General features: G+C 71.1%; 53 protein-coding genes (1 of these 53 only partly in view). 31 read left to right on the top strand and 22 right to left on the bottom strand.

Annotation, left to right across the window (positions count from 1 at the left end):
• Positions 1-160: 160 nt before the first annotated feature.
• The gene (locus AB0B72_RS11955; protein ID WP_367738605.1) at positions 161-802 is read right to left on the bottom strand and encodes a DUF6758 family protein; all 642 of its coding nucleotides are present in this window, start codon (positions 800-802) and stop codon (positions 161-163) included.
• Between the two features lie 72 nt (positions 803-874).
• On the opposite strand from AB0B72_RS11955, the gene AB0B72_RS11950 reads away from it, so the two are divergent.
• A complete protein-coding gene (locus tag AB0B72_RS11950; protein WP_367738604.1) occupies positions 875-1,279 on the top strand; it encodes an NUDIX hydrolase in 405 nt (134 codons plus the stop codon).
• Here AB0B72_RS11950 and AB0B72_RS11945 read toward each other — a convergent pair.
• Positions 1,260-4,562 carry a hypothetical protein gene (locus AB0B72_RS11945; protein WP_367738603.1) on the bottom strand — a complete coding sequence of 1,101 codons (3,303 nt, stop codon included), beginning with the start codon at positions 4,560-4,562 and terminating at the stop codon, positions 1,260-1,262. The two genes, AB0B72_RS11950 and AB0B72_RS11945, sit on opposite strands and share 20 nt — an antisense overlap.
• A gap of 786 nt (positions 4,563-5,348) precedes the next feature.
• Positions 5,349-6,491: a lysostaphin resistance A-like protein gene (locus AB0B72_RS11940; protein WP_367738602.1), complete on the bottom strand. Its 1,143-nt coding sequence runs from the start codon at positions 6,489-6,491 to the stop codon at positions 5,349-5,351.
• A gap of 134 nt (positions 6,492-6,625) precedes the next feature.
• On the opposite strand from AB0B72_RS11940, the gene AB0B72_RS11935 reads away from it, so the two are divergent.
• Together AB0B72_RS11935 and AB0B72_RS11930 are read left to right on the top strand one after the other, a co-directional pair.
• Positions 6,626-7,348 (top strand): hypothetical protein, encoded by a 723-nt coding sequence (locus AB0B72_RS11935; RefSeq protein WP_367738601.1) that lies wholly within the window; start codon positions 6,626-6,628, stop codon positions 7,346-7,348.
• 40 nt (positions 7,349-7,388) lie between these two features.
• Positions 7,389-7,940: a DUF6529 family protein gene (locus tag AB0B72_RS11930; RefSeq protein WP_367738600.1), complete on the top strand. Its 552-nt coding sequence runs from the start codon at positions 7,389-7,391 to the stop codon at positions 7,938-7,940.
• A gap of 55 nt (positions 7,941-7,995) precedes the next feature.
• On the opposite strand, the gene AB0B72_RS11925 is transcribed toward AB0B72_RS11930, so the two are convergent.
• Positions 7,996-10,188 (bottom strand): LuxR C-terminal-related transcriptional regulator, encoded by a 2,193-nt coding sequence (locus AB0B72_RS11925; RefSeq protein ID WP_367738616.1) that lies wholly within the window; start codon positions 10,186-10,188, stop codon positions 7,996-7,998.
• 98 nt (positions 10,189-10,286) lie between these two features.
• Between AB0B72_RS11925 and AB0B72_RS11920 the strand changes: the two genes are divergently transcribed.
• Genes AB0B72_RS11920 through AB0B72_RS11910 form a run of 3 tightly spaced genes read left to right on the top strand, consistent with a single transcriptional unit; the run spans position 10,287 to position 12,370 of the window.
• Complete coding sequence (locus AB0B72_RS11920) at positions 10,287-10,532, top strand: hypothetical protein (RefSeq protein WP_367738599.1); 246 nt, start codon at positions 10,287-10,289, stop codon at positions 10,530-10,532.
• 40 nt (positions 10,533-10,572) lie between these two features.
• Complete coding sequence (locus tag AB0B72_RS11915) at positions 10,573-11,469, top strand: ATP-binding cassette domain-containing protein (protein WP_367738598.1); 897 nt, start codon at positions 10,573-10,575, stop codon at positions 11,467-11,469.
• 25 nt (positions 11,470-11,494) lie between these two features.
• Positions 11,495-12,370 (top strand): ABC transporter permease subunit, encoded by an 876-nt coding sequence (locus tag AB0B72_RS11910; protein WP_367738597.1) that lies wholly within the window; start codon positions 11,495-11,497, stop codon positions 12,368-12,370.
• Positions 12,371-12,458: 88 nt separating this feature from the next.
• Here AB0B72_RS11910 and AB0B72_RS11905 read toward each other — a convergent pair whose 3' ends face one another.
• Positions 12,459-13,391 (bottom strand): CoA ester lyase, encoded by a 933-nt coding sequence (locus tag AB0B72_RS11905; RefSeq protein WP_367738596.1) that lies wholly within the window; start codon positions 13,389-13,391, stop codon positions 12,459-12,461.
• Between the two features lie 261 nt (positions 13,392-13,652).
• Here AB0B72_RS11905 and AB0B72_RS11900 point away from each other — a divergent pair, with 261 nt between their 5' ends.
• The 3 genes from AB0B72_RS11900 (at position 13,653) to AB0B72_RS11890 (ending at position 15,847) form a co-directional block, all read left to right on the top strand.
• Positions 13,653-14,240 (top strand): biotin transporter BioY, encoded by a 588-nt coding sequence (locus AB0B72_RS11900; RefSeq protein WP_367738595.1) that lies wholly within the window; start codon positions 13,653-13,655, stop codon positions 14,238-14,240.
• 52 nt (positions 14,241-14,292) lie between these two features.
• Positions 14,293-14,712 carry a hypothetical protein gene (locus AB0B72_RS11895; RefSeq protein ID WP_367738594.1) on the top strand — a complete coding sequence of 140 codons (420 nt, stop codon included), beginning with the start codon at positions 14,293-14,295 and terminating at the stop codon, positions 14,710-14,712.
• Positions 14,713-15,040: 328 nt separating this feature from the next.
• Entirely contained in the window at positions 15,041-15,847 is an 807-nt protein-coding gene (locus AB0B72_RS11890; RefSeq protein WP_367738593.1) for a hypothetical protein, read from the top strand.
• A gap of 12 nt (positions 15,848-15,859) precedes the next feature.
• On the opposite strand, the gene AB0B72_RS11885 is transcribed toward AB0B72_RS11890, so the two are convergent.
• Positions 15,860-16,819 carry a DMT family transporter gene (locus tag AB0B72_RS11885; RefSeq protein WP_367738615.1) on the bottom strand — a complete coding sequence of 320 codons (960 nt, stop codon included), beginning with the start codon at positions 16,817-16,819 and terminating at the stop codon, positions 15,860-15,862.
• Between the two features lie 151 nt (positions 16,820-16,970).
• Between AB0B72_RS11885 and AB0B72_RS11880 the strand changes: the two genes are divergently transcribed.
• The 3 genes from AB0B72_RS11880 to AB0B72_RS11870 all read left to right on the top strand — a co-directional run bounded on the left by AB0B72_RS11880 (position 16,971) and on the right by AB0B72_RS11870 (position 19,839).
• Complete coding sequence (locus AB0B72_RS11880; RefSeq protein ID WP_367738592.1) at positions 16,971-18,179, top strand: CBS domain-containing protein; 1,209 nt, start codon at positions 16,971-16,973, stop codon at positions 18,177-18,179.
• Positions 18,172-18,633, top strand: coding sequence for a DUF1003 domain-containing protein (locus AB0B72_RS11875; protein ID WP_367738591.1), 462 nt, complete (start codon positions 18,172-18,174; stop codon positions 18,631-18,633). The genes AB0B72_RS11880 and AB0B72_RS11875 overlap by 8 nt, the downstream gene beginning before the upstream one ends.
• Positions 18,634-18,699: 66 nt before the next feature.
• A complete protein-coding gene (locus AB0B72_RS11870) occupies positions 18,700-19,839 on the top strand; it encodes an Mrp/NBP35 family ATP-binding protein (protein ID WP_367738590.1) in 1,140 nt (379 codons plus the stop codon).
• 97 nt (positions 19,840-19,936) lie between these two features.
• Here the strand turns inward: AB0B72_RS11870 and AB0B72_RS11865 are convergent, their stop codons facing one another.
• From AB0B72_RS11865 to sigE, 4 genes are all read right to left on the bottom strand, one after another.
• Complete coding sequence (locus AB0B72_RS11865; RefSeq protein WP_367738589.1) at positions 19,937-20,281, bottom strand: sec-independent translocase; 345 nt, start codon at positions 20,279-20,281, stop codon at positions 19,937-19,939.
• Between the two features lie 75 nt (positions 20,282-20,356).
• The gene (locus AB0B72_RS11860; protein ID WP_367738588.1) at positions 20,357-21,805 is read right to left on the bottom strand and encodes a trypsin-like peptidase domain-containing protein; all 1,449 of its coding nucleotides are present in this window, start codon (positions 21,803-21,805) and stop codon (positions 20,357-20,359) included.
• 107 nt (positions 21,806-21,912) lie between these two features.
• The gene (locus AB0B72_RS11855) at positions 21,913-22,473 is read right to left on the bottom strand and encodes an anti-sigma factor (protein ID WP_367738587.1); all 561 of its coding nucleotides are present in this window, start codon (positions 22,471-22,473) and stop codon (positions 21,913-21,915) included.
• Positions 22,470-23,078 (bottom strand): RNA polymerase sigma factor SigE, encoded by a 609-nt coding sequence (gene sigE, locus AB0B72_RS11850; protein ID WP_367738614.1) that lies wholly within the window; start codon positions 23,076-23,078, stop codon positions 22,470-22,472. Before sigE ends, AB0B72_RS11855 begins: the two co-directional genes overlap by 4 nt.
• Positions 23,079-23,280: 202 nt before the next feature.
• Here sigE and AB0B72_RS11845 point away from each other — a divergent pair, with 202 nt between their 5' ends.
• Positions 23,281-23,910 (top strand): O-methyltransferase, encoded by a 630-nt coding sequence (locus AB0B72_RS11845; RefSeq protein WP_367738586.1) that lies wholly within the window; start codon positions 23,281-23,283, stop codon positions 23,908-23,910.
• A gap of 13 nt (positions 23,911-23,923) precedes the next feature.
• Here the strand turns inward: AB0B72_RS11845 and AB0B72_RS11840 are convergent, their stop codons facing one another.
• Together AB0B72_RS11840 and AB0B72_RS11835 are read right to left on the bottom strand one after the other, a co-directional pair.
• Complete coding sequence (locus AB0B72_RS11840; protein ID WP_367738585.1) at positions 23,924-25,330, bottom strand: leucyl aminopeptidase; 1,407 nt, start codon at positions 25,328-25,330, stop codon at positions 23,924-23,926.
• 74 nt (positions 25,331-25,404) lie between these two features.
• Positions 25,405-25,572 (bottom strand): DUF3117 domain-containing protein, encoded by a 168-nt coding sequence (locus AB0B72_RS11835; protein ID WP_076433904.1) that lies wholly within the window; start codon positions 25,570-25,572, stop codon positions 25,405-25,407.
• Between the two features lie 180 nt (positions 25,573-25,752).
• On the opposite strand from AB0B72_RS11835, the gene AB0B72_RS11830 reads away from it, so the two are divergent.
• Positions 25,753-26,526, top strand: coding sequence for a PaaX family transcriptional regulator C-terminal domain-containing protein (locus AB0B72_RS11830; RefSeq protein WP_367738584.1), 774 nt, complete (start codon positions 25,753-25,755; stop codon positions 26,524-26,526).
• On the top strand, positions 26,513-27,307 hold the full coding sequence (locus AB0B72_RS11825) for an enoyl-CoA hydratase-related protein (RefSeq protein ID WP_367738583.1): 795 nt from the start codon (positions 26,513-26,515) through the stop codon (positions 27,305-27,307). The genes AB0B72_RS11830 and AB0B72_RS11825 overlap by 14 nt, the downstream gene beginning before the upstream one ends.
• Here the strand turns inward: AB0B72_RS11825 and AB0B72_RS11820 are convergent.
• Entirely contained in the window at positions 27,273-27,845 is a 573-nt protein-coding gene (locus AB0B72_RS11820; protein WP_367738582.1) for a DNA-3-methyladenine glycosylase I, read from the bottom strand. The genes AB0B72_RS11825 and AB0B72_RS11820 overlap by 35 nt on opposite strands.
• Positions 27,839-28,267, bottom strand: a complete 429-nt coding sequence (locus AB0B72_RS11815; RefSeq protein WP_367738581.1) for a hypothetical protein — start codon at positions 28,265-28,267, stop codon at positions 27,839-27,841. Before AB0B72_RS11815 ends, AB0B72_RS11820 begins: the two co-directional genes overlap by 7 nt.
• A gap of 44 nt (positions 28,268-28,311) precedes the next feature.
• Between AB0B72_RS11815 and AB0B72_RS11810 the strand changes: the two genes are divergently transcribed.
• The gene (locus tag AB0B72_RS11810; protein WP_367738580.1) at positions 28,312-28,584 is read left to right on the top strand and encodes a hypothetical protein; all 273 of its coding nucleotides are present in this window, start codon (positions 28,312-28,314) and stop codon (positions 28,582-28,584) included.
• A 111-nt stretch (positions 28,585-28,695) separates the two neighbouring features.
• Here the strand turns inward: AB0B72_RS11810 and AB0B72_RS11805 are convergent, their stop codons facing one another.
• From AB0B72_RS11805 to fdxA, 8 genes are all read right to left on the bottom strand, one after another.
• On the bottom strand, positions 28,696-29,283 hold the full coding sequence (locus AB0B72_RS11805; RefSeq protein WP_367738579.1) for a hypothetical protein: 588 nt from the start codon (positions 29,281-29,283) through the stop codon (positions 28,696-28,698).
• A gap of 131 nt (positions 29,284-29,414) precedes the next feature.
• Positions 29,415-29,993 (bottom strand): TIGR00730 family Rossman fold protein, encoded by a 579-nt coding sequence (locus AB0B72_RS11800; protein WP_367738578.1) that lies wholly within the window; start codon positions 29,991-29,993, stop codon positions 29,415-29,417.
• Positions 29,994-30,070: 77 nt separating this feature from the next.
• Complete coding sequence (locus AB0B72_RS11795; RefSeq protein ID WP_367738577.1) at positions 30,071-30,829, bottom strand: TIGR00730 family Rossman fold protein; 759 nt, start codon at positions 30,827-30,829, stop codon at positions 30,071-30,073.
• A 248-nt stretch (positions 30,830-31,077) separates the two neighbouring features.
• Complete coding sequence (gene dapE, locus AB0B72_RS11790; protein ID WP_367738576.1) at positions 31,078-32,139, bottom strand: succinyl-diaminopimelate desuccinylase; 1,062 nt, start codon at positions 32,137-32,139, stop codon at positions 31,078-31,080.
• A 37-nt stretch (positions 32,140-32,176) separates the two neighbouring features.
• A complete protein-coding gene (locus AB0B72_RS11785) occupies positions 32,177-32,977 on the bottom strand; it encodes a hypothetical protein (RefSeq protein ID WP_367738575.1) in 801 nt (266 codons plus the stop codon).
• A 22-nt stretch (positions 32,978-32,999) separates the two neighbouring features.
• Entirely contained in the window at positions 33,000-33,641 is a 642-nt protein-coding gene (locus AB0B72_RS11780) for a DUF4178 domain-containing protein (protein ID WP_367738574.1), read from the bottom strand.
• A gap of 11 nt (positions 33,642-33,652) precedes the next feature.
• Positions 33,653-34,732 (bottom strand): succinyldiaminopimelate transaminase, encoded by a 1,080-nt coding sequence (dapC, locus tag AB0B72_RS11775; protein WP_367738573.1) that lies wholly within the window; start codon positions 34,730-34,732, stop codon positions 33,653-33,655.
• 108 nt (positions 34,733-34,840) lie between these two features.
• Complete coding sequence (gene fdxA / locus AB0B72_RS11770) at positions 34,841-35,167, bottom strand: ferredoxin (RefSeq protein WP_367738572.1); 327 nt, start codon at positions 35,165-35,167, stop codon at positions 34,841-34,843.
• Between the two features lie 96 nt (positions 35,168-35,263).
• On the opposite strand from fdxA, the gene AB0B72_RS11765 reads away from it, so the two are divergent.
• From AB0B72_RS11765 to AB0B72_RS11695, 15 genes are all read left to right on the top strand, one after another.
• Positions 35,264-35,506: a hypothetical protein gene (locus AB0B72_RS11765; protein ID WP_367738571.1), complete on the top strand. Its 243-nt coding sequence runs from the start codon at positions 35,264-35,266 to the stop codon at positions 35,504-35,506.
• Between the two features lie 85 nt (positions 35,507-35,591).
• The gene (locus tag AB0B72_RS11760) at positions 35,592-36,665 is read left to right on the top strand and encodes an ABC transporter substrate-binding protein (protein ID WP_367738570.1); all 1,074 of its coding nucleotides are present in this window, start codon (positions 35,592-35,594) and stop codon (positions 36,663-36,665) included.
• Positions 36,666-36,849: 184 nt separating this feature from the next.
• Positions 36,850-37,602, top strand: a complete 753-nt coding sequence (locus AB0B72_RS11755; RefSeq protein WP_367738569.1) for a trans-aconitate 2-methyltransferase — start codon at positions 36,850-36,852, stop codon at positions 37,600-37,602.
• A gap of 47 nt (positions 37,603-37,649) precedes the next feature.
• Positions 37,650-40,097, top strand: a complete 2,448-nt coding sequence (locus tag AB0B72_RS11750; RefSeq protein WP_367738568.1) for a hypothetical protein — start codon at positions 37,650-37,652, stop codon at positions 40,095-40,097.
• A gap of 4 nt (positions 40,098-40,101) precedes the next feature.
• Positions 40,102-42,165 (top strand): UvrD-helicase domain-containing protein, encoded by a 2,064-nt coding sequence (locus AB0B72_RS11745; protein WP_367738567.1) that lies wholly within the window; start codon positions 40,102-40,104, stop codon positions 42,163-42,165.
• 48 nt (positions 42,166-42,213) lie between these two features.
• Positions 42,214-44,082, top strand: a complete 1,869-nt coding sequence (locus AB0B72_RS11740) for a sigma factor-like helix-turn-helix DNA-binding protein (protein ID WP_367738566.1) — start codon at positions 42,214-42,216, stop codon at positions 44,080-44,082.
• 130 nt (positions 44,083-44,212) lie between these two features.
• A complete protein-coding gene (cysS, locus tag AB0B72_RS11735; RefSeq protein WP_367738565.1) occupies positions 44,213-45,595 on the top strand; it encodes a cysteine--tRNA ligase in 1,383 nt (460 codons plus the stop codon).
• 149 nt (positions 45,596-45,744) lie between these two features.
• Positions 45,745-46,284: a winged helix-turn-helix domain-containing protein gene (locus tag AB0B72_RS11730; RefSeq protein WP_367738564.1), complete on the top strand. Its 540-nt coding sequence runs from the start codon at positions 45,745-45,747 to the stop codon at positions 46,282-46,284.
• Between the two features lie 72 nt (positions 46,285-46,356).
• The gene (locus AB0B72_RS11725) at positions 46,357-47,022 is read left to right on the top strand and encodes a transposase (RefSeq protein WP_367738563.1); all 666 of its coding nucleotides are present in this window, start codon (positions 46,357-46,359) and stop codon (positions 47,020-47,022) included.
• Between the two features lie 178 nt (positions 47,023-47,200).
• Positions 47,201-47,719 (top strand): peptidase inhibitor family I36 protein, encoded by a 519-nt coding sequence (locus AB0B72_RS11720; protein ID WP_367738562.1) that lies wholly within the window; start codon positions 47,201-47,203, stop codon positions 47,717-47,719.
• 71 nt (positions 47,720-47,790) lie between these two features.
• A complete protein-coding gene (locus tag AB0B72_RS11715; protein ID WP_367738613.1) occupies positions 47,791-48,219 on the top strand; it encodes a peptidase inhibitor family I36 protein in 429 nt (142 codons plus the stop codon).
• Between the two features lie 25 nt (positions 48,220-48,244).
• Positions 48,245-48,676 (top strand): hypothetical protein, encoded by a 432-nt coding sequence (locus AB0B72_RS11710; RefSeq protein ID WP_367738561.1) that lies wholly within the window; start codon positions 48,245-48,247, stop codon positions 48,674-48,676.
• 64 nt (positions 48,677-48,740) lie between these two features.
• Positions 48,741-49,664: a hypothetical protein gene (locus AB0B72_RS11705; protein ID WP_367738560.1), complete on the top strand. Its 924-nt coding sequence runs from the start codon at positions 48,741-48,743 to the stop codon at positions 49,662-49,664.
• Between the two features lie 57 nt (positions 49,665-49,721).
• Positions 49,722-52,832 carry a hypothetical protein gene (locus AB0B72_RS11700; protein ID WP_367738559.1) on the top strand — a complete coding sequence of 1,037 codons (3,111 nt, stop codon included), beginning with the start codon at positions 49,722-49,724 and terminating at the stop codon, positions 52,830-52,832.
• Between the two features lie 94 nt (positions 52,833-52,926).
• Positions 52,927-53,138, top strand: partial view of a hypothetical protein gene (locus AB0B72_RS11695; protein ID WP_367738558.1) — the start only. The gene runs 2,644 nt beyond the window's last position; only the first 212 of its 2,856 coding nucleotides appear in the window; its start codon is at positions 52,927-52,929; its stop codon lies off the right edge, out of view.

The following is a 53,138-nucleotide window of genomic DNA, read 5'->3' as shown; positions in this document are numbered from 1 at the left end:
GAAGACGAGGGAGGACTTCCCGGATCCGGAGACGCCGGTGAAGACCGTGAGCCGGCGCTTCGGGATCCCGCCTTCTCGGGGATCGCCTTCTCGGGGATCGCCGCGCTCTTCTCAGGAAGACCGCGGATGTGGCAGCGGCGTGCTCGACCGCGTACCGGCCCTAGATGTCGCCGTCCAGCCGGGGGGAGAACGCGCCGAACGGCAGGTCGAGCGCCTGATCCTGCTCACGCAGGTCGCGCAGGGAGAGGTTGGCCAGCGCGATGAAACATCCGGCCTCGGCGGGCCAGGCGATCGTCCACAGCCAGTTGCCCATCGCCTCGCCGACGTACACGGCCCGGTCCTCCGGCACCATCCCGGCGCACCACAGGGCCGTCGGATGGCCGCGGGCGTCGATCTTGGCGTGCGGCGGCCCGGCGTCGAACCCCGCTCCCGGGTCGGGGCCGGTCAGGCCGGCGAAGCCGGCGCCGAGCCCCACTCCGGGCTCCTCGGCGATGAGCAGCATGTCGGCGGGGCCGTGGAGGATCGACGGCCCCGTCAGGGCCACGACGCTGGCCCGCACCCCCGTCCGCTCGTCCCCCGCCTCGGCGAAGCCCGTCACCAGCCAGCCCGCCGGAAGCGGCCAGGGCAGCCAGACGGGGACCCGGGCGGCCCGGCACAGGACGTCCACGGCGGCCAGGGAGGGGCGGCGGGGAGGCTGAAGTGGCAGCACGTCCCCGTGCGCGTCGCAGCGCCAGGAGCTCGACCAGACGCTCGGCTCGTACAGCGGGCCGAAGCACCGCGGACATGTGGGCGCGCTTCTCACAACTACTCACGGTGCGTCGAGGGCGGGCCGCCGTCAAGGGGCTTCCCGTTATTAAGCCGTAATCTTGGTCATGTGCGGCTCATCAGATGTGTCGGCGCGATCGTCGTCGACCAGGATGCCCGGATTCTCCTGGTGCGCCGCGGCCGCCCGCCCGGCGCCGGCCTGTGGTCGCTGCCCGGCGGCCGGGTCGAGCCGGGCGAGACCGACGAGCAGGCCCTGCGCCGGGAGCTGCGCGAGGAGACCGGCCTCGACGTCACCGCGGGCCCTCTCGCCGGGACCGTCCAGCGGCCCGGTCCCGGCGGCGTGACCTACGACATCCACGACTACCTGGCGGCCTTCACCGCGGGTCCGCTCGTCCCCGGCGACGACGCGGCGGACGCGCGGTGGTGGCCGCTCGCCGATCTCGTACGGCTCCCGCTCACCGACGGCCTCGCGGAAGCGCTCGGGGAGTGGGGGATCACCGGTCCCCGCTCGTGAGCGTGCTCCGCCAGATGGTCAGGTGATCGTCGGCGTACGTCGTGGACCGGCCGATCCCGACCACCCGGCTGCCCGAGACGGCCACCGCGCCCAGCCACTGCGCGCCGACGCCGCCCAGGCCGTCCCGCTTGAGTGTCTGGCGTGACCACTCCACGCCGTCCTCGGAGATCCAGGCGGCGCTGTCGCCCTCGCCCTCCGCCCCGTACGACCCCACCGCGACCAGGGCCTTACCGGTCCCGGTCAGGTCGAGCACGACGGCGGGCTCGTCGGCGGGCAGCCGGCCGTACTCCCAGTGGACGCCGTTGTCGGTGGACATCGCGGAGAACGGCTGGGTGCCGTCCTTGGTGACGGCCGTCCCGACCACCACGATCCCCGCCTCGGTGGCCACGACGTGACGCAGGCCCGCCGACCGGGCGTCCGGCGGCACCACCCTGCTCCGCGACACCCAGTTGACGCCGTCGGAGGAGACCCACACCACTCCCGTCTCCCGGTCCGCCGTGCCGGAGCCGCCCACGGCGACGAACCCGTACGGCGTGGCGGCGACGTCGGAGATGCGCACGCCGGCTCCTCCCGCCGGCATGCTGCCCACGGCCGACCGGGTGAACTTCCGCAGGTCAGGGGTGAACCACAGGGCCGGAAGCACGCCGGTCGACCCGCGGTCCTCGCCGGCGAGGACGTAGCCCTTCGCCCCGGCCGCGACCACCCGGGGCGCGAGCAGGAAGTGGCCGGACGCGAGGTCCAGCACCGGCCCCCGCCTCCATGATCTGCCGTCCGACGAGGTGACGAGCAGAGGCCGGGTCGCGGCGGGATCGGTCATCGTGCTGCCGACGGCCAGCCAGCCCTTCGGACCGTGTGCCACCCCGCTCAGGGCCTGCCGGCCGGTCCCGCCCAGCAGGCCAGAGGCGGCCGCGTCCGTCCAGTTGGCCCCGTTGTTGCCGCTCGTCCAGATCGCGGCGTCACCGTTGGCCGAGCCCACCGCCACGAAGGCGCCGCCCGCGGCCGAGACGTCCGCGGTGTCCCTGGCCAGCCGGTTGAGGCCGCCGATCGCCTCCAGCGGCACGGCGCGGGCCGCGTCGCCCTTCTCCGCCGTCATGAGCACCGGCAGGTTCTCCACGTCACCCGGCCCTCGCTTGTCGCCACCGGCGACCAGCAGGCCGGCGTCGGTGATGGTGAGACCGCGCAGCGTGCCGGGGATCTCCCCGAGGTCGGCGCTCTTGTTCCACTTGCGGCCGTCGTCGCTCGTGTAGAGGGCGTACCGCTCCCACCCGGACTCGGTGACCGCGGCGATCCCGGCCGCCGACGACGCCAGGCCGCGTACGCCCGTGCCCTCGGAGCTGAGCGGCCCGATCGTGCCGCACTGGGACCATCCGGCGCCTTCGGGGGAGCAGTACACCCGCACCTCCCCGGCCTCCGACTTCTGGCGGGTCGGGACCAGCAGGAAGCCCTTCTTCGTCACCGCCAGCGCGCCCGGCTCCGGGCGCACGTCGGCGAGCGCGGCGGCGGTGCGCAGCCAGCTCCGGCCGCCGTCGTCGGAGCGCAGGATGACCGAGACCGAGTCACCCGCGGCCGGATCGGCCAGGGCGACCACCCGGTCGCCCCGCGCGACCACCGCCCGCATGCCCCTGACCTTGTCGGGGGTGCCGATCTGGTCGGTGTCGACCCTTGTCCAGCCCTTGCCGTCGGGGGAGATCCAGGCCACGGGGCCCGGCGTGCCGTCGCTCAGCGTCGTGACTCCCACGGCGAGGAAGCCGGTCGCGGTCCGGGCCAGGTCGGTGATCTTGTCCTGGCTCCAGAAGGCCGTCAGGCGTGTGGGGTCCACCGCCGTCCAGGAGCGGCCGTCCGAGGAGGTCCACATGCCCCGGGCGGACGAGCCGGCCGAGGCGGGAACATCCGTGCTCACCGCCAGCCAGCGTCCCGCGCCGCCGGTGACCCGGCCGACGGCTCCGGCCGCGGTCTCGTACCCGGCCGGGCCGACGACCCGGCCGAGCTGCCATCCCTTGCCTCCGTCCGACGAGACGAGGAACAGCGGGCGCGGCATGGGGCTCGAGGTGTCGCTGCCCACCGCCACGACCGTAGAGCCGACAGAGGTGATCGCGTTGAGGACCTGGCTGGAGCCGTTGCCGGGCAGGCCGGGCGCGGCGAAGGCGGCGTCGCCGGACTGCCCGTCGCCCGCGGCCAGGCTCAGACCCGCGGTCGAGGGCGTACGGGCCCAGTTCACGACGGCGACCCCGAGGGCCGCCGCCAGGAGGAGGACGACGCCGACCGCGACGGGCATCACCAGCCTTCCGGCAGGCGGGACGCGGCGCGGGGGGATGACGCGCCGGTGGTGGCGCCCTCCGCTGGACCGGGGCGGCCCCACGGCCACGAGAACGTCGGGGCGTGCCGGTCGTCCCCCGGGTGGCCGGCCGATCCGCTCCACCGGCTCTCGTGCGGGGCCGCCGGGGATCTCCCCGGCGGCCGGCTCCCCCGCTGACACGCCCGGCTCGTACGGCGGCTCATACGGGGGCTCGTACGGAGGCTCGTACGGAGGCTGGAGGACGGGCTCGCGCACGGGTTCGTACGGCGGCTCGTACGGAGGCTGGTAGGGCCGGGAGCCGGATCGCCGGCCGGTTCCCTCCTGTCCGGCGACGGGCTGCCCCGGCATGGGCTGCTCCCGCACCCACATCCTGGCCCCGGAGCCGGCGGGATCAGGGCGCGCCGGGTCCTGGTGGGCGGGGTCTTCCGGGGACAGGCCTCGGCGGGCGGGGTCTTCGGGGGCCGGGTCCCGGTGCGGGCGGTCTTCGTGCTGAGGGTCCTGGCGGGGATGGCCCTCGTATGCAGACCCCTCACGGGCCTGGTCCCGGGTTCGGGGGTCCGGTGGGCGGCTGACGGGGCGGCCGGAGGCGTCGAGGTGCTCGGGCTCGGCGGGAATCAGCGGCTGGATGCGGATGCCCCCGGTCCCTTCGGGGTCCTCCAACCGGTGCCGGGGAACGGGCTCCGGGGGCGTGTGCGTCCAGACGTGCTCACCGCCGGAGCCGCCTTCCCCGCCGCGGGGAACGGCCGACGGCCCGGGAGCGTACGGATCCTGCGAACCCGGCGGGCTGTACGGATCGGCGGAAGCGGGCGGGCTGCTGGGAGCCACGACGTCGCCCGGGATGGGCGGGGAGGGGGCGGGGGACGGCGACGGGACGGCCGGTGCGATGTTGATCTCCGGCGCGCCGGGACCGTCGGGGTTCTCCCGGGGGATCTGAGCGCGGCGGGCCCGTGGAGGCCCCGAGGCCACCAGCTTGTCGGGACGGTCCACGATCCGCCTGGGCCGGCCGCCTGACCCTCCCCGGCTCGATGCGCGACCGGCCGGGTCGTCGTCGCCGTAGCCGTGCTCCGGCGCGGGTGGCGCCGGGAAGGCCCCGGCCGCGGGCGCGGGCGCGGCACCTGCGGCTGGAGAGCCGGACGGTGAGCCGGACGATGAGCCAGACGATGAGCCGGTGGACGCCGGAACCCCGCGTGGTGAGCTCGTGGACGACCTGGCACCCTCGCCGTGCCAGGTGGCCGGGGCCGTGGCGGCGCCCGGTGGACCGGTCGTTCCCGGGTCCGCGGGCGGCCCTTCGCCAGACCGTCCGTGGCGGGGCTCGGCCGGGCTGTAGGGGGCCGAGTAGGGGCGCCGGCCGGTCCTCGGAGCGCGTTCACGCTCATCCTGGGGCTCCGGGCGGGGAGCCCACGTGTTGCGTCCCTCTTCCGGAGGCTCCCTGCTCTCCGCCGTCTCGGGCTGCTCCTGAGGCTCCGGGTCCTCCGGCACCGGGGCGCCGAACGGCGGAAGCGCCCATGGCGAGGGATCGGGCGGCGAGTGGTGCAGCGTCGGAGGGGCCGCCGGGCGCCGATGGGACTCGTCCGCGCGGGGCGTGTTCTGCTCGTCGTCGGTGTGCCGGCGGTCACGCTCATGGGGACCCGAGGCCACGCTTAGTCCCTCCTCCCCGGGAAGGTGATACCGGACCGTTCCACCATGGGTACGGTAAAGCGATCATTGTGATACCCCAACACAAAACCAGAGCAACACGGGAACCGCGTGGGGACTAGACCTCTCTAGTGAGATTTATCCGGAGAGAGTCTGAATTGCCCTCTTTCGGGCGATTATTACGATCGCGACGCCGTACACGGCGAACTGCACAGCGGTCCCGGCGATGGACTGCCACGGCAGCGCCCCCTGCTCCAGCGCGCCTCCCATGTCGCCGGAGGCGGCGGCGAGACCGAAGGCCACCACGTTGTTGGTCGCGTGCAGCGCGATGGGCGCCTCCAGACCTCCGGTGAGGATCGCCAGCCACCCCATCAGGATCCCGAAGCCGAAGACGTAGGCGATCCCCCAGTCCGTGTAGCCGTGCAGGGCGGCGAAGGCCGCCGAGCCGAGCAGGACGCCCGGCCAGGGATTGCGCAGGTAGGCCCCGAAGGACTGCAGGATCCAGCCGCGGAAGACGTACTCCTCCGCCGCCGCCTGGAACGGCACCAGCAGGAGGATGAGGATCATCGGCGGCAGGAACACCGCCCAGCCGGCCCAGCCGTAACCGGCTCCGACACCTGTAAGGGTCAGCGTCCCCGACTCGGCGAGCTGGCCCAGCACCACGGCCACCACGGCGACCAGCAGGCACCACCCGAGCCACCGCCACCGGATGCGGAAGGCGACCGACGACACCGTCCCCGGCGGTCTTCGCTGGAACGCCCATGCCGCGCCGAAGACGAGCGGGATGGCCAGGGCGATCACGATGAGGTGGAAGCCGAGGTCGACGACGGGGTCGATGAACAGGCGCGACCCGTCCACGGCCATCGGGATCCCGGCGATCACGGACACGAGACCCGCCAGCAGGCCCACGCCGAGCGACATGACGAGGAAGGCGATCACGATGCCCAGCGTGCCGACGATCGGGCGCCACCATCGGTGCAGAGCCGTACGGGCCAGCCTGTCGTATCGGGTCTGCGGCGGAGGCGGCGCCGTCCACGGCGCGGGCGGCGCCTGCCACTGGTACGGCGGCGGCGCCTGCGCACCCCACTGGTACGGCGGCGGCGCCTGCGCGCCCCACTGGGACGGCCACGGCGCGCCGTATCCGCCCGGAGGAACCGGCCCTTGCTGAGGACCGGCGCCATACGGACCCTGCCCACCTGGAAGGGCCTGCCCCGGCTCCTCCGGCGGCTCCCGAGGAGGCCATGGCGGCGAGCCGGCCCGGTCCCGCTCTGGTTCGGTCATACGTCCATTGTTCGTCCCCGCTCCCCACCGCATCCCCACCGCCCCGTTCCCTGTGCGTACTAGTTCACAGACACTCCCGGCGCCGGCGGGTTCACTCGGGGGACAGGAAGCAGCGAAACCCTCAGGAGCACACGATGAGCCGATCAGGACCTCTTTACACGCTCGCCGCGGGCGCGGTCCTCGCCGTCGGGCTCGGCGTGGCCAGCACGGCGGCGTCGCCCGCCATCCAGCAGGTCGCGGCGGCCCAGGACGCGACCAGCACAGCGACCGACACAGCGGGCACGGCAACGGACGCCACAGGGCCGGCCGTGGCCGCGCAGGACGGGACACAGACCGCGCCGGCCACCGAGGTGACCACGAGCGCCACACCCGAGCCGTCCGACACCACGCCCAAGAAGGCGGACTACGCGGGAGTCGCCCAGGGCAACGGCGGCCTCGTCGCGATCGCCGTACGCAACGGCAAGGCGGTGGCGTACTTCTGCGACGGCCGCATCGAGGCGTGGCTCAAGGGCACCGCCGAGAACAACACGATCACTCTCGAAGGCAAGAACTCGCTGATCACCGCGGCGCTCGGCGGCGGGAAGGCGCAGGGCAAGATCCAGGTGGGCAAGGCCAAGTGGCGCTTCGCCGCCCCGGTCGTGAAGAAGCCGTCCGGGCTCTACCGGGCGACCGCGATCGTCCGCGGAGCCAAGATCGTGGGCGGCTGGATCCTCCTCCCGAACGGCCAGGAGGTCGGCCGGGTCCAGATCGACGGCAACGGCGAGCCGGCTCCCGCGTTCGTCCCGGGCACTGCGCTCGACTACTACGGCGTCCCCCTGAGCCCTCAGGACCCCGACGCCTTCATCGACTCCCTCTGACCCGCCCCAGCCTCACCCGCCCCCACGCAGGAGCCTCCCGATGACACACACCCAGGCAGTCCCCCGGCAGACCGTCATGCCACTCCTCGTCCCTCTCGTCGCCGGCGGCCTCGTCGCCGTCGCCCTCGGCGTGTACGGCAGGACCCATGCCCCCACCGGCTTCGCGGTCGGCGTGGCCGGGTTCTCCGGGCCGCTGGCCATGAAGGCCTGGCTGACCACCGGCGCCGCGCTGCTGGCCGTCGTCCAGGTGCTCTCCTCCCTCGCGATGTGGGGGAAGATCAAGGTGCGCGGCACCTGGGTCGCGCCGCTGCACCGCTGGTCGGGCCGGATCGCGTTCCTCCTGACGATCCCGGTGGCCCTGCACTGCCTCTACGCCCTGGGCGCGCAGTTCGACGTCCCCCGCGTGCTGGCGCACTCGCTGCTGGGCTGCTTCTTCTACGGCGTGTTCACCGCGAAGATGCTGGCCCTGCCGAAGCGCGGCCTGCCCGGATGGACGCTCCCTGTCCTCGGCGGCCTGCTCTTCACCGCGTTGACCGGTCTGTGGGTGACCTCGTCGTTCTGGTTCTTCACCACGATCGGCGTGCGGTTCTAGCCCGTATCCGCCCCCCGTGGCCCAGGGGGCTCACCCCCATGGGCCACCGGCCGCACTAGAGGAGGTGCAGATCGCGTGCGGCCTGGACCGCCGCTTTGCGGTCGCCCACACCGAGCTTGCGGTAGATGGCACGGCAGTGCGTCTTCACGGTGTTGAGCGTCACATACAGCTCCGACGCCATGTCGCGCTGCGACATGCTCGCGGGGAGGTACCGCAGGACGGCCATCTCCCGCTCGGTAAGTTGCTCGACGAGTACGGCGACCCGGCCGCCGCTCACCTCGGCGACGCCATGGCGAGCTTCGACGCGGGTCAGATATCGACCCGCGACGCCAGGGTCGGGGCATCGCGCGAAGACGGACCGGGCTTCTGAAAGGAGCGGCTCTCCGGCGGGATCTCCCAAGCCCATGAGCGTGTCGCCGCAGGCCGTCAGGACGTAACCGAGCGCGAGATCGGTGGACGCCCGTCTGGCCAGGCTGAGAGCGTGCAACGCGTCCGCGTGAGCGCGAGCGGGGTCGCCGCCGGTCCGCGCTCGGATCGCGTACGCGGGCGCGACTCCGTGGTAGGCGGCCAGCCCGTACTTCTGTGCGGTGTCCACCGCGGTGGTGGCCGCGATCTGGGCGCTCGCCGCTGAGCCGTCGTCGAGCTCCACGACGGCCTGGTAGACGAGGGCCAGGACGTGCGCCGTCCGGAAGTGTTCCGCGGCGGCCTTGTCCGCCGCGAACCGCAGGACACGCCTGGCTTCGCCGGCCTGCCCCGCCCAGGCGTAGGCCGCACCGGCGGCGGTCACGAGATCGCAGGAGTTCGACATCAGCCGATCGCTCGCGGACACCTGCCGGGCGACGACGAGCGCGGTGGCCACGTCACCCCGGGCGAGGGAGATGTTCACCCGCAGGGAGATCGCCGGGGTCTCGTCGAAGCCCTCCGGCGCCACATCACGCATGATGTCGAGCCATGCCTCCGATCGCGAATATCGGCCGGCGAGGTATTCACACCAGCCGTACAGCAGGGCGCACCACGTCGACGTCCGTGCCACGTCGCCGAGCTGTTCGAGGAAACCTCGCAGGGTCCCCGTCTGGCCGCTCGCGAGAAGGCGCGGTCCGTGGACGAGCAGGAGCCCGGCCGCCTCGTGGACGTCACCGGCCGCGAGCCGATGGACGATCGCCTGGCCATGGTCGCCCTCGGATTCGAACCACGCCGCGGCGCGTGCGTGGAGTCCGGGTATCCGCTCAGGAAAGGCGTGGTGTGCCTCCAGCCGGAGAAGATCGCGAAGGAGGTGGTGATAGCGGAACCAGGTCCCTGTGCGGTCGAGACCGATAAGGAGCTGGTTCACGCTCGCGGTGTCGCTCAACCACTTGGCGCCACCGGGCGCGCCGGTGACGGAGTCGACGAGGGGGCCGCCGAGCTGTTCGAGGATCGATGTCTCCAGGAGGCGCCGGCGATCGTCCGCGTCGACCGCCGCGAGGAACTCGTCGCGGAGATACTCGACGACGAGCTGGTCGTCGCCCCGGAACGCCTCGATGAACTCACCGGGGTCGGCGGCCCGTTCAAGAGAGAGGCCGGCGAGCACGAGCCCGGCGGCCCAGCCTTCCGTACGGCCACAGAGCTGATCGAGAAGGGCCCGGTCGAGCGATCGCCCCACGGATCCCAGCAGGCCGGAGGCCTCGTCGGTGGCGAAACGCAGATCAGCGCCCCGCACCTCCGCGATCTGGTCGCGTACTCGTAGCCGGCCGAGCCGGAACGGCGGGTCGATCCGGGTGGAGAGCACGATGGTGACCTGGTGCGGGCACAGATCGATGAAGCGCTCCATGCCCCGCTGCACGCCGGCGTCGTCGATCAGGTGGTAGTCGTCGATGACGACGACCAGCGGCCCGGCGACTTGGACGAGCTCGTTCACGAGAGCGGACACGACGACGAGGTCGTCGCCCTTCGAGCCGGCCACGACCGTCTTGAGGTCGCCCGTGGCGATCGGGTGAGCTCCGCCGATGGCTTCGACCAGGTAGGACCAGAACCGGGCCGGATCCGAGTCGCTCTCCTCCGCCTGCAGCCACGCGACGGCTTCGGGCCGGCCGGCCAGCCATGACGCGAGAGCGGTCGACTTGCCGGAGCCGGCGGGAGCGCTGACCAAGATCAGCCGTACCCGGCCCTCGATGCCGGAGTCGAGGATGTCTTCGAGCCGAGATCGGCGGACGAGGCGACCGGGTGGGGCGGGCGGGCGCAGTTTCGTGGCGGCCAGGCCCATTTCCCACATCGTGGTCACTTTCCCGACCCTACAGTCGCCGATCTCACCCGGGTGAGATGGCGGGACGGGTGAGGCCGCGTACGGCCGCTCGTCGCGATGATCGAGCCATGTCCAAGCCGACCAGCTACGAGATCGTGATCCGAGGCCGGGCCAGCGCTCAGCTCCTCCGGCCGCTCCTCGACGACTTCACCATCGACCATGCGCGCCCCGGCGTCACCCGCCTGGTCGGCGAGATCGTCGACGCCTCCCACCTGCACGGAGTCCTGGCCCATCTGACGTCGGTCAACACCGAGGTGATCTCCGTCGCGCCTCTCGGCGGCCTCCAGGAGAGCGAGCCTCGAACCGGCGCGTAGACCCGGCCGGCCACCCACACGACACGTTCGGAGTCCCACCATGATCACGGTTTCAAGTGTCACCAAAAAGTACGGAAGGCGAATCGCCGTCCAGGACATGACCTTCGACGTGGCAGCCGGCCGCGTCACGGGGTTCGTCGGCCCGAACGGCGCGGGGAAGTCGACCACCATGCGCATGATGGTCGGCCTGACCAGGCCCGACAGCGGCGAGGTCCGGTACGACGGCGTCCACTACGCCGGCCTGAAGAGCCCTGCTCGCGTCGTCGGGTCGGTCCTCGACGCACGATGCATGCACCCCGGCCGTACGGCCAGGAACCACCTTCGGGCCACGGCCGCCATCAGCGGCATCCCGACCCGCCGGGCCGACGAGGTCCTCGCCGACGTCGGGCTCGAAACGGCGGCCGACCAGCGGGCGGGCGGTTTCTCACTCGGGATGCGCCAGCGGCTGGCGCTGGCCGGAGCGCTCCTGGGCGACCCTCAGGTGCTCCTGCTCGACGAGCCGTCCAACGGTCTCGACCCGGACGGCATCCGCTGGCTGCGCACCTATCTCAGCGGCTTCGCCGAGCGGGGAGGAACGGTCTTCGTGTCGAGTCACCTCATCGGCGAGCTGAGCATGTTCGCCGACGACCTCGTCGTGGTCGGAGGCGGACGGCTGCTCGCCGCCGAGTCCGTCGAGGCGATCATCTCCCGCGGCGAGAGCGTGGTGATCGTCGAGACGCCCGAACCGGCGGTCCTCGTCGGCCTCCTGGCCGCACACCACCTCGCCGCCGAGGCGACGGGCGACCGGCTGCTCGTTCACGGGACGACAAAGTCCGCCGTGTCGCAGATCGCGTTCGACAACCGCATCCGTGTGGTCGAGATCACCGAGACCTCCACGTCCCTCGAAGACAGCCTGCTCGACATGACCAGGGCGTCAGCCGAGTTCACCTCCGCCTGACAAGCCGACCCGCCAGACGAGCCGGATGAGCCTGGTTCGCCGGAACGACGACACAGACAAGGCAGCGATGATGACCACCGCGACCACGAACATGCTCTCGCCGACCACCGGGGCGGCCAGTCACCGCCCTTCCAGCCGATCCCGCGATGACGACCTGAAGGCGGTCCCCGGCGTCCTGAAGAGCGAATGGATCAAGTTATCGTCCGTCCGGGCCAACACGGCCATCCTCGGTTTGACCATTGTCATGGGCGGTCTCACCTCGTGGGCGGTCGCGACGTTCGTGACCGACGAGGTGCTGACGGCCTCCGGAATCTTCATCTACTCGACCGTGCTCACGGCCGTGGTCGCCTCGATCGCCGGGATCCTGCTGTTCAGCTCCGAGGCCCAGCACGGCACTCTGGCCGCCGCCCTGACGGCACAACCGGCGCGCTGGGTGATCGCGTTCTCCAAGGCGATCACGGCCGCCGCGTTCGGCCTGACGCTGGGGGCGGCGGGGATGGCCGCCGGTTTCGGCGGCGCGATGCTCGGCGGGCTCGCCGTGGGCGACACGTCGGCCATGGCCGCGACCACGCTGTGGGCCCTGCTGTACACCACGCTCGCCGCTGTGCTCGGCACGGGAATCGGCATGATCGTCCGCCATAGCTCGGCTGCGATCTCGGGCCTGCTGGTGTGGGGGTTCGTCATCGAGAACCTGCTCACCTTCTTCGCGCCCGCGCAGGTCTCCCGTTTCCTCCCGTTCTTCGCGGGCGACGGGCTCCTCGCCATCAGCTCTGACATGGACACCCCCGAATCGATCGCCGCCGCTCTCACCCGAGCGCAGGACGCGATGGTCTTCGGCGGGTACACGGCCGTCGCGCTGATCGTGGGGACCGTCCTGCTGTACCGGCGCGACACCACCTGAGAGTCCGGCCGATCGGAGCGCCGTGTCCGGCCAGGACACGGCGCTCGACGCGTTCCCGCCCATCGCGGGGACGCGGAAGCCGTGGCCCTCAGGGCGTGAAAACGGTGGTTCTGGACAGGCCTGCGGCCCGGCCCTTGGCTGCCACCACCAGGGCCATCTTCCGTGACGCCTCGTCGATCATCTCGTCGCCGAGCATGACCGCGCCCCGCTTCTCGACCGTCGTGTAGTGCTCGTACGCGTCGAGGATCAGCTCGGCGTGGTCGTAGTCCTTCTGCGTGGGGGAGAACACCTCGTTGGCGGCGTCGATCTGCGAAGGGTGGAGCACCCATTTGCCGTCGAAGCCCAGGGCGGCGGACCTGCGCGCGACCTTGCGGAAGCCGTCCAGGTCGCGGATCTGCAGGTACGGCCCGTCGACGGCCTGCAGGTCATGGGCCCTGGCCGCCATCAGGATCCGCATCAGGGTGTAGTGGTAGGCGTCGCCCTCGTCGTACCCCGGCGGCTGCTCCCCGACCACCAGCGTCCGCATGCCGATCGACGCCATGAAGTCGGCCGGCCCGAAGACCAGCGTCTCCAGGCGCGGCGAGGAGCCGGCGATGTCGTCCACGTGGACGAGCCCGCGGGCGTCCTCGATCTGGGCCTCGATCCCGATTCCGCCCTCGGGCAGCCCGGTCGCCCGCTCGATCTGACCGAGCAGCGTGTCGAGCCAGACGACGTGCGAGGCGCCGGCGACCTTCGGCAGCATCACGCAGTCGAGGCGGTCTCCCGCGGCCTCCACCACCTCGATGACGTCGCGATAGGTCCACTGGGTGGTGAGGTCGTTCACCCGCACCACCACGGTCCCGGCGGTCCAGCCGCCCTCGCGGAGCGCGTCCACGACGTTACGGCGGGCGTCCTCCTTCGCCCCCGGCGCCACCGAGTCCTCGAGGTCGAGGAACACCTCGTCCGCCGCCAGCCCCCGCGCCTTCTCCAGGAACCTCGGGTTGCTGCCGGGAACGGCGAGACACGAACGTCGAGCGCGCATGGCCACACCGTATCGACCCCGGCGGCCGCGTGACGGCGGAGGCGTCCGTTCGTAGGACTGCCACAACCCGGGCAGGCCCTGTGCCCGGCTTTCTCGCCGTACGGCCGGGTGAGCACTGTCGGGTGCAGACAAATTCCGGTTCGCGTTCTTGGCGGTGAGCGGGAGGGGTTTTCCCCGCCGTTGGCGAAAGATGAGCACAGGAACACATCCCTCCGCACTCGGTGAGGAGGAGGGCACGAACATCTCATCAGGGAGTGACCGATGGTCAACGCCGCAGCAGGGGCCCGCCCCGCCGTACTGTCCGACCTCGTCCCCACCGGAGCGCTGGGCGCCCGGGCCCGCGACGCCGTACTGGTGGTGGCCGGCGCCGGGCTGACCGGGCTCGCCGCACAGCTCAGCTTCCCGATGCCGGGCTCGGTCGTGCCGGTGACGGGCCAGACGTTCGCCGTCGTCCTCGTCGGCGCCGCGCTCGGGCTCAACCGGGCGGCCCTCAGCATGGCCCTCTACGTGCTCGCCGGGCTGGCGGGGGTGCCGTGGTTCGCCGAGGGGTCCCACGGCTTCGTCGGAGCGACGTTCGGCTACCTGCTCGGCTTCGTCGCCGCGGCGTCCCTGGTCGGCTGGCTCGCCCAGCGCGGCGGCGACCGCACGGTGGCCCGGACGGTCGGCACGATGATCCTCGGCACCCTGGTCGTGTACGCCTTCGGCGTGCCGGTCCTGATCTCGGTGACCGGCATGGATCTCGGGACCGCCCTGATCGAGGGGGCCGGGAAGTTCGTCCCCGGCGACCTCCTCAAGATCGCCGTCGCGGCCGGCCTGCTGCCCGCCGCGTGGCGGCTGGCCAACCGCTGACGCTGTCCACCGCCTCCTCCGGCCCCCCGGGCGACGTGAGACGCTGCTGTCCATGAGCCTGCCGCTGATCGAAGAGGGCGCCAAGAAGTCGAGCGTGCTGTGGATCGCCCTTCCCTCCGGCCCGCGGCTGGCCTGGCACGTCTGGCACGACGGCGCGCTCTACGTGGTGACCGGCGGCGGCGAGCAGTCGCTGCCGGGCCTCACCGAGGCCGCGGAGGTCGAGATCACGCTCAGGAGCAAGGACAACGGCGCCGAGCTGGTCCGCTTCCCCGCCTCCGTCGAGGTGGTGGACCAGGCGGCGGCCACCGGCGCGGTGGCCGCCCTGGCCAAGGAGCGGCTCAACGCCTCCGACGCCGCACACCTGCAGGAGCGGTGGGCCGAGCGGGCCACCGTCGTACGGCTGACGCCACGCGGCGGCGATCCCGGCCCTCTCGCGCCCGGCATGCCGCAGAGCCCTCCCAACGCGCCGTAGAGCCCGCCCGGATCGCCGTAGAGTCGGCCCGGCGTGCAGTAGAGCCGCCCAGATCGCCGCAGAGCCCGCCCCGCTCTCCATGCGACGGGCCCTCCGGTCAGACACCCGGCCATGTACGCGACTCGGCGCCCTCGCTCCCCCAGAGCCGGATAAAACCATCAGTCATGGATTGACGCGCACTTTCCTTCAGCGGGCGAATGTCCGATACGCGGAAATAACGACGACAAAGCCGCCGGATATTTATTTTCCGCCGCGTGCGGCATACATTTCCGCTGACTCTCCGAACGCGCCGTTGGAACGTTCCGGGTTCCCGAGGAAAGGATGCCGTATGCAGCCCCACCAGCCCTACACCCCTCTCCCTCCGGCCGCCCCCGCCCCCGCCAAGCAGACGCTCGGCGACTGGTTCTACCTGCGCCGCACCCAGGTGGAGGCACTGGCCGGCTCGATGACCATCAAGTCCGACTTCAGCAAAGACCTCATGGAGGCCCTCGGCCGCAAGCTCAGGACGATGGAAGGGCTGATATCCCAGGACACGCCGACGGCCACGGTCGTGACGCAATTCCAGGGCTGGCTCGACGACTACAAAGATCACGGCGCCTGGAACCATTACGTCGCCGAGCAGGCCAAGCTGGACAAGGCCGAGGCGGACCGCCAGGAAAAGGCCACCAAGGACCGCGAGATCTCCCAGGCCAAGCAGCGGGCCTCCTCCGCGGCCATCACGCTGACCAAGACGTACGGCGGCGGGCTGCTGTCCGACCGGGGCACCGGGCGCGTCATCGCCGGTCTCGCCGTCGTCAACAGCCCGGCCACCTACACGGGGATCAGCGGCGTGGACATGCACACCCACGCCACAAATTCGGTCATCGACGAGCTGCTGAAGGGCACTCACAAGGCCGAGGAGTGGCCGCAGGCGTCCTGCGCGGAGGTGGACGCGCTGAAGTCCTACCTGCACGCCGCGCCGGCGCCGATCGTCTCGATCGCCCAGATACCGCGGGGGGCGCTGGTCTTCCACGCGCAGGTGTGGAACATCGGCGGGACCAAGGGCGGCAAGTACGTCACACCGCACTGGCAGGCCAGGGGCGCCTGCGCGAACTGCACCCAATGGGTCGAGAAGATCGGCGCGCTGCTGGCCTGACCTCCGCCGCGATCATCGGGATGCGGTCCGGACGCGAGTCACCTCGGCGGGGGCCGTCCGGTCACGGGAGGCGGCCGGGCGTATGGTCGCGGTCTGGGCCAGCAGGGCGCCGGCGAGCACGATGGCGCCCCCGATGATCTGCGCGGCGCCGAGATGCTCGCCCAGAAGCACCCAGGCGATGACCGCGCCCGCGATGACCTCTATCGAGGCGACCGTGGCGCCGACGGCGGCCGAGAGGCGGCGTACGGCGGTGACGCCCGTGAGGTAGGCCGCGACCGTCGCGACCAGGACCAGCCAGACGGCGGCGCCGGCGACCGGCAGGGTGTGCCCGCCGACCGCGGCCGTGCCCGTGAACGCCTGCCAGGGGATGTCCCACGGGCGGGAGACCGGCAGGAGGATGACGGCGGAGCCCAGCATGGCCCAGGCGACCAGCCCGAGCGGGTCGACGTCGTCGCCGAAGGAGTCGCTCATCAGGAAGTAGCCGGCGCAGCAGGCGGCCGCGCACAGGGCGATCAGCAGCCCCAGGGCGTCCAGGCGCAGGCCCTCCCACACCTGGACCACGACCGCCAGCCCCAGGATCGCGACGAGCGCGCCCAGGTACGCCGAGCGCGGCACCCGCACACGCCGGACGAACCGGACCCACAGCACCACGAGCACCGGCGACAGATACTCCATGAGCAGCGCCACGCCCACCGGCAGGCGTGTGATCGCCAGGAAGAACAGCCCCTGGACCGCGGCGACCGCGATCGCGGCGTACGCGGCGAAGAACAGCAGGCGGTCACGCGGGATCCGCAGGGCTCGCGGCCGGACGATCAGGAGCACCAGTATCAGGACCACTCCGGCGCCCGCCATGCGAACCCAGACCGCCTGGAGCGGCTGGAGCCCCGCAGCGCCGAGGAACTTGGCCATCGGCCCGGAGAACCCGAAGCAGAAGGCCGACACGGTCGCGATCGCCAGGCTGACAGCCCTCATGGTCACCCGCTTTGTGTAATCACCAATACGCCTATTTGATCCTGTCACATACCTGTCCCCGGCCGCACGGCCTATTTCGCCCCGTACGCGCCACGCCGAGACGGGCCCTCGCGAAGGACGGCGGGGGCTCCGGGTTGCGTAACCTGGCAGGGTGGATCGGATCTTCGTCGCCCGCCTGGCAGGGCTGGCCGTCTTCGATCCGGCCGGAGATCAGATCGGCCGGATCCGGGACGTCGTCGTCTCGCTGCGCGGCTCGCTCCACCCCCGCGTCCACGGATTCGTCGTCGAGGTCCAGCCGCGCCGCCGGGTGTTCCTGCCGATCACCCGGATCACCAGCATCGAGGCCCGCGCGGTCATCTTCACCGGCAAGCTCAACATGCGCCGGTTCGAGCGGCGCGACTCCGAGACGCTCGCCATCGGCGAGATGCTCGACCTGGGCGTCGAGTACAAGGGCGACCCGGTGACCGTGCAGGACCTCGCCATGGAGCAGCCCCGGCCGTCCGACTGGCTCATCACCAAGGTCGCCGTACGGCGCGGCACCCGCCGCAGGGGCGAGACGCTGATCGTGGACTGGGACGAGGTCAGCGGCTTCGGCGTGATCCAGCGGGACCAGGGCGCCGCCAACCTTCTGGCGGCGTTCGAGACGCTGCGCCCCGCCGACCTCGCGAACATGCTGCACGAGCTGCCCAGCAAGCGCATGGCGGAGGTCGCCGCCGCGCTCGACGACGACCGGCTGGCGGACGTCCTGGAGGAGCTGCCCGACCGCGACCAGGTGCTCGTGCTGAGCCGGCTGCACAGCGAGCGGGCCGCCGACGTCCTGGAGGAGATGAGCCCCGACGACGCCGCCGACCTGCTCCAGGAGCTGCCCGCCGACCAGGCCGAGGGGCTCCTGCGGCTCATGGTGCCCGAGGAGGCGGCGCCCGTACGGCGGCTGCTGAGCTACGGGGAGTTCACCGCGGGCGGCATGATGACGACCGAGCCGGTGATCCTCCCCCCGAGCGCGACGGTCGCCGAGGCGCTCGCCCACATCCGGCAGCGGGAGCAGACCCCCGCCATCGCCGCGCAGGTGTATGTGACGCGGCCGCCCGGGGAGACGCCGACGGGCCGGTTCCTCGGCGTGGCCCACTTCCAGCGGCTGCTCAGGGAGCCGCCCTCGACTCTGCTCGGCAGCATGATAGACATCAGCGTGGATCCGATCAGGCCGGAGCTCACCGTCACCGAGGTGGCGTCCTACCTGGCCACCTACAACCTGGTCGCGATTCCCGTCGTCGACGAGCTAGGGCGCCTGCTCGGCGCCGTGACCGTGGACGACGTGCTTGACCACATGCTGCCCGAGGACTGGCGGGAGAGACATGTCTGAGCGGCTCGACCAGCCTCGCGAGCTGACCCCGCGCCTGCGGCCGTACTACGACCCGGAGGCGTTCGGGCGGCTCTCGGAGCGGATCGCCCGTTTCCTCGGCACGGCGCGCTTCATCGTCTACATGAGCGGTTTCGTCGGGGTGTGGCTGCTGTGGAACACCTTCGCGCCGCAAAAGTTCGACCCCTACCCGTTCATCTTCCTGACCCTCATGCTGTCGCTCCAGGCGTCGTACGCGGCCCCGCTCATCCTGCTGGCCCAGAACCGGCAGGCCGACCGCGACCGGGTCCAGTACGAGCAGGACAGGGTCACGGCCGAGCGCAACCAGGCGGAGATCGAATACCTCACCCGTGAGATCGCCGGCCTGCGCATGGCGGTCAGCGAGGTGGCGACGAGGGACTACCTCCGCTCGGAGCTCCAGCGCCTCCAGGACGAGCTCGCCGAACGCACGACCTGAGACCCCGGACAACCGCAAACGCCTCCCGGGTTCGGAGAACGGCGGCTGAGTCCATAGCATGGATCCATGGCACCATCCCCAGAAATGGTCATGACCGAGCTCGCGACGGTCAACGATCCGGAGATCCGCCGGCCGATCACCGAGCTCGACATGGTCAAGAGCGTCGACATCTCCCCCGACGGGGTGGTGCGCGTCGGCGTTTTCCTGACCGTCGCCGGCTGCCCGCTGAAGGACACCATCACCCGCGACATCACCGCCGCGGTCACCCGGCTCGACGGCGTGACCCGTGTCCACGTGGACATGGACGTGATGAGCACCGAGCAACGCAAGAACCTGCAGACGAAACTCCGGGGAGACCGGGGGCCGGAGAAGGAGATCCCGTTCTCCAGGCCCGGCTCGCTGACCCGCGTGTTCGCGGTGGCCAGCGGCAAGGGCGGCGTCGGCAAGTCCTCCGTGACGGTGAACCTCGCCGCCGCGATGGCCTCCTCCGGCCTCAAGGTGGGCGTGCTCGACGCCGACATCTACGGCCACTCGGTGCCGCGCATGCTGGGCGTCTCGGAGCGGCCCACCAAGGTCGAAGATATGATCATGCCGCCGGTGGCGCATGACATCAAGGTGATCTCGGTCGGGATGTTCAAGCCCGAGGGCAACAGCGCGGTGGTGTGGCGCGGCCCGATGCTCGACCGCGCGCTCTACCAGTTCCTCACCGACGTCTACTGGGGTGACCTCGACGTACTGCTGATGGACCTGCCCCCGGGCACCGGCGACATCGCCATCTCGGTCGCGCAGCGGATGCCGTCCGCGGAGATCCTCGTCGTCACGACCCCGCAGCAGGCGGCGGCCGAGGTGGCCGAGCGTGCCGGGTCGATCGCCGCGCAGACCCACCAGCAGATCGCCGGCGTGATCGAGAACATGGCGTGGCTGCCCTGCCCGCACTGTGACGAGCGGATTCCCGTGTTCGGCGAGGGCGGCGGGCAGACCGTGGCCGACGCGCTCACCCGCACGCTCGGCTCGCGCGTGCCGCTGCTGGGCCAGGTGCCGATCGACCTGCGGCTGCGGGAGGGCGGCGACGAGGGCAAGCCGCTCGTGCTGACCGACCCCGACGCCCCGGCCTCCGCCGAGCTGCGCCGGATCGCCGCCGGGCTGAGCAAGAAGGCGACCAGCCTCAAGGGGCTCAAGCTCGACCTGTCACCCGTCAAGCACTGACCGGCGGCCGAGGGCACACATGCGAACGGCCCGCGCGGCGACCGCGCGGGCCGGAGGACGACCGGAAAAGAACGGAGAGACGACCTGGGAAGAGGGGTCAGGTCGCCTCGTTGTCGTACGGAGGGATCTCCCCCAGGGCCAGCTCGGGTGTGGGTGCCACCGGGATCGGCTCACGGGCGACGGGACCCTCCCAGTCCTTCTCCAGATCCTCCAGCAGATGCTTGCGTACGAAGGTCTTCGGGTTCAGGTCGGCCGGGTCGAAGTTGGAGAACTCCGGCCCGAGATTGGCCTGCAGATCCGACTTGGCGTTGTTGGCCATCTCCCTGAGCTGCCGCAGCGTACGGCCGGCCTGGGAGGCGGCCTGCGGAAGCTTGTCGGGGCCGAACACCAGCAGTCCGATCACCACGAGCGCCAGGAGCTCCGGCCAGCCCAGTCCGAACACGGCGATCTCCTTCGAATGGACGAGTGGTTTCAGCCTAATGCCCCTGGTTCGAGGTGGGGACCCGCGGCCTGATCGTCAGGAGGGCTGAGCCGAGGGGACCGGCGCGGCGCCGACCGTGACGGTGGCGGTCTTCATCTCGCCGTCGTGCTGGAACCTGATGCTCACCTTGTCGCCCGGCGCCTTGCTGCGAATGGTGACGATGAGCTCCCGGCTGTCCCCCACCGGCTGGCCGTTCACCTCCATGATGATGTCGCCGGGACGCAGTCCCGCCTTGTCGGCCGGCCCCTCGGGCGTGACCGGCCTGGCCCCGCCCGCGCTCTCGGTGGCGATCCGCACGCCCTGGCCCTGGTAGCTCTGGTCGATGCTGATCCCGATGCGCGAGGTGCGGGCCACGCCGGTGGTGATGAGCTCCTGCGCGATGCGGCGCACGTGGTTGACGGGGATGGCGAAACCGAGGCCGATGCTGCCCGACTGCTGACCGACGGCCGGCCCGCCGACCGTGGCGATCGCCGAGTTCACCCCGATGACCTCCCCGGCCGTGTCGACGAGCGGGCCGCCGGAGTTGCCGGGGTTGATCGCCGCGTCCGTCTGGATCGCGTTGATCAGGGCGTAGTCGGTGCCGGTGGTGCCGCCGGCCTCGACCGGGCGGTTCAGCGAGCTGACGATGCCCGTGGTCACGGTGCCGCTCAGGCCGAGGGGCGATCCGATCGCGATGACGGGATCGCCGACGACCACGCCGTCGGAGTTGCCGAGCGGCAGCTCCGGGGCCTTGATCGGCCCGTCCGGCTTCACGACCGCGATGTCGGAGTTCGGGTCGCGGCCGACGATGCGCGCGGCCATCGAGGTCCGGTCGTTGAACCGGATGCGGATCTCGCCCGTCTGCGCGGCGACCGCCACCACGTGGTTGTTGGTGACGATGTAGCCGCCCTTGATGACGAAGCCCGCCCCTGTGCCGGCCTCGCCCTCACCCTTGACCTCGAGTGAGACCACGCTGGGAAGCACCTTGGCCGCCACCCCGGCGACCGAGTCGGGGGGACGGACGGTGGGGGCCTTGGACGGCGTGCTCAGCGAGTAGCCCGGATCGGTCCCGGACGGAGACCGCGTCAGCAGGAACGTCCCCCAACTCGCGACGCCGCCCGCCACGAGCGCGATGACCACCGCGAGCACCGCCAGCAGGCCCACGTTCTGCCCGCGCGGCGCGGACGCCGTGCCGGAGGGGCCGAGACCGGGAGGCGGCGCCCAGCCGGGCCCCATGCCGTACGCGGCGAGAGGCGGCGCAGGAGAACCAGCGGGACCACCGGCGGGACCGTCGACCACAGATCCCGCCGGGCCGCCGGCGAGACCGGGGACCGGGCCGGCGAGACCCGAGACCGGACCGGCGGGCCCCAGGGCGGGAGGACCGGCCGGCCCCCCGTCCACACCACCGGACGGACCGTCCAGCGGCCCCCGGAGCGGCGGCTCCTCCCCGGCCGGAAGGAACTCGGGCCGGTCCGACGCGCCGGAGGAACGCGTATGGTCGGTCATCGGGGTAGTCACTCCTCGCGCACGCCAGTCATCCACCTGCACCCGGCGGTCGCCTCAGGGCCGGCGCGCGACGGCTGCACGGCCTGATCGTATGCCGATTTCCGGGCTCAGTGCGTAAGACTAGGGGTGACGCTGCGTGACGGGGTGGGTGACACGGTCACTTGTGGCGCCTCGTTCTGCACCGGATGAACGAACATCTCCCCCCGAGCCGGGGCAGGGGCGGCACCCGACCCCCCGGCCATGAACATCGTGCCGATGGCGACGGCGGCGGAGGCCATCCCCACGGCGACGTATCCGGCGCGCCTGGCCCGGGCGGGCCGTCCGGGGCCGGAGGACCTGCCGTCCCGCCCTCGGGGCCGGTTGTCCACGGGACCACCGGTGTGCATCCCGGGAAGGCCGCTGGAGGCGAAGGCGGGGTGGTCGGGAAAGGGGCGCATTCGTGGCGGCAGCGGCCCCCCCGGCTCGGACATGCGCAGCAGCGACATCGTCAGGTCCGTCGGCATGCCCGGCGGATCCATCGAACGCAGGCGGCTCTTGAGCGAACGCATGGCGTCGACCTCGGCGCGGCAGTCCGCGCAGAAGGTCAGGTGCGCCAGCGCGCGCTCCCGGTCGTTGTGCCCGAGCTCGCCGTCGATGAGCGCGGAGACGCGCTCGCCAAGATGACTCACAGTCCCTCCCTGCTGAGTGAAGGGGGGGTTTGGCCGCCGTTCCTGTTCGCGGACGGCGACCGGTGGTCGAGCGCCTCCCGCAGCTGGGCGCGGCCGCGGTGAATGCGGCTGCGCACCGTCCCCAGCTTCACGCCGAGCGTCGCGGCGATCTCCTCGTAGGACAACCCCTCGATGTCACAGAGCACGACCGCCGCACGGAACTCCGGCGCCAGGGCGTCGAGCGCGGCCTGGATGTCGGGCTCCAGATGCGCGTCGTCGTACGCCTGCGCGGGGGACGGCTCACGGCCGTGGAGCCGCTCGGCCGCGTCGTCCGCCAGCCCTTCGAAGCGGATGCGCTGCTTGCGCCGCGCCATGTCGAGGAAGAGGTTGGTCGTGATCCGGTGAAGCCAGCCCTCGAAGGTGCCAGGGGTGTAGCTCGACAGGGACCGGAACACGCGGACGAAGACCTCCTGTGTGAGGTCCTCGGCATCGTGCACGTTCCCCGTGAGGCGGTATGCCAGCCGGTAGACGCGAGCCGAATGAGTCCGGACGACCTCCTCCCAGGTGGGAGGTGTCCAGCCGGACACCGGAATCTCCGCCTGGTGGTCGCGTTCGTCCACCGGCATTCCTCTCTGCAGGACCGTCGCTACAGCCATAGTGCCTGGTTTCGCCCCTTCCTGCGCACCGCGGGCCGAGCGGCCTTTAACAAAGACCGTTCAAAGCGTGCAACGTCCCCGTTGTGGCGTGAGTTCCCGTTCCGGGCCGACTCCCCTAGGCTGCGTCCAAGATGAAGCAGGGCGTCCAAGGTGAGCAGGGGAGGAGAGTCCGATGGCGACACCGGCCAGCCTGGAGTACGCGGAGGAGTTCGTCCCGGAGGACGACCTCCTGCGGTCCGCGCGCCGGCGTGGCATCGAGGTCGGAGCGCACCCGATCCTGCCCGGATGCGGGGCGGCGCTCAGCTTCCTCGCGACCGTGGTCAGCGCACGGTCCGTGGTGGAGGTCGGCACCGGCTGCGGCGTCTCGGGTCTGTGGCTGCTGCGCGGCATGCGGCCGGACGGCACGCTGACGAGCGTCGACGTCGAGCCCGAGCACCAGCGCATGGCGCGCCAGACCTTCGCCGAGGCCGGGTTCTCCGGCAGCCGGATCCGCCTGATCGGCGGCCGGGCCCTCGACGTGCTGCCCCGCCTCGCCGACGGCGGGTACGACCTGGTCTTCTGCGACGCCGCCAAGCAGGAGTACTGCGACTACCTCACCGAGTCGGTACGGCTGCTGCGCCCGGGCGGTGTGGTGATCTTCGGCGACGCCTTCTGCAACGACCAGGTGGCCGAGCCCACCCAGCGCGACCCCGACACGGTGGCCGTCCGCGAGCTCGGCAAGCTGGTCAGGAACGACGAGCGGCTGCGCCCGCTGATGCTGCCCCTCGGCGACGGCCTCCTGGCCGCGGCGAAGCTCGCCTGACCGGCCGCGTGGCTCACGCCCCCAGGTAGCGCAGCAGCAGCCGCACCCCGAAGCCCGTGCCCCCCTTGGTGATCTCCGCGTCGTCGGCGCCGGCCCGTGCGGGGCCCGCGATGTCGAGGTGGGCCCACGGCCTGCCGCCGGTGAACTCCCGCAGGAACAGCGCGGCGGCCACCGAGCCGGCCGCGCCCGTCATCTTCCTGTCCACGTTGGCCAGATCGGCCACGTCGGAGTCGAGCATGTCGCGGTAGTCCTCGACGAGCGGCATCCGCCACAGCCGGTCACCGCTCGCCTCTCCCGCCGCCAGCAGCGCGGCGGCCAGCGACTCGTCGGTCGCGTAGACGGCGGCGATGGTGCCGCCGAGCGCCACCTTGGCGGCCCCGGTGAGCGTCGCCACGTCGATCACCACATCGGGGTCGAGCTCGGCGTCGGCGTACGCGATCGCGTCGGCCAGCACGAGCCGCCCCTCCGCGTCAGTGTTCAGCACCTCGACCGTGCGCCCGCCGTACTGGGTGATCACATCGCCGGGCCGCTGCGCCGTACCGGAGATGGAGTTCTCCGCGCACGCGACCAGGCCGGTCACCCGTACGGGGACGTCGGAGGCGGCGAGCGCGCTCATCGCGGCGATCACCGCCGCGCCGCCCGCCATGTCGGTCTTCATCGTCTTCATGCCCTCGGTGGGCTTGAGCGACAGCCCACCGGAGTCGAACGTGATGCCCTTGCCGACGAGGACGACATGGGTGCCGGCGCCCTCGGGCGCGTACGAGAGGCTCACCAGGCGGGGCGGGCTCACCGAGCCCTGCCCCACGGCCCGGATGCCGCCGAACTCGGCCAGCTCGGGGCCCTCCCAGACGCGTACGCCGAGGCCGGACTCGGCGGCGACGGCCGCGGCCTGCTCGGCGAGCCAGGCCGGCGTCTTCACGGAGGAGGGGGTGTTCACGAGGTCGCGGGCGAGGGCGGTGGCGCGGGCGACCACCTCACCCCTGCGCAGCGTCTTCTCCTCGCCGCCGGTGAACACGATCTCCTCGACGGCCTTCGTGCCGCCCTTGCCGATCGAGAAGGTGTACGCGGCGAGCAGCGCGCCCTCGGCCAGGGCGGCCACGTCTCCCGTCGGGGGAACGGCGACCGACACCGACCTGCGGCCCTTCGCCCTGCGCGCGACGGCAGCGCCGGCCTTGCGCAGGGCGGGCGCCGTGCCGTCGCCCGTGCCGTACAGCAGCACGCGGCGGACACCCTCGCCCATCGCGACGGGAACGTCGACGACCTCCCCCGGCTCGCCCTTGGCCTCGTAGTGGGCGAGCAGCGCGCCCGCGGGCATCGGCAGCTCGACGGCGGGAGCCAGATCCGGCCCGAAGGGAATCGCCACCAGCTCCGCGTCGGCCGCGGGCTCGGCGGCGAATGCCAGGGTCGTCTCGATGGGCACGTGCACCTCCAACAGAGCGGCCCCGGCGCGGGCTACCCCGCCGCCAGGGCCGAAATCGAACGGGCCGGCTGAAACTAGCCGACCACCTTCTTGAGCGCGTCACCGAGGGCGCTGGCCTCGTCCGCCGACAGCTCCACGACGAGTCGGCCGCCACCCTCGAGAGGGACCCGCATGACGATGCCCCGTCCTTCCTTGGTGACCTCCAGCGGACCGTCACCGGTCCGCGGCTTCATCGCCGCCATGCGTGTATCCCTTCCCGCGTTGTCGGCCGCCCCGGAGGGTAACCGGCGTATTCACGTTTCTGTGATGTTCTATTATCCCGCCTCTGAGCTCAAAAAGGTAACGTCCTGGCTCCGTTCAGTGGATCAATGAGGCCCCGCACGCATTGTGGGCGGACCACCACTGACTCCACACTGGGTGGGATGAACGCCCGAGCCGCGCTTTTCGATCTTTATGGGGACCACCTTCGCACGCGCGGCGGCCGCGCCTCGGTGGCCGCGCTCGTGAGGCTGCTCTCGCCGCTGGACATCGCGGCCCCCGCCGTCCGCACCGCGATCTCGCGGATGGTCCGTCAGGGCTGGCTCGATCCCGTACGGCTCCCGCAGGGGCCGGGATATGCGGTCACCCCTAAATGCGAGCGCCGCCTCGACGAGGCGGCCGCCCGGGTCTACCGGGTGGGGGGAACGCGGTGGACGGGACGGTGGCACATGCTCGTCCTGGAGCCGGTGCGGGATCGGGCCCGGCGCGAGCGGCTGCGGGCCGACCTGTCGTTCCTGGGGTACGCCCCGCTCACCGAGACGACGTGGATCGGTCCGCACCCCTCCCCGGAGCTCGACGCGCTCCGGGTGCCCGCCCATCGGTTCGACGCCGTCTTCGAAGGCGACCCCCGCGAGCTGGTCGCCCGCGCGTGGGACCTGGACGGCATCGCCAGGGCGTACGAGGATTGGCTGGCCAGCGCGGTCGACCTGGTGGGGTCCCTGCCCGGCGGGGCGCCCGACCACCTGGTGTTCGGCGTCCGCAGCAGGCTGGTGCACGGCTGGCGGAACTTCCTGTTCCGCGACCCCGGGCTCCCCGCCGACCTGCTGCCGCCGGGCTGGCCGGGCGACAAGGCCCGCGCCTTCTTCGAGCAGGAGGCCGCCCGTCTGCTGCCGGCGGCCGCCGCGTTCGTCGACCACAACCTGGATGGAGCACCCTGAGATGACCGTGATCTACGACGTCGACGAGGCCGTCGCCACGATCACCCTGGACCGCCCCGAGGCGATGAACTCGCTGACCGCGGCCGTCAAGGCCGACCTGCTGGCCGCGCTGCGGCGGGCGGCCGGCGACGAGGCGGTGCGCGCCGTCCTGCTCACCGGGTCCGGACGGGCCTTCTGCGCCGGGCAGGACCTGCGTGAGCACGCCGGCAACCTGGAGCGCGGGCTGGGCCTGGCGAACACCGTGCGCGATCATTACAACCCGATCGTGCTGACCGTCACCTCCATGGACAAGCCGGTCGTCGCGGCGGTCAACGGGGTGGCGGCGGGGGCCGGGGCATCCTTGGCGTTCGCGTGCGACTTCCGGGTGGCCGCCGACACCGCGAAGTTCGCGATGGCCTTCTGCGGGATCGGCCTCGGGCCCGACTCGGGGGCCTCGTGGACGCTCCAGCGGCTCGTGGGCCCGGCGCGGGCCAGGGAGCTGCTCCTGCTCGGCGAGACCGTCGAGGCGGCGCGCGCCCATGAGATCGGGCTGGTCACCCAGGTCGTCCCGGCGGACCGGCTCGCCTCCGCCGCCCGCGAGCTCGCCGTACGGCTCGCGCAGGGCCCCACCCGGGCGTACGGTGCGACGAAGCGGGCGCTGGACCACGCCGCCTCCCGGCCCCTGGCGGAGGCGCTGGAGCGTGAGGCGGAACTTCAGGACGAGCTGGCGGCCACGTCCGACCATCTGGCCGCGACCAAGGCGTTCCTCAGCAAGGAGCGGCCGCGGTTCGAAGGCCGCTGACCGCTTCGCGCACCCAGCAGTCGGCGACGTGGTCGTTGACCAGGCCGATGGCCTGCATGAGCGCGTAGGCCGTGGTGGGCCCGACGAACCGGAAGCCGTGCCTGCGCAGCTCCTTGGCGAGGGCCGTCGAGCCGGGCGTACGGGCCGGGATGTCGCCGCCCTTGGGGGCCTCCCCCGGGTCTTCGGCGTACTTCCACACGAGCGCGGACAGCCCGCCGGGCATCTCCAGAGCGGCGCGGGCGTTGGCGATCGCCGCCTCGATCTTCGCCCGGTTGCGCACGATGCCCGCGTCGGCCATCAGCCGCTCGACGTCCGGCTCGCCGAACGCGGCGACGGCGGGAATCGAGAACCCGGCGAAGGCAGCCCGGAAGTTCTCCCGCTTGCGCAGGATCGTCAGCCACGACAGGCCCGACTGGAACGCCTCCAGCGTGACGCGCTCGTAGACGCGGTCGTCGCCGTGGACCGGCCGGCCCCACTCCTCGTCGTGGTAGGCGATGTAGTCGGGCGCCGAAGTCGCCCAGGCGCAGCGGGTCACCATGTCTCCTCGGCGTCCGCCCGGTCACTCTCCCAGCCGTTCGCGAGACCCTGGGGCAGAATCTCCGGCTGGTGCTCGGTGCGCGGCGGCGGCGCCGGGCGCGCGTAGGCCTCCTGCCGCGCCTGCAGCCGCCCGGCGAGCAACTCGGCCACGCGCTGCTCCAGCACGGCGATCCGGGTGTCGCGCTCGCTCAGCGCGGTCGACACCCGCTGCAGGGTCTCGTCGACCTTCTGCGTGTTGTAGCCGACCACGCTGAGCGGCAGCTGGAGCGCGATGAGGTCGGCGGCGGTGAGCTGCCCGGCGGCCGGCAGCCCGAGGGGAGGCACGTCGGGCTGGAACTCCGCCATCTCGCCGCCGTGTCCCAGGGAGACCATCACCACGCACGCCAGAACGGCGAGGCCTGCGATGACGAGTACGACCAGCACATACGAATCGTGCCACATGTGGAGCGCATGGGAGCATCGAAGGCATGACGCGTGTGATTGGGCCGGCCGACGTGATCGAGCCCGGCTGGGTGGAGGCGCGCTCCCTCCGTGAGGTGGCGGAGCTGGTCGCGACCGGCCACACCGTCGTCGTGACCCTCCCCGACGACGAGACGGAGGCGATCGCGGCGGCCGCCGCCTACGCCTGGGCGGGCGCGAACGTGTTCAGAACCACACATCCCGTACGGCAGGCCCTCGACATGACCGAGGCGCTCCTCGGCCTGCGGCCGCCGGCCCTCGCCCGGCGCGGCCTCGCCTGACGGCGCGCCGGAGACCCGCCTGAAACGTCCCGGGCCCTTGAGCGGCACGTCGCCCGCAGGCGTCGCACGGCAGGTCGGCGTCTCGTGGCCCGTCAGCGTGCCGGGCATCGGCTAGCACCCGCTCTTGGCGCATTGACCGGGGACGGTCCCCTCGGGGCCGTCGGCGGCGGAGTACGGGACGCCGTCGCCGGCGCCCGAGCTCCCCTGGGGCTTCTTCGTGGGCGCCGTGGTGTTCTTCCCGGAGTCGGTGCGGGCGCCGGATCCGCCGCCCGCGGCGGCTGAGCCGCCCGAGCCGCCCGAGCCGCCGCTGCCGCCCGGACCGCTCGCGCCCTGGCCGGAGGCACTGTCATCCGTGCCCGGACCGGCGTTCGCGTCGCTCCCGCCCGCGGCCGGGCCGTCGCCGTCCGCCGCCTGCCGGTCACCTGCCTGCTGGTCATCACCCTGGTCGCCACCGGCCTCCTGGTCGGCGGCGGTCGGCTGGGTGGCCGCCGGGGCGGCCGGGCCCTTGGAGGAGCCGCCGTCGCCGTTCAGCAGCGCGAAACCGGCGCCGCCGGCGGCGAGGAGGGCTACCAGCGCGGAGGCGGCGATGACGGCGGTCCGCCTGCTCCGGGGCCGCGCCCGCGGGCCCGGCTCCGAGGAGAGGATCTCCTCGCTGGGAGGATGCGGCGCGCTCGCCGGGTGATTGACCTGGCCGTACATGGAACGACTCCCTGCGGTCGTATCGGGGGAAAGCCTCGGCTTCCGCGGGTGACTGACCACAGTAACGGCATAAGGGGGCAAACCGCCCAGATAACGCACTATCCCCAGGAGTTTCCCAGGGCGGCCCGCCGCTACGACTCGCCAAGCTCCTCGCCGGTCGGGCGGAGATGGGGGGCGGGCTTGCCGAGCAGGTCGAGGGCCTCCTCCACCGTGGTGGCCCAGGAGATCCCGTCGTAGACGTCCGGGCGGGTGAAGCCCTGCTCGTAGAGGCTGTCGACCAGCACGCGCAGCGGCGCGTACAGGCCCCATGGGTCGAGGACCACGAGCGGCCGCTCGTGGAGGCCCAGCACGCGGGACGTCCAGATCTCGAACAGCTCCTCCAGCGTGCCGATGCCGCCGGGCAGCACGAGGAAGGCGTCGGACCGGGCGTCCATGACGCCCTTCCTCTCCCGCATGTCACTCGTGACGATCAGCTCGTCGGAGTCGGTGTCGGCGATCTCGATGTCCACCAGCGCCTGGGGGATCACGCCGATCGTGCGGCCCCCACCGGCGCGGACGGCCCGCGCGACCTCGCCCATGCACGAGACGATCGCCCCGCCGCTGACGAGCCCGTGACCGCGCCGCGCCAGCTCCTCTCCCACCTGCCGGGCCAGCTCGACGTACTTACGGTCGATCTTCTGGCTGGACGCACAGAACACGCAGACGAACACGCGACCCCCTCTTTCCCGCCACCACGGTACCGGCCGGACACCACGATGAGCCGTACGGCCTTGGCCGTATCGGGTGGTCAGGATTCGCGGTGGGCGGCGTCGCGCCCGCGGTCGGACTCCACGATGAGCCGTACGGCCTCGTCGGGGTCGTCCGTCACGGAGATCAGGTCGACGTCCTGCGCGGAGACCTTGCCGGTCCGGAGCAGGGTGGTCCGGATCCACTCGATCAGCGGCTCCCAGAAGCCCGACCCCATGAGGATCACCGGGAACGAGGTCACCTTGCGGGTCTGCACCAGGGTCAGCGCCTCGAACAGCTCGTCGAGCGTGCCGAACCCGCCGGGCAGGGCCACGAAGCCGCTGGCGTACTTCACGAACATGGTCTTGCGCACGAAGAAGTAGCGGAACTCGACGCCGAGGTCCACGTAGTCGTTGAGGCGCTGCTCGTGCGGCAGCTCGATGCCGAGCCCGACCGACACCCCGCCCGCTTCGAGGGCGCCCTTGTTCGCGGCCTCCATGACGCCGGGGCCGCCCCCGGTGATGACCGCGTAGCCGGCCTTCGCCAGGGCGGCGCCGACCCGTACGCCCAGCTCGTAGTCGGAGGCGTCGCCGGAGGTCCGGGCGGAGCCGAACACGGTCACAGCGGGGGGAAGGTCGGCGAGGGCCCCGAACCCCTCCACGAACTCGGACTGGATGCGCAGGACCCGCCACGGGTCCTCGTGCAGCCATCCCGTCGGCCCCTTGCGGTCGAGGAGCCGCTGGTCGTAGGTGGAGTCGGGCACTTGGCCGCCGCGCATCAGGGAGGGGCCCTGGCGGCGCTCGGGTCTGTCGTGTTTCATGCGATCACGCTAACGGGAACGGAGTGGTGCCCGGAGCCTTCCGGAGCACGCCCGAGGGTGGCACACGCCGCCCCACGGGCGGCCGTCGCCCGGATGAAGAAATCTTGAAATTCCTGCCGCTGCGGCGGAACCGGCTCTCGCCGACGTCCCGTCTAAGAGGTGAGGGTGCTGCTCGGGACGAAAGTGGCTTTCCCCGCCAAATGGCCGGCGAGGAAAGCCACTTTCTTTTGTGCCTCCAGCCTCCGGGATCAGAGGGGGCCGGTCAGCCAGCCGGTCAGCCGCCGCTCGCTGTCCACGATGGTGTCCAGCCGCACGTGCTCTCCGCTGGTGTGGGCGACGTTCGGATCGCCGGGGCCGCAGTTGACGGCGGGCATGCCGAGCGCGGAGAACCGCGCGACGTCGGTCCAGCCGAGCTTCGCCTTGGGCGTGCCCCCGATCGCCGCCGCGAACGCCGCCGCCACGGGATGGGTGAGCCCGGGGCGCGCGCCCGGGACGCCGTCGGTCATCCGGACCTCGAAGCCCTCGAACACCCCCCGGACGTGGTCGAACGCCTCATCGAGGGTGAGATCCGGCGCGAACCGGTAGTTCACGGTCACCACGCACTCGTCCGGGATCACGTTCCCGGCCACGCCGCCCCGGATCCCGACCGCGTTGAGGCCCTCATGGAACTCCAGCCCGTCGACCACCGGGCGCCGGGCCTCATAGCCGCCGAGGATGTCGATCACCGGCTTGATCCCGTGGATCGCGTTCCGGCCCTCCCACGACCTCGCGCTGTGCGCCCGCGCGCCCCGGACGGTGACGTCGGCGCGCAGCGTGCCCTGGCAGCCGCCCTCGATCAGCCCGTTCGTCGGCTCCATGACCACCGCGAAGTCGCCGGCCAGCCAATCAGGGTGCTCGCGGGTGAGCCGGAGGAGGCCGCTGCGCTCGGCCTCGATCTCCTCGCAGTCGTAGAAGACGAAGGTGACGTCCCGGTTGGGGCGCTCCAGCAGGCAGAGCTTGAGCTGCACGGCCACCCCGCTCTTCATGTCGGAGGTGCCGCATCCGTAGAGGAGGTCGCCCTCGCCCCGGCTCGGCAGGTTGCCGGCGACGGGCACGGTGTCGATGTGGCCCGCGATCACCACGCGCTCGGCGCGCCCCAGCTCGGTGCGGGCCACCACGCTCTGGCCGTCCCGCCGTACGGTCAGGTGGGGCAGCGGGAGGAGCGCCTCCTCGATGGCGTCGGCCAGCTCCTTCTCGCCGCCGCTCACCGACTCGATGTCCACCAGCCGTGCCGTCAGCGAGCGCACATCCTGCGCGAGGTCAAGCCGCATGCTCCCGACCTTAGTGGACGGGCCGCCCGGCGGCCGCTCACGCCACCTGGACGGACTTGGCGGGTTTGTCGTCCTTCAACCAGCCGTCGTGCCCGGTGGCGGCGCTCCAGGACACGCCGTCGTAGCGGACCTGGCGCAGACCGTACTTCTGCGCGTGCACCACGTACCACTCCGCGACCAGCCAGCCTCGCTTGACCGCCGAGTCGTCGCCGAGCGCCCGCAGGAGCTGCTTGCGCGCCGCCGCGGTCTGCGGCTTCACCGGCTTGTCCGCCGGGGGGTACCAGCAGTGCACCGCCTTGGGGACCCGCCCGGTGAACGCCCCGGACAGGATCCGGGCCGTGACCTCGTGCTGCGCGTACGCCGAGCCGTCGGCCGACCTCTGCACCGCCTGGGCGGCCTCGTGCAGCGGCATCGTGCGGTAGTGCTTCACCTTCACCAGGGCGGTGAAGAACTTCCTGGTCGCGTAGACCGGGTCCTGGAGCTGCTTGACCGTCCCCCAGCCCTGGGAGGGCCGCTGCTGGAAGACCCCCACCGAGTCGAGGTCGCCGTACGGCAGGTTGGACAGCTTCGACTCCTGGATCGCGGTCACGTAGGCGACCTGCAGCGCCCGCTCCGGGAGCTCCCGCTTGGCCGCGACCGCGGCGATCGTCGCGGCCACCTGCGCCTGGTCGATGTCGATGTCGAGCGTGCCCTCGGAGGTCTTGATGAGGCAGTGTTCACCCAGGGCGAACGGCTGGGCCTTCTTCATCACGTGGTAGGCCCCGTAGAGGATTCCGGCGGTCAGCAGGACCACGATGACCATGACGGTCAGGGCTGTTCTGGACAGACGCCGATTCACCTAGGAGAACCTACCCGCCCGATCAGGGCAGGCGCTCCACGCGGATCGACCCGGGGGTCAGGGCCCGTGCGTAGGACGCCTTCCACTGGCCGCCCTGCACCCGCTGGAACGACAACACACGGCCGTCCTGAGCGCGGTAGTCGGCGTAGTCGAGCAGGCCGCGGTCGGGGAGGCCGGTCATCCCCTCGGACCGGAAGGCGGCGGTGCCGCGCTCCAGAGGGTGGAACTCCACGCCGTCCACGATCAGCATGTGCTTGGCGGGCACCATGCCCTGGGTCGGCACGTCGGTCCAGAGCAGGACCTCCAGGTGGCGGGCCTCACCCTCGGCGAGGGGCGCCCGCTCCTTGACGGATAACCAGTTGTAGCGCCGCGCCCCCTCGTCGAGCAGGTACTCCGTCCACTGGTCGCCCTGCATGGACAGGTGGAGGATCCCGATGGCGCGGTAGCGGGCGGCCTCGACGTAGACGGTGTCCCCGAGCATGATCGACCTCGGGTCGAAGTAGCCGGCGTCGTCGTCGACCGCCGTGACGGCGGGCTCGGGCTCTCCCGGAGGCCGCCGGGGCGGCGGGGCGGGCTCCCGCTCCTGTCTGGCGGTGACCACCAGGGCTCCGAGCACGACGACGATCGTGGCCAGGCTCACCAAGAGCACGATCACTGTCGTCATGGCGCGCGATCCTACTGGAGGCGCGCGGCCGCCGCATCGACGCGCTCGTCGGTCGCGGTGAGGGCGACGCGTACGTGGCCGTGTCCGGCGGCCCCGTAGAACTCGCCGGGCGCGACCAGGATGCCCCGCTCGGCCAGCGAACGGAGCTGGTCCCAGCAGCCGGTGCCGTCGGTGGCCCACAGGTACAGCCCCGCCTCGGAGTGCTCGACCCGCCAGCCGGCCCGCTCCAGGGCCGGCCGCAGCACCGCCCTGCGGCGCGCGTACCGCTCCCGCTGCTCCTCGGCGTGGGCGTCGTCGTCCAGCACGGCCGCCATCGCCGCCTGGACGGGGGCAGGCATGATCATGCCCGCGTGCTTGCGCACCTCCAGCAGGCGCTGGACGAGCCGCGGGTCTCCCGCGACGAAGGCGGCCCGGTATCCCGCCAGGTTCGACCGCTTCGACAGTGAGTGGATCGCGAGCAGGCCCTCGTGGGAGCCGTCGCAGACGTCGGGGTGGAGGACGGAGATGGGGTGGTTCTCCCAGCCCAGCTCGATGTAGCACTCGTCGGACGCCACGACGGCGCCCCGCTCGCGCGCCCACGCCACGACCTTGCGCAGGTGCTCGGCGGGCAGCACTCTCCCGGTGGGGTTGGACGGCGAGTTCACCCAGACGAGCGGCACCCGCTCCGGGCCGAGCCCCAGCAGCCCGTCAGCGGCGTACGGCTCCGCACCCGCGAGCCTGGCGCCGACGTCGTACGTGGGGTAGGCCAGCTCGGGGAAGACCACCCGCTCACCCGGCCCCACCCCGAGCAGCGTGGGCAGCCACGCGACGAGCTCCTTGGAGCCGATCGACGGCAGGATCGCGGCCGGGTCGACCGTCACGCCGTGCCGGCGCCGCAGCCATCCGGCGGCCGCCTCGCGCAGCCTGGGCGTGCCGTACGTCAGGGGATAGCCGGGGCTGTCGGCGGCGGCGGCCAGCGCGGCGCGGGCGACAGCGGGCACCGGGTCGACGGGCGTGCCGACCGACAGGTCGACGATCCCCCCGGGGTGCGACCTGGCCAGCTCCTGGTACGGCGTGAGCCGATCCCACGGGAAATCCGGCAACGCGATCAAGAAAATCCCCCAGTCCCAACGGATGCCCATCGAGCGTCGTCCGCCCGATGGGTCCCCGTCATCGCGCGATCTCAGCCGGAGGGGTGAGATCGCCGGACAACGCGTCGATCAGTGGTCTTCGGCCTGCGGCGGGAGCGCCGCCACCACGGCGTGGTCCTTGTTGATCTTCCCGACCTTCGAGGCGCCGCCAGGCGAGCCCAGCTCCTCGAAGAAGTCGACGTTGGCCTTGTAGAAGTCCTTCCACTGCTCGGGAAGGTCGTCCTCGTAGAAGATCGCCTCTACCGGGCAGACCGGTTCGCAGGCCCCGCAGTCCACGCACTCGTCAGGGTGGATGTAGAGCATGCGTTCGCCCTCGTAGATGCAATCGACGGGGCACTCCTCGATGCACGCCTTGTCCAGGACGTCCACGCAAGGCTGCGCGATGACGTACGTCACCTCGGGCTCCTTCTGGGTTGCACGACTCGACCGCGGTTGCTAGCCCTAGTATTGCGGTGCGCGTCGGGTAGCCGGAACAGGAGGGGGCGAATCACTGTGGGCCCTCACCTCGGAGCGCGGCTGGTGGTCGCCGTAACCCCCGCTGACGTGGGGCGACGGGTGACCGTGCGGCGGAGCGTGCCCGAAGGCTTCCGCGACGTCGTCGGCGTGTTGGAGTCCTGGAGCGACGGCGTGCTCGCCGTGCGCAAGCGCGACGGCACCGTGGTCGAGATCGCCGAGGAGACGCTGGCCGCCGCCAAGGTCGTGCCGCCGCCTCCCGCGAGGCCCTCCCCCGCGTAATGTCCCGGCGGTCGGCGCGTGCGGCGCGGGTAATGCGCCGCGTGGCTCCTCGATCGGCGGCCGGAGGTCACGGAACATACTCAGCGTGACCATACGTGCCTGTGCTGTAGTGGTGATGCTCGCCTCCGTGGCCGCCGCGTGCTCGAAGCCGCCCGCGGAGAACAAGCCGCTGCCTCCCGTGAACCCGCGTGCGGCGAGCCTGAGCGCCGGCTTCGCCACCATGGAGCGGCTGGTGGAGACGGCCAAGAAGGAAGGCACCCTCACCGTCGTGGGGCTGCCGCGCACCTGGGTCGGCTACGGCGAGATCATGGACCGGTTCTCCGACAAGTACGGCATCAAGGTCGTGTCGCTCTCACCGGAGGCCGCCAGCCGGCAGGAGATCGATCTCGCCAACCGTCTGCGGGGCGGGCAGGCCCCCGACGTCTTCGACCTCGGCATGGACGTGGCGACGGCCAACGCCAAGCGGTTCGCGCCGTACCGGGTCACCGGCTGGGCCGACATCCCGGACCCGCTGAAGGACCAGGACGGGCGCTGGTACGCCGCCTACGGCGGTTACATGTCGATCGGCTACGACTCGCGCAAGGTCCCCGCGCCCTCGTCGTTCGCCGCGCTCGCGCGGCCGGGAGCCCAGGTGGCGCTGCCGGGAGACCCGCTGCGGATGGCCTCGGCCTTCAGCGGGGTCATGGCCGCCTCGATCAGCGGCGGGCACCCCGACGCGGCGCGCGGCGTCGACCTGTTCGCCCGGCTCAAGAAGGGCGGCATGCTGGGCACGCCCGACCGCGCCACCGCCGTGCTCGACTGGGACTACATGAACGCGGCGCGGGCCGCCGCCCGCGAAGGCGGCCACTGGCGGGTCACGATCCCCAAGGACGCCGTGCTGGCCTCGTACTACATGCAGGCGATCAACGTGGACGCCCCGCACCCCGCCGCCGCCCGCCTGTGGGAGGAGTTCCTGCTGTCCGACGAGGGCCAGAACCTCTTCCTCAAGGCGTACGCCCGGCCGGCCCGCATGGAGGGCATGGAGATGCGGGGCGGGATGGACCGGGACGCCGCCGCCAAGCTGCCTCCGGCGTCCGGCGCGCCGGTGATCCTCACCATCCCCGAGCAGGACGCAGCCAAGTCCTACCTCAAGGCGCACTGGGCCCAAACTGTGGGCTGATTCGAGCTTCCCGGATCCCGGGAAGCCCTATCAAGGCGGGCAGATCTCGCGCGGGCATACGAAGCCGTAAAGTGTGTCGTTATCTCAGCAATCTCAGAAGTGTGCATGAGATCGCGGTAACGCGGACACCGGGCACGATGTGTCAGAATGCGAGCCGATCTTGCGGTACGAAACCCCTAGTCTCATGAGGTGGAACGCCCGCGCCTACGACAGCTCCTTCGGTTACGTCTCGGCGCAGGGGGCGCCGCTCCTGGAGCTGCTCGACCCTCAGTCAGGTGAGCGGGTGCTCGATCTCGGCTGCGGCACCGGCGTGCTGACGGCGCAGATCGCCGCCCGCGGCGCCCAGGTGCTGGGAATCGACGGCTCCCAGTCGATGATCGAGGCGGCCATCGCCCAGCATCCCGGCCTGGACTTCACCGTCGGCGACGGCCACGACTTCACCGTCGCCCAGCCGTACGACGCGGTGTTCTCGAACGCGGCGCTGCACTGGATGAGCCGCGACCCGGACGCCGTGATCGCCTGCGTCCGGATGGCGCTGCGCCCGGGCGGCCGGTTCGTGGCCGAGATGGGCGGAGCCGGCAACTGCGCGGCGCTGACCTCCGCGATGCTCACCGCGTGGCGCGAACACGGCCTGCGCGAGCCCGAGCTGCCCTGGTTCTTCCCCAGCCCGGCCGAGTACGCCAGGAGGCTGGAGAACGGAGGCTTCACGGTGCGGCTGCTGGAGTACTTCGACCGGCCCACTCAGCTCGACGAGTGCCCCAACGGCGCGGCCGACTGGGTGCGGATGTTCGCGGGCTCGCTGCTCGACCGGGTGCCCGTGGCGACGGTGGAGCCGCTGCTCCGCAGGGTCAACGAGCTGGCCGCCCCCGCGCTGCGGCACGAGTCCGGCTGGATGGCCGACTACGTACGCCTGCGGTTCGCCGCCGTCCGTCACTGACAAACTCCCACTAAGCCTGGGCGATTTGCCAGACTATGGTCTGGTCTTTGAGTGATGGGGAACGCATGAACTTCTGCCTGAGTGACCTTGTGCCACCACTGCGCTGGAGTGACGCTGCCCTGATCCGACCGCTCACCGAGCAGCGGGGGTTACCGGACGCCTGGTGGCGGAGCCTGCCGCTGCACCGCGTACTCGCCGTGATCGACGCCGAGGCGCTGGGCGAGTTGCTGACGGACCTGGCGCTGAGCCACTGGCCCGCCGCCGCCGTGGGCGACGTGCTGCCGGCGCTGCACGTGCTCGACCCCGACGACGCCGACGACCCCCAGGTCGCGATCGCGCTCGACCGCGCCGGGTCGTGGCCCGGCCTGCTGGCGCTCTCCGGCCGGGAGCTGGCCGATCAGCCCTTCGTCAAGGCGCGCCCGGTGCTCACCGCCTTGTTCGGCGCCGTCTTCGTACGGCTGTCGCCGCCCGTCGCGCACCGGTCCCACCCGTACGGAGGGGCTCCCCAACGTGCCGGAGGCGTCCCCGCTGTGGGCGCCTTGGGTGCCGTTGGCCCCGGGGACGCCGGGGAGCCCTTGGAGCGTGCCGAGCCCGCCGGGGCCGGCCTGGAGGGTCTGGAGCCCGCCGAGGCGCCGTCCGGCGATGTCGTCCTCGCTGAGGCCGCGCTCGCGGCGACCCTGGAGCGGGATGGCGACGCCGGGGACGACGCCCCGGACGCCGTCGCAGACTCCGTCGCGGAGGACTTCACCGATGACGCCGACGCCGCTGGAGAGCACGAGAGCGCGGAAGACGACGCCGAGGCCGTCGCTGACGCCGACGCCGACGCCGAGGACATGGACGACGCGGACTACGCGGAAGACGGAAAGTTCGCAGAAGACGCCATCGCCGAAGACGACTCCGACGCCGGGGACGAGGAGGACGAGAGCGCGGAAGACGACGACGCCGGCGACGAGGACTACGAGGATTACGAGGCCGACGAGGCCGACGAGGCCGACGAAGACTCCGCCGAGGACGACATCGGGGAAGCGGACGACGACATCGCCGAGGACGAGGCGACCGCCGACGACCAAGATGACGCGTACGAACGGGACGACGCGTACGAACAGGACGACGTCGAGGACTCGGGGGACGACTTCCGGGAAGAGCAGGGCGGTGTCGCCGCGGGATTCGGCGAGCCGGACCTGGAGGCGGCGTCCCCGAACGGAGGCGTGCCGGGAGCCGTTCCCGCGGTGGTCCCCGAGCCGCCCGCCGGTTATGACTTCCCGGCCCTGATCGACGCGGCCTTCGCCGACCTGGACGACCAGACCTGGATGGTGGCCCAGAACCGGGTGTTCACGGAGGCGCCGTCGGCGGTGCAGGAGCTGGCCAAGCTGCTCGCCGTCTCCCCCGAGGCCATCCACCAGTTGGAGAGCGGCCTGCGGACCAGGCTGGTGGGGTGGCTCACGCTGCCCGAGGCCGCGCCGTACATCACGCATCTGGCCTGGCTCGCCGACCGGCTGGGAACGGCGGCGCCGAAGGCGCTGCTGGTCGAGGCGGCGGAGTGGCACCGGCGCGAGCTGCGCTCCCTGGAGGTGCCGGCCTGGCAGTTCGTGGTCGCAACGCTCCCGGGTTACCGCGTCAGCGGCGACTGGCTGGTCGCCGGGGACGTCGAGGAGCTGAGGGAGCGCACGCGGGACCTGATCGCCGGGACCGAGCGGCCCCCGACGGTACGGCAGGCGCTGGAGATGGTCGTCTCCCTCGGCGTCCGGCCGGAGGTGGCCAGGCAGTGGCTGGAGAGCGTCCCCCAGCTCCGCGTCCGCAGCGGCCTCAACGGCGCGCACCCGCCGTCGGCCGACGCCGAGCCGCAGGAGCCCCAAGCCCGCGCGGCGTGGAAGGAGCCCGGCCCTCCCGGAGGCCAGACTCCAGGAGGACAGGCTCCAGGAGGACAGGCTCCAGGAGGACAGGCTCCAGGAGGACAGAAAGGCCAGCCGGAGCGGCACCAGGGGCAGCTCAAGGACGTCGCGCTGACGCGGCGCTGCTTCCGCCAGCCCGACGGGCGGTGGTGGCTCCGCGTGGACGTCACCGGCGCCCACCTCGACGGCGGCGAGGTGTCCCTGCCGACCGGGTTCGCCGCGTACGTGGGCCTGACGCCGGGCGACAGCCGTACCGTCCGGAGCGCCGCCGGTGACGTCGCGCTCGCCTGGCACGCGCGGCCCGTGCTCGGATCGCTGAGGCAGATCCTCACGGAGGTGGCGGCCAAGGAGGGCAGTCACATCTTCCTGACCCTGTCGGAGGAGGGCATGCTGCGGGTGCGGCACCTGCCGGCGGCCGAAGGCGGCGACCCGACGAGCCTCGCCCTCCGGCTGGTGGGCTACACCGCGCCCGGAGGCACAGAAGACCAGGCCGTACGTGTGATCGCGACGAGGATCGGGCTGGCGGGGCCGGTCAGCCGGCCGGAGCTGCTCGCGCGGCTGCGTGAACGCGGGGACCGCGATCTGCTGTCCCTGCTGGGATAGCCCCGTGCCCCGGCTCGCGATCTCCCCGGAGTTCACCCTGGGGCTCGGCACTCTGACCCGGCAGGTGCGGCGGGACGCCGTCGTCTCGGTCCGCCGGTTCCTGAACGGCTCCCCCGCCGCGCCGCACCCGGAGCGTGTGCGGGGAGGACGGGACCCGCGGGTCGCGACGCTACGGCTCGCCGACCGCCATCGCGGCGTGGCAGTACGGCAGAGCGACGTCTACTGGCTGCTGACCGTGCTGCCGGACGCGGAGGCGTGGTCGTACGCCCAGCGGCACAGGTTCGGCGTGAACACGGCCATCGGGGTGGTCGAGACCTGGGACGCGGAGGCGCTGGAACGGGTCGAGCCCGCCCTGAGCAGGGCGGCGCTGAGCTCGGACCGGCGGCTGTTCGACCGGTTCTGCGACACCGACCTGCTGGCCGTCGGGATCGACCACCGGCTGCTGCCGTTGCTCCGGCTGATGACGTCGCAGAGCCACCTGACGGCGGTGGAGCCGCTGCTGCCGCAGAGCCAGGCCGCTCCTCTCGCGGCGCTCGCCCGTGGCGGCTCATTGGGCGCGGCCTGGCGTGAGCTGGACCGCTGCCGTTCCACCGCCGCCGACTCGATCGACCCCGACGATCTTGCCGCCGCGTTGCGGCGCAGCCCCGACCAGGCCGTGTTCGCGGCCGACCAGCAGGAGCTGACGCGGATCCTGACGATGCCGCACTGGTGCACGTTCCTGCACCCGCCGCAGCACACGTACGCGAACTGGGCGAGCTACGACGGGCCGGTGCTGGTCACGGGCGGCGCGGGGACCGGCAAGACGATCGTCGCCCTGCACCGGGCGGCCCACCTGGCCAGGGCGGCCGCCGGCCCGGTCCTGCTGGTGACCTTCTCGCAGAGCCTCGCGTCCGATCTGTCCGCGCGGCTCAACATGATCATCAACGACGACGTCGTACGCAAGCGGGTCGAGGTGGGGAACGTGGACCGCCTGGCCCACCGCCTGGTCTCGCAGGCCGAGGGCCGCTCCCCCGCCCTGGTCGGCGCCGCAGACCTGGCGGAGCTGTGGCGGGAGGCGGCGGGAGACCGGTTCGGCGCCGCGTTCCTGCTGCGGGAGTGGGAGCAGGTGATCCTCGCGCAGGATCTGCGGACGCTGGAGGAGTACCAGGCCGCCGCCCGCCCCGGCCGCGGCGTGCCGCTGGACCCGGACTCCCGGGAGCTGGTCTGGAACGCCGTCCAGCACGTGATGGAGCGGCTGCGGGCCTCCGGACGCCGGACGCTGCTCCAGCTCGCCTCCGAGGCGGCGGGCCTGCTCGGCCGGTCCGTCGGCGACCTCCTCGGCGACGAGGCGCCGGGGCGGGAGCCGTACCGGCACATCGTGGTCGACGAGGCGCAGGACCTGCACCCGGCGCAGTGGCGGTTGCTGCGCGCGGCGGTGCCCGACGCGCCCGACGACCTGTTCGTCGTCGGAGACCCCCACCAGCGGATGTTCGACGCGCGGACCGCGCTCGACGACGTAGGGATCCGCGCCAGGCGGCTCCACCTGACGATCTCCTACCGGCTGCCGCAGGAGATCCTTTCCTGGGGGGTGCGGCTGCGCGGCGGCGGACCGGCCGACGGCCTCGTCGCGGGCAACGCCGGGCTGTACGGCTACCGCGCCGTCGGGCGGCCCGGCCTGCGCCCGGTGGTCCGCGGGTACGTCACCCCCGAGGCGGAGATCGCCGGGCTCGTCACCCATGTCGCGGCGTGGATCGGGGAGGGGGTGCCGGCGACCGAGATCGGAGTCACCGCGCGCACCGCCGATCTCGTCAGAACCGCCCGCACCGCTCTTCGCGAAGCGGGCATCACGGTCAAAGTAACCATGCTTCACGGGATGAAAGGTCTGGAATTTCGCCGGGTGGCCGTGATAGGCGTGACGGATGGGATCGTGCCGGCGCCTCACGCGCTGACCCCGGCCGAGGAGGACCCGACGGCCCGGGCGAACGATCGGCAACGAGAACGGGGGCTGCTTTACGTGGCGTGCACGCGGGCGGGCGAGTTGCTCTACGTGTCCTATTCCGGCCGGGCGAGTCCCTTCCTGCCGGTGTGATCCCCTAGTCTGAACTGCGGATATTTTCCCCTTGCCGGTTGGACCTGCATGAATCTGAGCCTTAGCGACATCGTGCCTCCGCTGCGCTGGACCGCGCCCAGCCAGGTGGAGCCGATCGCGAGCGACCCCGGTCTGCCCGACGCGTGGTGGCAGGCGCTCCCGCTCGACCGGGCGTGCGCGGCGGTGGGAACCGCCCAGGTCGCCTCGCGGCTGGCCGACCTCACCACCGCCTGCTGGGCGCACCTGACGCTCGGAGACATCATGCCGCTGCTCAGGTTCACCGACCCGGCCGAAAGCCTCCAGACGCCCGGGCCTCGCGAGAGCGTCCACGCGCTCTTCACCGGCGTGATCGACCGCCTGCTGGCCACCGAGCCCGACGAGGAGGCCGCCGGCGCGCCGGTCCCTCCCGCCCTGCCCGAGCGTCCTCTCCCGGAAGTCATCGACGAGATCTTCGCCAGGCTCGACGACCGGCAGCGGGCCATCGCCAGGGACCGCCTCTACTTCGACTCGTCCCAGCATCCCGGCCAGACCGCGCAGCGCGCCACGCTCGACGAGCTGGCCCAGCGCTTCTCCGTGACCCGCGAGCGCATCCGCCAGATCGAACGGGACCTGCGCGACCACGTCACCGCGTGGCTGGCCGGCCCCGACGCCGCGCCGCTCAACGCGCACCTGTCCTGGCTGCGCACCCGGCTCGGCTCCGCCGCCCCCGCCGACGACCTCGCCGCGGCCGTCCCGTGGCACCGCACCGAGCTGACCACCCTCGCCATCCCCGCCTGGCGGTTCGTCCGCACGCTGCTGACGGGCTACGAGCAGGTGGACGGCTGGCTGGTCGCGGGAGGCGCCGACGAGCTCAGGGAGAAGACCCGGCAGCTGTTCGGCGACGGGCCCCAGCCCCTCGACGAGGCCGTGTCGATGGTCGCCCAGCTCGGCATCCGCGAGGACGTGGGAGAGCGATGGCTGGGGGCGGTGCCCCAGCTGCGCGTGCTCGACGGCCAGGTGGTGCCGTGGCCGCGCAGCGTCAACGACAAGGCCGAGGCCGTGCTGGCCGTCGCCGGCTCCCCGCTCGCGCCGGAGGACATCCAGGCCCGGATCGGCGAGGACTACAGCCTCGTCGGCATACGCAACCAGCTCGCCGGGGACGAGCGCTTCATCCGGCTCGACCGCAACAAGTACGGCCTGCGGCGCTGGGGCGGCGACGAGTATCTCGGCATCCGCGAGATGATCGGCCGGGAGATCGAGCGCTCGGGCGGCGAGGCGTCGGTGAACACGATCGTCGACAGCCTCACCTCCCGCTACGACGTGACCGAGAGCTCCATCCGCGCGTACGCGGGCGGGCCGGGCTTCGAGCGCACCCAGCGCGGCTGGATCAAGGTCGCCGGGCAGGATCAGAGCGGGCCCTACCAGCCACGTCGCGACGTGTCCATGACCCGCCGCTGCTTCCGCAGCAGGGACGGCCGCTGGTGGCACCGGGTGGACGTCAACGCCGAGCACCTGCGCGGCTCGGGGTCGCCGCTGCCGACCGGCTTCGCCGCGCATCTCGGCATGGCGCCCGGCGGGCAGCTCACCGTGTCGACCGCGGCGGGCGAGGTGGTGATCAGCTGGCACAACCAGCCCACGATCGGCTCGATCAGGCCGGTGCTGGCGAACTACAACGCCTCGGAGGGCGACCACGTCTTCCTCACCGTCTCCGACGGGGGCGAGCTGCTCACCCGGTTCCTGCCGGCCGCGTCGGCCGGTCTGCCCACGCTCAACAAGGCGCTGCACCTGATCGGCTACACGGCGCCCGTGGCGTCGGAGGCCGAGGGGCTGCGGCTGATCGGCGCCAGGATCGGCCTGGCCGAGGGGGCCTCCCGCGAGGAGGTGCTCGAACGGCTACGCGAGCGGGGCGACCGGGACATCGTGCGCTTCCTGTCCTGACGGCGTACCCGAGCTGACGGCGTACCCGAGCTGACGGCGTCTCCGCGTGCACGGCGCGTCCGTCAGCGACGGCACGTCTGCCGGGACGGCGTTCGATCACGCCGCGCGGGGCACGGCATAGGCTCGGAGCATGCTGCGGCTCTATGACACGCGCGCCCGCCAGGTCGAGCCGGTCGTCCCCCAGGGGGCCCGGATCCTGCGGATGTACACCTGCGGGCCGACCGTCTACCGCCACGCCCACGTGGGCAACCTGCGGTCCTACCTGCTCGCCGACCTGATCCGCCGGGTCGCGGAACGGAAGGGCCTGCGGGTCGTCACCTGCCGGAACGTCACCGACGTGGGGCACCTCGTGGACGACTCCGACACCGACCCCGCCGGCGAGGACAAGGTGCTGGCGCAGGCGCGGCGGGAGAGCCGGTCCGCGCTGGAGATCGCCCGGTTCTACGAGGACGCCTTCCAGGCCGACACGCTCACGCTCAACATGCGCCCGCCGGAGCACTCCCCCAGGGCCAGCGAAACGATCGATCTGATGATCGAACTGATCGCCCGGCTCATCGAGAAGGGCCACGCGTACGCCGTACCGGACGGATCGGTGTTCTTCGACGCCGCGTCCTTCCCCAGTTATGGGGAAATTTCCGGAAACCGGCTGGACCAGTTGCAGCCGGCGTACCGCATCGAGGCGGTCGACGAGCGCAAGCGCTTCCACGCCGACTGGGCCCTGTGGAAGCCCGCCGATCATGAGCTGACCTGGGAGACGCCGTGGGGCAGGGGCTTCCCCGGGTGGCACATCGAGTGCTCGGCGATGTCGCTGCGCTTCCTCGGTGACCGGTTCGACCTCCACACGGGCGGCATCGACCTGCGCTTCCCGCACCATGAGGACGAGCGGGCCCAGTCGAACGCCGCGACCGGTCACGAGGTGGTCGGCCACTGGGTGCACGGCGAGCATCTGCTCTTCGAGGGCCGCAAGATGGCCAAGTCGACCGGCAACGTCGTGCTGCTTTCCGACGTCGCCGCGGCCGGCATCGACCCCCTCGCCGTACGGCTGGCCCTGATGGAGCACCGCTACCGGCAGCAGATGAACCTGACCTGGGACACCCTGCACGCCGCCGACCGGACGCTGCGGCGGTGGCGCAGGCGGGTGGCGGAGTGGGCGGAGTCTCCCAGCCGCCCCATCGAGGCGGGGTACAAGACGCGAATCCAGGAGGCGCTCGACGACGATCTCGACACCCCCCTCGCTCTGCGGCTGCTGCGCGATCTCGAACGCGACGAGCAGATCCCGCCCGGGGCGAAGTTCGAGACGTTCCTGCACTTTGACCACATCCTGGCGCTCGACCTGCCGGCCGACATCGGGAGGATCCCGGTGCTCCCGGCGGGAGCGGGCGAGCTGCTGGAGCAGCGGGAGCGGGCCCGGTCGGCGGCTGACTGGGCCGCCTCCGACCGCATCAGAGACGAGCTGGCCGACCTCGGCGTCAAGGTCGCCGACACCCCCGACGGCCAGACCTGGGCCCTCTGAACAGCTAAAGCCTCGACAAGGGGCCGGCCACGGGCACGGCGGACACCTCCGGCCCCGCAGCCCGTCGCAAGCGTGAATCCAGATTACGGAACTTAAATGGGTCTTGTCGGTGAGCTGACGAGGGCCGATCTGGTCTGTATGACCGGGGTGTGCGGTATGCGCAAGGCGGCGGCTTCACCCCCCAGGAGCAGCGGCGCCGCGAGGAGGTACGGCTGCGCGCAGCCGAGATGTTCGAGCAGGGGGTCACGAACGCGGCGGTGGCCCGGACGTTGCGGGTCACCCAGAGGTCGGTGGAGCGGTGGCGGCGCGCCTGGCGTGAGGGCGGCACGGCGGCGCTGGCCTCAGCAGGCCCGCACGCGCTGCCCCGGCTCAGCCCGGCGCAGTTCGCCCGGCTGGAGACCGAACTGCAACGCGGTCCGCTGGCGCACGGGTTCGCCGACCAGCGCTGGACGCTGATGCGGATCAAGACGCTGATCGGCCGTAAGTTCCACCTCGACTACACCGTCCAGGGGGTGTGGTACCTGCTGCGGCGTAACGGCTGGTCCTGTCAGCGGCCCGCCCGGCGGGCGATCGAGCGCAACGAAGCTGTGATCGAGGTGTGGAAGAAGGAGGTCTGGCCGCAGGTGGAAGATCCGCGGCGGCCAACGGCGCCTGGATCTGCTTCGAAGACGAAGCCGGTCAAGGGCTGAGGCCGCCTGTCGCTCGTACCTGGGGCCGGCGCGGACACACCCGCGCCCGGTGCTCGGAAACGGGCACGCCGGGTGCGGGAAGCGGTCTGGGGAAACGGGCCGGTCGACAAGACCGAAACCGCGCCCCGGATCGACTTCACCCTGCACCTGGTGCCCGGGATGACAACCTTCGCCGCCGAGCACGCCGACTGGCTCACCATCGTCCAGCTCCCCACCTACGCCCCCGACCTCAACCCCACCGAAGGCATCTGGTCCCTAATCAAACGCGGCGCCCTGGCCAAACTCGCCGCCGCCGACCTGCCCCAGTTCGTCCGGACCATCAAGCGCGCCCTGAAAAAGATCCAGTACCGGCCCCACCTCATCGACGGATGCCTCCCACCGACCGGCCTGACCACGAGAACGGGAGGCGACATCACGAATCAAAGATCAGTAGCTGCGTCGCAGGGCGGAGAAGGCGGCCGAAGCGGGGAGCCTACGGCCGACGACAACGCGTCGAGGCGCCATCCGGGACGCGCGCGGCAGGGCTTGATTCGTCAGCCACGACCTGAGTCGTTGTCTAGACGAGGAGGGGCCTCGGCGTCCACATCGGTGTTACGGATTTCCGAATCACCCATCTCGGGTACCCGTCACATGCGGCGGGCACGGCCGTCGCCCTGCGGCGGAGCCACGGCACAGACATCCCCGCAAGGGCGCGGCCAGCCGAAACGCGATCGATTTCCAGATCGCGACGGCAAATAAAAGCGGACAAGAGCCGCCTAGATATTCTCTATATTTTAATCAGCAGACCGTCGTCTCTTGTCAATTCAGCGAACACTCAGCCATGATCATAGCGTGTGCTTGCAAGCGCTGGGGGCCGCGAGGTCTTCCGTGACATATCCCTGCCGATCCCGAAGGCGTGTGCGGCAGAGGTCAGGAGTTGATTCGCAGCGAGGCTCGCGATTACTGTCGACTATTCACGCCGGAGAGAGGCGACATCAGCCAGATGAATCTGAAGGCTTTACGCAGGGGAGTGTCCACGCTACTCCTGGCGGCCGCGGGGGCCGTGTCCGTCGCCACACCGGCCAGTGCCGGACACGATGGCTCCTGCCGTATCGACTACGAGGACGGGGATATCTGCCTGTACGAGCACATCCAATATGGGGGCGGGATGCTCGACTTCACAAGGACGGACCGCAACTACACGTCGGCGGCGGACGTGTTCTACGACATGAAACTACCCACGTTCGATAACGTCAACGATCAGGTCAGTTCAATCAAAAATAGGGAGCTGACCTGCGAATGGTGGATTTACCCGGACGCTGAGTTCGGCGGGGCCGGGTTCATCTATCGCTACGGGCAGGACCTGGCCTACCTCTACGAGAACAATGACGTAATAAGCTCCCACTACAAGTGGACCGGATCACAGGAATGCACGAACGGTTCGACCGGCCTGTGAGACCGAGGCCCAGCGAAGGAGAAATGTTGGCCAGCAACGCTCGAAGCCGACGATATGGTCGAGCCATCTTGGTGCTGACGTTCGCCGCCGCGACAGTGCTGGGCGCATCCTCCCCAGTCATGGCCGGACATGACGGGTCCTGTGATACAGCGGCAGAGGACGGCAACCTCTGCGTGTATCGCGATATCCACTATCAGGGCGGGATGCTCGACTTCACCAGGACGGACCACAACTACACATCGTCGGCGGACGTCTTCTGGGATTACTACGCAGAGACCTCCCAGAACATCAACGATCAGGTCAGCTCTATCTACAACGCGGAGCTTAGATGCCAATGGTATCTGTACCGTGACGCCGAGTTCGGCGGCGGGGTGGGCTACATCGGACCTGGCATGAGTTTGGATGATCTCCGTTACCTCAACTCCGGGAATGCGAATGACGTGCTCAGTTCGCACTACAAGTGGACCGGCACCAAGGAGTGTGTGAACGGCTCCACCTGAACCGACCGAACAGAGAGGAAAATCCATGGAGCTGTCATCGCGTTCCGCCGTCCGGGCACTGGCGGCAATCTCCGTCGCCGGTGTGCTGTCACTGATTCTCAGCGCGCCGGCGCAGGCAGGGCCGATAGGCGCCGACGGCTATTGCGGTGAGCGGGAGTTGTGCCTGTTCCGGCTGCTGGGCGGCGGCGAACAAGTGGACTACACCTACGATGACTTAGATTTCACTAACGACAACTATTGGTACTATACCGGCCTCGGTTACGCCCAGTCGTACCTGATCGTCAACAATACGGTCAGCAGAGGGAACAATCAGGACGACAGGTGCACCGCCACGCTGTACCAGCTCGTCGGCGGCGGCGGATCGACGATCACGATGCCTCCGTACCTGAGCATCTCGAACATGGGCGATGTCGGGTTCGACAACAAGGCGAGCGCTGTCAAATGGAGATGTCCCTGACGTCCTGTCATATGCCATACCGGAATTCGACGAATATTCGTGTGCAGGAAAGAAGGGTAGTCAGGTGAGCAACTCCGCGTACCGCAGGGCCAAGGTCGTCATCGGGGTGGGAGTGATGTCGCTGGCGGCAGCGTGCGGCAGCGTGCACGCAGGGGCGGGCACCCAGTCGGGCACGGCCGACACCAAGGCGGTCCCCCGGCTCGACACGATCCAGACCTTCGTCTTCCCGCTCGACCAGTACCAGGTGACCAGAGCCCAGCAGGCTCAGCTCACCAACGCGATGCGTGCATCGATAGGCGCCTGCATGCAGCGGTTCGGCTTCGCCAACCGGCTCAAGGAGAAGGTGCCGGTAGGCGTCGACCCGTTCCCCCGCGACAGGCGCTACCTGTTCATCGATCCCGCGCTGACCGCCAAGTACGGGTACGCGGGCGCCCCGCAGAGCGACGACACCGACAAGCCGGACGACGCCGCCAAGAAGAGCGCGTCGATGTCCGTCGACGAGCAGTCGCTGCTGACCGGCCAGGGCCAGCAGGCCATCCGGGGGATGCCGGTGCCCTCCGAGGGCTGCACCGGCGAGGGGCGGCGGGCCGTGTCCGCCAACACGTCAGACAACGACGAGCAGCTCGTGATGAAGATCGACTCCAATGCGTACGACCTGTCGATGAAGGCCCCGGAGGTCGGCGAGGCGAACAAGGCGTGGAGCGCCTGCATGCAGCGGGCCGGCTACTCCTACACCAACCCCGAGCAGGCGTGGGAGGACCCTCGCTGGGGTCCACGGCGCGACGGCGGTGCTCTGACCGAGGAGGAGATCGCCACGTCCACGGCGGACATGAAGTGCAAGGTCGAAGTCAACTACCTGGGTGTCCGCGCCCAGGCGGAGGCCGACGCGCAACGGCAGCTCATCGCCCAGAATCTCCCGGCGCTCCAGAGATTCCAGAAGAACCTGCAGGTCAAGTTGGGGAACGCGCGCAAGCTCGTAGGCGAGTAGCAGCCCTCGCCGCGCTTCCCCCGCCCAAGTGTCGCGTTCACGCGGAAGGGACATACCATGCGGGGACGTCTTCAGCGTCGGCTGGTCGCGCCGGTGGTGATCGTCTTGTCGGTGCTGACGGGCATCCCCCTGGCGGAGGCCGGCACTGGTCCAGCCGGGCGGACCTTCTCCGCGAGCGGCGCCGCCGCGATCCCGGTCCTCAGCGAGGCACCCCCCGCGGTGGACGCGGCCACGCGGGATCGTGTCCTGGCCGGCGGATGGCGGGAATCGAACGATCTCGCCCTGGCGACGGCGGGGGATGCTTCGGGGTTTCATGTGCTCGTCGCGGACGCCAGGAGCGGTTATGAGTGGCGGATGCTGGCGACGCTCAGTGAGCCGGGTATGGACACCGATCAGTGGATCGGCAACGCCTGCTTGACGGGGTCGGGGGACCGGGTGATGGCGGTGTACGCTCCCCGTCACTTCACCAATCGGGCCGAGTTGTTCGCCCGTGGGGCGTTCGCCGCGATCGTGGACGTGGGCAGCGGCGCGGTGACCAAGCTCGACGACCAGGTCACGCTGGCGTACTTCAACCCTGGCTGCGGCGCGGACGGCACGGTGGCGCTCACGCAGGGGGCGGACGAGACCCGCCGCACCACGCGTCTGCTGCGGGTCCGGACCGGCACTGGGAAGACCTCCGCTACGGTCGTTGCCGGGCAGATCTCCTCGGCGGTGCCGTACAAGGACGGAGTCGTCGCCGGTAGGGGCGGCGCGCTCGTGGCGGTGTCCGGCTCGGGGAAGACGACGACCCTCGCTGAGACCGGGTCGGTCCCCTTCGACCTGCATGTCGACGCCGAGGGCGGGGTCGCCTTCGCCGAACAGGCCGCAGCGGGGCGAGTGACCATCCGCTACCACCGTGACGGCGACACGCGGACGCTCGCGCAAGGAAGACTGGGAGAGCTGTCGGTCCGGGCCGGGACCGCCGGACGAGTCTTCCTGGTCGGCAAGGCGGAGAAGGTCAGCGGGCTTCCCGCGGGAATGCGCGTTCTCGACGGGGACTCCGAGGGCCAGGTCTCCTCCCACGGTGAGCTCCTCGTGAAGAGCGCGGCACGGCATGGGCTGAGGGAAGGGCGTGCCGCCGATCCCCATGACACCGGAATCGACGGCGTCGGTGGGAACAGCACCGAAGCCGAGCCGGTCGAGGTCGCGGCCGAGGTGCCCGCGACGAAGGCGAGCCTGACCTTTGCGGTTCCGCTGGCGACCATCTCTTCCCCGCGGAGCCGTACGGGGGATGTCGCCAACCCCCGTCTGTCCGCGGGGAGGGCGAAGGCCGCGGCCCAGGCGAAGTCGAAGATGGCGCCCTCCTCGGCGGCGACGCTCGCTGACGATCCGGTTGATGACGGCTACACCTGCTCGGTGCCCCGCAACGATCCGAAACTGCAGGTCTACCAGCCCCACTGGCGTCAGGTGGAGTGGGCCGTCGATCAGCTGGTGCAAAAGCGCCTGACGTTGACGAGGCCGGCGAACTGGAAGGGGTCCGGATTGCCGGCGTGGAACCCGCAGACGATGTTCCCTGCGGAGAGCCTTCAGGGGCCCACGACCGGGGGGCGTGTGCCGGCCAACATCATGCTGGGCATCTTGGCGCAGGAGTCGAACCTCTGGCAGGCCCAGCGCAGGGCGTTCGAAGGCGAGACCGGCAATCCGCTGGTGGGCAACTACTACGGCGTCGACATCTACGACGACGATCCGTCCAACGACTGGGCGATCGACTTCTCCAAGGCCGACTGCGGGTACGGCATCTCCCAGCAGACCGACGGGATGCGCAAGGCTGGTTCCGAACGGCCCGGCGAATTCGTGTGGGCGCTGAACGTGCAGAAGGCCGTGGCGCTGGACTACCTCACCAACATCGCGGCCGGCCTGCGCACGCTGACGCAGAAGTGGAACCAGATCTGGACCGACACCAGCGGGGCCATGAAGGCCAACACCGGCGACCCGGCGAAGCTGGAGAACTGGTACTTCGCGCTGTGGGCCTACAACTCCGGCTGGCATCCGAAGAACGCCGCCAACGGCAACGACGAGAACGGCGCGCCGAACAACGGCGCGTGGGGCCTGGGCTGGACCAACAACCCATCTAACTCATACTGGCGGCCCGGCCGCCATCCGTTCCTCGACGGCAACACCTACCAGGACGCCGCCACCCCTCAGTACTGGCCCTATCAGGAGAAGGTCTTGGGCTGGGCCGCCTGGCCCATCACCAAGAGCTACTACGACAGCGCCGGAACCGTGCAGGAGCAGGCTGGGTACAACGCCGCTTGGTGGAACACCGCCACAGACCGCTCTCAGGTCGTCCCCGCGTTCCAATCGGGCCCGGCCAACTTCGGCGTCGACGTCAACGCCTTCTGCGTCCCCGGCACGGCGGGTAACGAGTGTCAGCCGGGGGCTGTCTCCTCAGGGGTCCCCACCCCTGGCATCTGCACCCGTGCCGACTTCAAATGCTGGTGGCATCTACCGAAGGCGTGGAAAACCAACTGCGCCACCGCCTGCGGCAACGAGGGCACCATCCGCTACTCCGACGCGACCTGGGCCGGCACTGAGCGCGAGGAGCCGACCGACTACTGGACGCCATGCAAAACTCCCGGCCTGCCCACCGGCGCGCTGATCGTCGACGACGTCCCCAGCACCGTGCCGGCCATCCGCGGCGGGTGCGACAACAGCGGCTGGACGAACTCCGGCACCTTCTCCCTGCAGTTCGCCCACGACGCCGCCGGCAAGACCCCCGCCAAGGCCGACTTCCAGCAACTCGGCAACGGCTTCGGCGGTCACCAGTGGTTCGGCTACGCCCGCGACCCGGCCCACAACGGCGCGGCCATGAGGATCATCGGCACCTGGACACTGAACCAGCAGATGAACGGGGCCGTACAGGTGTTCGTCCACCTGCCCGACCACTACGGCTACACCAGACAGGCACGCTACGACGTCCTCACCGCCAGAGGCATCAGATCCAGAGTGATCTCCCAACGCCCCACCAAGACGAACCCGGCTCAGAAGCTCAATCGCTGGGTTTCACTCGGTGTCTTCACCTTCTCCGGCACACCGAAGGTCTCGCTCAGCACCCTCAACGGCGACGGCGTGGGCGACGAAAGCGTCGTCTTCGACGCCGTCGCCTTCGCCCCCGCCACCTGCCCCTGAGCCCCCGTCCGATATCTCTCCTTAGGCGGAGCATTTGTCTTCCACACACAGACGCCGTCTTCGCGCACGGACGGCTGTATTGATGGTGGTCAGCATGCTGGCGGCCCTCGTGCAGGCGTCTGGCGTCGCGACGGCCGCCCCGTCCCCCACTCCGGCCCCGGCCTCGGCGTCCCCGTCACCGCAGCCGCCGGTAAAGCCGTACCACCGGGTCGATCGCGGGGAGAGTGAGCTCCACCGGAAGCTGAAGGGAAAAAGGCCCGACTTCGGGCCGGAAGACCCCATCTCACATGCCTGGGCCGAACGGAA

The organism is Microbispora sp. NPDC049125 (assembly GCF_040802045.1).
GTDB lineage: Bacteria > Actinomycetota > Actinomycetes > Streptosporangiales > Streptosporangiaceae > Microbispora.
The sequence above is the reverse complement of the archived record's forward strand: the minus strand, read 5'-3'. Positions and strand labels throughout refer to the sequence as shown.

Excerpts from the sequence above, each read along its gene's own strand:
- AB0B72_RS11825 (WP_367738583.1), top strand. The coding sequence starts at position 26,513 with ATGGAGCACCCTGAGATGACCGTGATCTACGACGTCGACGAGGCCGTC.
- cysS (WP_367738565.1), top strand. The coding sequence starts at position 44,213 with ATGCTGCGGCTCTATGACACGCGCGCCCGCCAGGTCGAGCCGGTCGTC.
- AB0B72_RS11940 (WP_367738602.1), bottom strand. The coding sequence starts at position 6,491 with ATGACCGAACCAGAGCGGGACCGGGCCGGCTCGCCGCCATGGCCTCCT.
- sigE (WP_367738614.1), bottom strand. The coding sequence starts at position 23,078 with ATGCCGGTGGACGAACGCGACCACCAGGCGGAGATTCCGGTGTCCGGC.
- AB0B72_RS11870 (WP_367738590.1), top strand. The coding sequence starts at position 18,700 with ATGGCACCATCCCCAGAAATGGTCATGACCGAGCTCGCGACGGTCAAC.
- AB0B72_RS11935 (WP_367738601.1), top strand. The coding sequence starts at position 6,626 with ATGAGCCGATCAGGACCTCTTTACACGCTCGCCGCGGGCGCGGTCCTC.
- AB0B72_RS11830 (WP_367738584.1), top strand. The coding sequence starts at position 25,753 with ATGAACGCCCGAGCCGCGCTTTTCGATCTTTATGGGGACCACCTTCGC.
- AB0B72_RS11795 (WP_367738577.1), bottom strand. The coding sequence starts at position 30,829 with ATGAAACACGACAGACCCGAGCGCCGCCAGGGCCCCTCCCTGATGCGC.
- AB0B72_RS11740 (WP_367738566.1), top strand. The coding sequence starts at position 42,214 with ATGAATCTGAGCCTTAGCGACATCGTGCCTCCGCTGCGCTGGACCGCG.
- AB0B72_RS11890 (WP_367738593.1), top strand. The coding sequence starts at position 15,041 with ATGCAGCCCCACCAGCCCTACACCCCTCTCCCTCCGGCCGCCCCCGCC.
- AB0B72_RS11860 (WP_367738588.1), bottom strand. The coding sequence starts at position 21,805 with ATGACCGACCATACGCGTTCCTCCGGCGCGTCGGACCGGCCCGAGTTC.
- AB0B72_RS11900 (WP_367738595.1), top strand. The coding sequence starts at position 13,653 with ATGGTCAACGCCGCAGCAGGGGCCCGCCCCGCCGTACTGTCCGACCTC.
- AB0B72_RS11895 (WP_367738594.1), top strand. The coding sequence starts at position 14,293 with ATGAGCCTGCCGCTGATCGAAGAGGGCGCCAAGAAGTCGAGCGTGCTG.
- AB0B72_RS11810 (WP_367738580.1), top strand. The coding sequence starts at position 28,312 with ATGACGCGTGTGATTGGGCCGGCCGACGTGATCGAGCCCGGCTGGGTG.
- AB0B72_RS11780 (WP_367738574.1), bottom strand. The coding sequence starts at position 33,641 with ATGACGACAGTGATCGTGCTCTTGGTGAGCCTGGCCACGATCGTCGTC.
- AB0B72_RS11925 (WP_367738616.1), bottom strand. The coding sequence starts at position 10,188 with ATGTGGGAAATGGGCCTGGCCGCCACGAAACTGCGCCCGCCCGCCCCA.
- AB0B72_RS11875 (WP_367738591.1), top strand. The coding sequence starts at position 18,172 with ATGTCTGAGCGGCTCGACCAGCCTCGCGAGCTGACCCCGCGCCTGCGG.
- AB0B72_RS11835 (WP_076433904.1), bottom strand. The coding sequence starts at position 25,572 with ATGGCGGCGATGAAGCCGCGGACCGGTGACGGTCCGCTGGAGGTCACC.
- AB0B72_RS11905 (WP_367738596.1), bottom strand. The coding sequence starts at position 13,391 with ATGCGCGCTCGACGTTCGTGTCTCGCCGTTCCCGGCAGCAACCCGAGG.
- AB0B72_RS11820 (WP_367738582.1), bottom strand. The coding sequence starts at position 27,845 with ATGGTGACCCGCTGCGCCTGGGCGACTTCGGCGCCCGACTACATCGCC.
- dapE (WP_367738576.1), bottom strand. The coding sequence starts at position 32,139 with ATGCGGCTTGACCTCGCGCAGGATGTGCGCTCGCTGACGGCACGGCTG.
- AB0B72_RS11710 (WP_367738561.1), top strand. The coding sequence starts at position 48,245 with ATGGAGCTGTCATCGCGTTCCGCCGTCCGGGCACTGGCGGCAATCTCC.
- AB0B72_RS11805 (WP_367738579.1), bottom strand. The coding sequence starts at position 29,283 with ATGTACGGCCAGGTCAATCACCCGGCGAGCGCGCCGCATCCTCCCAGC.
- AB0B72_RS11700 (WP_367738559.1), top strand. The coding sequence starts at position 49,722 with ATGCGGGGACGTCTTCAGCGTCGGCTGGTCGCGCCGGTGGTGATCGTC.
- AB0B72_RS11915 (WP_367738598.1), top strand. The coding sequence starts at position 10,573 with ATGATCACGGTTTCAAGTGTCACCAAAAAGTACGGAAGGCGAATCGCC.
- AB0B72_RS11930 (WP_367738600.1), top strand. The coding sequence starts at position 7,389 with ATGACACACACCCAGGCAGTCCCCCGGCAGACCGTCATGCCACTCCTC.
- AB0B72_RS11910 (WP_367738597.1), top strand. The coding sequence starts at position 11,495 with ATGAGCCTGGTTCGCCGGAACGACGACACAGACAAGGCAGCGATGATG.
- AB0B72_RS11885 (WP_367738615.1), bottom strand. The coding sequence starts at position 16,819 with ATGAGGGCTGTCAGCCTGGCGATCGCGACCGTGTCGGCCTTCTGCTTC.
- AB0B72_RS11920 (WP_367738599.1), top strand. The coding sequence starts at position 10,287 with ATGTCCAAGCCGACCAGCTACGAGATCGTGATCCGAGGCCGGGCCAGC.
- AB0B72_RS11845 (WP_367738586.1), top strand. The coding sequence starts at position 23,281 with ATGGCGACACCGGCCAGCCTGGAGTACGCGGAGGAGTTCGTCCCGGAG.
- AB0B72_RS11755 (WP_367738569.1), top strand. The coding sequence starts at position 36,850 with ATGAGGTGGAACGCCCGCGCCTACGACAGCTCCTTCGGTTACGTCTCG.